The 57,671-nt window shown below is 33.8% G+C and carries 53 protein-coding genes (1 of these 53 running past the window's edge); 16 read left to right on the forward strand and 37 right to left on the reverse strand.

Annotated elements, in window-relative coordinates; all coding sequences use genetic code 11:
* Positions 1-99: 99 nt before the first annotated feature.
* Positions 100-411, forward strand: a complete 312-nt coding sequence (locus AB671_RS11015) for an HU family DNA-binding protein (RefSeq protein ID WP_066675824.1) — start codon at positions 100-102, stop codon at positions 409-411.
* 87 nt (positions 412-498) lie between these two features.
* On the opposite strand, the gene pdxH is transcribed toward AB671_RS11015, so the two are convergent.
* Complete coding sequence (gene pdxH, locus AB671_RS11020) at positions 499-1,140, reverse strand: pyridoxamine 5'-phosphate oxidase (RefSeq protein WP_066675821.1); 642 nt, start codon at positions 1,138-1,140, stop codon at positions 499-501.
* 24 nt (positions 1,141-1,164) lie between these two features.
* Between pdxH and AB671_RS11025 the strand changes: the two genes are divergently transcribed.
* Positions 1,165-1,713, forward strand: a complete 549-nt coding sequence (locus AB671_RS11025; protein ID WP_066675818.1) for a YqgE/AlgH family protein — start codon at positions 1,165-1,167, stop codon at positions 1,711-1,713.
* 231 nt (positions 1,714-1,944) lie between these two features.
* Here the strand turns inward: AB671_RS11025 and AB671_RS11030 are convergent, their stop codons facing one another.
* The 9 genes from AB671_RS11030 to AB671_RS11070 all read right to left on the reverse strand — a co-directional run bounded on the left by AB671_RS11030 (position 1,945) and on the right by AB671_RS11070 (position 12,865).
* A complete protein-coding gene (locus tag AB671_RS11030; protein ID WP_082987287.1) occupies positions 1,945-2,754 on the reverse strand; it encodes an aminotransferase class IV in 810 nt (269 codons plus the stop codon).
* An 80-nt stretch (positions 2,755-2,834) separates the two neighbouring features.
* Positions 2,835-3,221: an START-like domain-containing protein gene (locus tag AB671_RS11035; RefSeq protein WP_066675814.1), complete on the reverse strand. Its 387-nt coding sequence runs from the start codon at positions 3,219-3,221 to the stop codon at positions 2,835-2,837.
* A gap of 190 nt (positions 3,222-3,411) precedes the next feature.
* The gene (locus tag AB671_RS11040; protein ID WP_066675826.1) at positions 3,412-4,587 is read right to left on the reverse strand and encodes an aspartate aminotransferase family protein; all 1,176 of its coding nucleotides are present in this window, start codon (positions 4,585-4,587) and stop codon (positions 3,412-3,414) included.
* Positions 4,588-4,869: 282 nt separating this feature from the next.
* Positions 4,870-6,612: an OstA-like protein gene (locus AB671_RS11045; protein ID WP_066675809.1), complete on the reverse strand. Its 1,743-nt coding sequence runs from the start codon at positions 6,610-6,612 to the stop codon at positions 4,870-4,872.
* Between the two features lie 3 nt (positions 6,613-6,615).
* Positions 6,616-7,089, reverse strand: a complete 474-nt coding sequence (locus AB671_RS11050) for a Fur family transcriptional regulator (RefSeq protein ID WP_047399628.1) — start codon at positions 7,087-7,089, stop codon at positions 6,616-6,618.
* Positions 7,090-7,165: 76 nt separating this feature from the next.
* Entirely contained in the window at positions 7,166-9,157 is a 1,992-nt protein-coding gene (locus AB671_RS11055; RefSeq protein ID WP_066675808.1) for a KUP/HAK/KT family potassium transporter, read from the reverse strand.
* 124 nt (positions 9,158-9,281) lie between these two features.
* Positions 9,282-10,262: a pyruvate dehydrogenase complex E1 component subunit beta gene (locus tag AB671_RS11060; RefSeq protein WP_066675807.1), complete on the reverse strand. Its 981-nt coding sequence runs from the start codon at positions 10,260-10,262 to the stop codon at positions 9,282-9,284.
* Between the two features lie 110 nt (positions 10,263-10,372).
* Entirely contained in the window at positions 10,373-10,792 is a 420-nt protein-coding gene (locus tag AB671_RS11065; protein ID WP_066675806.1) for a DUF2147 domain-containing protein, read from the reverse strand.
* Positions 10,793-10,936: 144 nt separating this feature from the next.
* The gene (locus AB671_RS11070) at positions 10,937-12,865 is read right to left on the reverse strand and encodes an LTA synthase family protein (RefSeq protein ID WP_066675804.1); all 1,929 of its coding nucleotides are present in this window, start codon (positions 12,863-12,865) and stop codon (positions 10,937-10,939) included.
* A 213-nt stretch (positions 12,866-13,078) separates the two neighbouring features.
* Here AB671_RS11070 and AB671_RS11075 point away from each other — a divergent pair, with 213 nt between their 5' ends.
* The 5 genes from AB671_RS11075 to AB671_RS11095 all read left to right on the forward strand — a co-directional run bounded on the left by AB671_RS11075 (position 13,079) and on the right by AB671_RS11095 (position 16,696).
* Complete coding sequence (locus AB671_RS11075; RefSeq protein ID WP_066675803.1) at positions 13,079-13,792, forward strand: CDP-alcohol phosphatidyltransferase family protein; 714 nt, start codon at positions 13,079-13,081, stop codon at positions 13,790-13,792.
* An 80-nt stretch (positions 13,793-13,872) separates the two neighbouring features.
* A complete protein-coding gene (locus AB671_RS11080; protein WP_066675802.1) occupies positions 13,873-14,637 on the forward strand; it encodes a 3'-5' exonuclease in 765 nt (254 codons plus the stop codon).
* A gap of 158 nt (positions 14,638-14,795) precedes the next feature.
* A complete protein-coding gene (locus AB671_RS11085) occupies positions 14,796-15,194 on the forward strand; it encodes a DUF2007 domain-containing protein (protein ID WP_066675801.1) in 399 nt (132 codons plus the stop codon).
* A 390-nt stretch (positions 15,195-15,584) separates the two neighbouring features.
* Entirely contained in the window at positions 15,585-16,190 is a 606-nt protein-coding gene (locus AB671_RS11090; protein WP_066675799.1) for a fumarylacetoacetate hydrolase family protein, read from the forward strand.
* 68 nt (positions 16,191-16,258) lie between these two features.
* Positions 16,259-16,696, forward strand: a complete 438-nt coding sequence (locus tag AB671_RS11095) for a universal stress protein (protein WP_066675798.1) — start codon at positions 16,259-16,261, stop codon at positions 16,694-16,696.
* A 72-nt stretch (positions 16,697-16,768) separates the two neighbouring features.
* Here the strand turns inward: AB671_RS11095 and AB671_RS11100 are convergent, their stop codons facing one another.
* The gene (locus AB671_RS11100) at positions 16,769-17,002 is read right to left on the reverse strand and encodes a DUF6341 family protein (RefSeq protein ID WP_066675795.1); all 234 of its coding nucleotides are present in this window, start codon (positions 17,000-17,002) and stop codon (positions 16,769-16,771) included.
* A 42-nt stretch (positions 17,003-17,044) separates the two neighbouring features.
* On the opposite strand from AB671_RS11100, the gene AB671_RS11105 reads away from it, so the two are divergent.
* Complete coding sequence (locus AB671_RS11105; protein ID WP_066675793.1) at positions 17,045-17,950, forward strand: DUF6427 family protein; 906 nt, start codon at positions 17,045-17,047, stop codon at positions 17,948-17,950.
* Between the two features lie 11 nt (positions 17,951-17,961).
* A complete protein-coding gene (locus AB671_RS11110) occupies positions 17,962-18,546 on the forward strand; it encodes a DUF3109 family protein (RefSeq protein WP_066675790.1) in 585 nt (194 codons plus the stop codon).
* Positions 18,547-18,897: 351 nt separating this feature from the next.
* Here AB671_RS11110 and AB671_RS11115 read toward each other — a convergent pair whose 3' ends face one another.
* The 13 genes from AB671_RS11115 to AB671_RS11175 form a co-directional block, all read right to left on the reverse strand.
* On the reverse strand, positions 18,898-21,750 hold the full coding sequence (locus tag AB671_RS11115) for a M16 family metallopeptidase (protein WP_066675505.1): 2,853 nt from the start codon (positions 21,748-21,750) through the stop codon (positions 18,898-18,900).
* Positions 21,751-21,896: 146 nt separating this feature from the next.
* Complete coding sequence (locus AB671_RS11120; RefSeq protein WP_066675503.1) at positions 21,897-22,586, reverse strand: hypothetical protein; 690 nt, start codon at positions 22,584-22,586, stop codon at positions 21,897-21,899.
* Between the two features lie 296 nt (positions 22,587-22,882).
* Positions 22,883-23,626 (reverse strand): DUF6261 family protein, encoded by a 744-nt coding sequence (locus AB671_RS11125; RefSeq protein ID WP_066675502.1) that lies wholly within the window; start codon positions 23,624-23,626, stop codon positions 22,883-22,885.
* A 355-nt stretch (positions 23,627-23,981) separates the two neighbouring features.
* The gene (locus AB671_RS11130; protein ID WP_066675497.1) at positions 23,982-25,316 is read right to left on the reverse strand and encodes a trigger factor; all 1,335 of its coding nucleotides are present in this window, start codon (positions 25,314-25,316) and stop codon (positions 23,982-23,984) included.
* 139 nt (positions 25,317-25,455) lie between these two features.
* A complete protein-coding gene (locus AB671_RS11135) occupies positions 25,456-26,016 on the reverse strand; it encodes a hypothetical protein (RefSeq protein ID WP_066675495.1) in 561 nt (186 codons plus the stop codon).
* A 27-nt stretch (positions 26,017-26,043) separates the two neighbouring features.
* Positions 26,044-28,428, reverse strand: a complete 2,385-nt coding sequence (locus AB671_RS11140; RefSeq protein ID WP_066675494.1) for a TonB-dependent receptor — start codon at positions 28,426-28,428, stop codon at positions 26,044-26,046.
* A gap of 550 nt (positions 28,429-28,978) precedes the next feature.
* Positions 28,979-29,332 carry a hypothetical protein gene (locus AB671_RS11145; protein WP_066675493.1) on the reverse strand — a complete coding sequence of 118 codons (354 nt, stop codon included), beginning with the start codon at positions 29,330-29,332 and terminating at the stop codon, positions 28,979-28,981.
* Positions 29,333-29,799: 467 nt separating this feature from the next.
* Complete coding sequence (gene abc-f / locus AB671_RS11150) at positions 29,800-31,731, reverse strand: ribosomal protection-like ABC-F family protein (RefSeq protein ID WP_066675492.1); 1,932 nt, start codon at positions 31,729-31,731, stop codon at positions 29,800-29,802.
* 298 nt (positions 31,732-32,029) lie between these two features.
* Positions 32,030-32,701, reverse strand: a complete 672-nt coding sequence (locus AB671_RS11155) for a response regulator (protein ID WP_066675491.1) — start codon at positions 32,699-32,701, stop codon at positions 32,030-32,032.
* Positions 32,701-33,486: a sensor histidine kinase gene (locus tag AB671_RS11160; RefSeq protein ID WP_228391036.1), complete on the reverse strand. Its 786-nt coding sequence runs from the start codon at positions 33,484-33,486 to the stop codon at positions 32,701-32,703. Before AB671_RS11160 ends, AB671_RS11155 begins: the two co-directional genes overlap by 1 nt.
* A complete protein-coding gene (locus AB671_RS11165; protein ID WP_066675489.1) occupies positions 33,441-34,070 on the reverse strand; it encodes a hypothetical protein in 630 nt (209 codons plus the stop codon). Before AB671_RS11165 ends, AB671_RS11160 begins: the two co-directional genes overlap by 46 nt.
* Before the next feature lie 12 nt (positions 34,071-34,082).
* Positions 34,083-34,823, reverse strand: coding sequence for a hypothetical protein (locus AB671_RS11170; protein WP_066675487.1), 741 nt, complete (start codon positions 34,821-34,823; stop codon positions 34,083-34,085).
* A gap of 81 nt (positions 34,824-34,904) precedes the next feature.
* On the reverse strand, positions 34,905-35,522 hold the full coding sequence (locus tag AB671_RS11175) for a DUF5715 family protein (RefSeq protein ID WP_066675485.1): 618 nt from the start codon (positions 35,520-35,522) through the stop codon (positions 34,905-34,907).
* A gap of 237 nt (positions 35,523-35,759) precedes the next feature.
* Here AB671_RS11175 and aqpZ point away from each other — a divergent pair, with 237 nt between their 5' ends.
* The gene (aqpZ, locus tag AB671_RS11180) at positions 35,760-36,476 is read left to right on the forward strand and encodes an aquaporin Z (RefSeq protein WP_066675483.1); all 717 of its coding nucleotides are present in this window, start codon (positions 35,760-35,762) and stop codon (positions 36,474-36,476) included.
* Positions 36,477-36,526: 50 nt separating this feature from the next.
* Here aqpZ and AB671_RS11185 read toward each other — a convergent pair whose 3' ends face one another.
* The 8 genes from AB671_RS11185 to aceB all read right to left on the reverse strand — a co-directional run bounded on the left by AB671_RS11185 (position 36,527) and on the right by aceB (position 43,989).
* Positions 36,527-37,072 (reverse strand): hypothetical protein, encoded by a 546-nt coding sequence (locus tag AB671_RS11185; RefSeq protein WP_066675481.1) that lies wholly within the window; start codon positions 37,070-37,072, stop codon positions 36,527-36,529.
* Between the two features lie 66 nt (positions 37,073-37,138).
* A complete protein-coding gene (locus AB671_RS11190) occupies positions 37,139-38,119 on the reverse strand; it encodes an acyl transferase (protein WP_066675479.1) in 981 nt (326 codons plus the stop codon).
* Positions 38,120-38,315: 196 nt separating this feature from the next.
* Positions 38,316-39,092 (reverse strand): UDP-2,3-diacylglucosamine diphosphatase, encoded by a 777-nt coding sequence (locus AB671_RS11195; RefSeq protein ID WP_066675478.1) that lies wholly within the window; start codon positions 39,090-39,092, stop codon positions 38,316-38,318.
* 31 nt (positions 39,093-39,123) lie between these two features.
* Positions 39,124-39,567 (reverse strand): 6-pyruvoyl trahydropterin synthase family protein, encoded by a 444-nt coding sequence (locus AB671_RS11200; RefSeq protein ID WP_066675476.1) that lies wholly within the window; start codon positions 39,565-39,567, stop codon positions 39,124-39,126.
* Positions 39,568-39,633: 66 nt separating this feature from the next.
* A complete protein-coding gene (locus AB671_RS11205; protein ID WP_066675474.1) occupies positions 39,634-40,302 on the reverse strand; it encodes a Yip1 family protein in 669 nt (222 codons plus the stop codon).
* A gap of 42 nt (positions 40,303-40,344) precedes the next feature.
* Positions 40,345-40,728: an acyl-CoA thioesterase gene (locus AB671_RS11210; protein ID WP_066675472.1), complete on the reverse strand. Its 384-nt coding sequence runs from the start codon at positions 40,726-40,728 to the stop codon at positions 40,345-40,347.
* Between the two features lie 300 nt (positions 40,729-41,028).
* Complete coding sequence (gene aceA, locus AB671_RS11215; protein WP_066675470.1) at positions 41,029-42,309, reverse strand: isocitrate lyase; 1,281 nt, start codon at positions 42,307-42,309, stop codon at positions 41,029-41,031.
* Positions 42,310-42,414: 105 nt separating this feature from the next.
* Positions 42,415-43,989 carry a malate synthase A gene (gene aceB, locus AB671_RS11220; protein ID WP_066675468.1) on the reverse strand — a complete coding sequence of 525 codons (1,575 nt, stop codon included), beginning with the start codon at positions 43,987-43,989 and terminating at the stop codon, positions 42,415-42,417.
* Positions 43,990-44,115: 126 nt separating this feature from the next.
* Here aceB and AB671_RS11225 point away from each other — a divergent pair, with 126 nt between their 5' ends.
* Both AB671_RS11225 and AB671_RS11230 read left to right on the forward strand, forming a co-directional pair.
* Complete coding sequence (locus AB671_RS11225; protein ID WP_066675466.1) at positions 44,116-45,588, forward strand: helix-turn-helix domain-containing protein; 1,473 nt, start codon at positions 44,116-44,118, stop codon at positions 45,586-45,588.
* Between the two features lie 251 nt (positions 45,589-45,839).
* A complete protein-coding gene (locus AB671_RS11230) occupies positions 45,840-46,493 on the forward strand; it encodes a ComF family protein (RefSeq protein WP_066675465.1) in 654 nt (217 codons plus the stop codon).
* A gap of 52 nt (positions 46,494-46,545) precedes the next feature.
* Here AB671_RS11230 and AB671_RS11235 read toward each other — a convergent pair whose 3' ends face one another.
* The 4 genes from AB671_RS11235 to katG all read right to left on the reverse strand — a co-directional run bounded on the left by AB671_RS11235 (position 46,546) and on the right by katG (position 52,831).
* Positions 46,546-48,009, reverse strand: coding sequence for a hypothetical protein (locus tag AB671_RS11235; RefSeq protein WP_066675463.1), 1,464 nt, complete (start codon positions 48,007-48,009; stop codon positions 46,546-46,548).
* Between the two features lie 210 nt (positions 48,010-48,219).
* The gene (gene upp, locus AB671_RS11240) at positions 48,220-48,870 is read right to left on the reverse strand and encodes a uracil phosphoribosyltransferase (protein ID WP_066675461.1); all 651 of its coding nucleotides are present in this window, start codon (positions 48,868-48,870) and stop codon (positions 48,220-48,222) included.
* 117 nt (positions 48,871-48,987) lie between these two features.
* Complete coding sequence (gene der, locus AB671_RS11245) at positions 48,988-50,298, reverse strand: ribosome biogenesis GTPase Der (protein WP_066678088.1); 1,311 nt, start codon at positions 50,296-50,298, stop codon at positions 48,988-48,990.
* Between the two features lie 259 nt (positions 50,299-50,557).
* Entirely contained in the window at positions 50,558-52,831 is a 2,274-nt protein-coding gene (gene katG / locus AB671_RS11250) for a catalase/peroxidase HPI (protein ID WP_066678086.1), read from the reverse strand.
* 340 nt (positions 52,832-53,171) lie between these two features.
* Here katG and AB671_RS11255 point away from each other — a divergent pair, with 340 nt between their 5' ends.
* The 4 genes from AB671_RS11255 to murA all read left to right on the forward strand — a co-directional run bounded on the left by AB671_RS11255 (position 53,172) and on the right by murA (position 56,135).
* Positions 53,172-53,633 carry a heme-binding domain-containing protein gene (locus AB671_RS11255; RefSeq protein WP_066678084.1) on the forward strand — a complete coding sequence of 154 codons (462 nt, stop codon included), beginning with the start codon at positions 53,172-53,174 and terminating at the stop codon, positions 53,631-53,633.
* 8 nt (positions 53,634-53,641) lie between these two features.
* Positions 53,642-54,055 (forward strand): thiol-disulfide oxidoreductase DCC family protein, encoded by a 414-nt coding sequence (locus AB671_RS11260; RefSeq protein WP_066678083.1) that lies wholly within the window; start codon positions 53,642-53,644, stop codon positions 54,053-54,055.
* A 119-nt stretch (positions 54,056-54,174) separates the two neighbouring features.
* Positions 54,175-54,828 (forward strand): DUF4290 domain-containing protein, encoded by a 654-nt coding sequence (locus tag AB671_RS11265; protein ID WP_066678082.1) that lies wholly within the window; start codon positions 54,175-54,177, stop codon positions 54,826-54,828.
* Positions 54,828-56,135, forward strand: a complete 1,308-nt coding sequence (gene murA, locus AB671_RS11270; RefSeq protein WP_066678080.1) for a UDP-N-acetylglucosamine 1-carboxyvinyltransferase — start codon at positions 54,828-54,830, stop codon at positions 56,133-56,135. The genes AB671_RS11265 and murA overlap by 1 nt, the downstream gene beginning before the upstream one ends.
* Before the next feature lie 268 nt (positions 56,136-56,403).
* Here murA and AB671_RS11275 read toward each other — a convergent pair.
* Positions 56,404-57,671 carry part of the coding region annotated (locus AB671_RS11275; protein WP_082987288.1) for a DUF2207 domain-containing protein on the reverse strand (this coding region is incomplete at its 5' end). 810 nt of the annotated region lie beyond the right edge of the window, so 1,268 of the 2,078 annotated nt are shown.

Raw genomic sequence — 57,671 nt, forward strand, 5'->3', positions numbered from 1 at the left:
ATTGTAAAAAAAATCAATAAGTTTTTACAAAAAATTTGCACAATTTGAAAATTGTTTTAAATTTGCTTCTATAACTAACTAACTTTTAATATTAAAATTATGAACAAGTCTGAATTAATCGACGCAATCGCAAAAGACGCAGGAATTACTAAGGTAGCAGCTAAAGCAGCTTTAGAATCTTTCATCTCTAATGTAACTACTACGCTAAAGACAAAAGAAGGAAAAGTATCTTTAGTAGGTTTCGGTACTTTCTCAGTATCTGAAAGAGCTGCAAGACAAGGTATCAACCCTGCTACTAAAAAGCCAATCAACATTGAAGCTAAAACTGTTGCTAAATTTAAAGCTGGTGCAGATCTATCTTCGGCTGTAGCAATGGCAAACGCTCCTGCAGCTGGTAAAAAGAAAAAATAATCTTGTGATTATAAAAAAGAAAACCTCATCATCTGATGGGGTTTTTTGTTATAAATAATACAGCAACCGGCTGTATGAATTAAAAAATTATGGTGCCAGTCGGGAAATCTTCCAATCGAAATCTTCCAATGTATAGATAATTCTGTCATGCAATCGGTTTGGTCTACCCTGCCAAAATTCTATTTCGTAAGGTTTCGCTATATAACCGCCCCAATTTTCTGGTCTGGGAACTTCTTTATTTTCATATTCCTGTTCTAAGACTTTTAATTTTTCTTCTAAAAACATTCTATTGGGAATTTCCTGGCTTTGAGGAGAAACTGCCGCACCAAGCTGACTGCCTTTCGGTCTTGAATGAAAATAACCATCACTTAAGTTTTCTGCAATTTTTTCAAGATTTGCTTTGATGATAATCTGTCTTTCTAAACCTGGCCAAAAAAAATGAAGACAGGCTTTATGTGTCTTTTCAATCGCTTTTCCTTTTCGGCTGTCGTAGTTGGTATAAAAAATAAAACCTTCGTAAGTATATTCTTTCAATAAAACCATTCTTGTACGCGGGCAACCATCTTCTTCTAATGTAGAAACCGCCATTGCATTAGCTTCAGACACGGAAGGATTTTCAGAAGCATCTAAAAACCAATCTCTGAATTGTTCGATAGGATTCTCTTTAATCTCAGTTTCAATAAGTTGAGATTTTTCGTAGATTTTTCTTTTATCGTGGAGGTTTTCCATAAATAATTTTTATTAAATTTGAGTATGAATTACTCATACAAAGGTAAAATATTAATTTCCACACCCGATATTTCCGGCGATATTTTTTCAAGATCGGTCGTGTTGATTATAGACCATTCCGAAAGTGGAGCATTTGGTTTGATACTGAATAAGAAAAACAGTAAAATGAGTAATCGTTTCAAAAACTTCTTCGATTTTGAGATTGAAGTTTACGATGGTGGTCCTGTAGAAAACGATAAAGTCTTTTTTATCATTAAAGGAAAAAAAGTAACTGAGAATTTTACCGAAATTAATAATGAATATTATCTTACTGAAGATATTGAAACAATCATCAATGCTGTTTTGCAGAATGAAATCAGCATTCAGGATGTAAAAATATTTTCAGGATATTCAGGATGGTCACCATCACAGCTGGAAAATGAAGTTCTGCAGAAAGTCTGGACCGTTGTAGATGTTTATAATCTAGATTACACACTTCCTAATGACCATACTTTGTGGAAATCTATTATGCAGAATCTTGGCGGTGAATATCTTTTGTGGGCAAATGCTCCGGAAGACATTTCGTTAAACTAATCATTACTTCACATTGAAGCGATTTAAATTTTAACAATTTTTTAAGCTTTTATTGTATAATTTTTAAGATACTTTTCACGTTATTTGTTAACGTAAAAACAAGTACTATGAAAGCGGTAAAACATGATTGTTTACTTTTAGAAGCTTTACAAAAATAAAATACAATTTCTGATCTCAATCAGAATAAAACCCGGTAAAGGACTTTAATGTTGTTTACCGGGTTTGTCAATTTTAGAAACTATTTCTCCAGCTTTCTACCAATTCGGTGAAACGAGTGCTTTCAAAAGTTTTATTTCTAATTTTCTTTACTGAAAAGACTCCTTTTTCATCTGAAATCAATAGAATCTCTTCTGCTTTCTGAGATTCAAAAGCAATAATTTCATGCTCCTGAGTATCTGCAAGATTATTTTTATGTAAGAAGGTTACAAAATTCTCCAATAAAGGCGAAATATAAGCTCCCTCAGACTGTTTTGGTATTTTAATTACATCTCCTTCCAAGAATAAAAGATTCCCTGTGGTAGAACGTGCAATTCTTTTGTTAGGATTTAATAAGATTACATCATCCAAGTCATTTTCTTGCGCGTAAATTCCACCATAAATATTTTCAGGGCAATGAACTCTGATATTACTTAAAAGATTGTTATTGACATTAATTTCCTTAATTAAATCTAATTCTAAAGGTCTTTGATGAATAGAAAGCACATCATCCATTTCATCTACTTCAAAATAATAAGAAACAGAAGATTTAGACAAAGTAATTCCGTCTGAATTTCTGAATACCAAGAAATTGATAATCCCGTTCTGAATACCGCTTTCTTCAATTACTTTTGTATTAAAAAGATTCTGAAAAAACTCCAGCGTGTAAGAAAGAGGAATATTCATTCTCATTTTTCTCATGGAAGCCATTAAAAAGAAATAGCACTCTTCATCCATGATCAATTTTGAATTTCTAATAAAAAAAGAAACCTTCACAGCATCTCCAGAAAGAAACGCACGGTTTTTCAATTCAAGTTCTTCAGAAGTAAAATAGGTATTTTTCAAAATTTAATTCTTTTATAAAAAAATAATGAACGATAAATCGTTCATCAGTTTTGTTCATTTAAAACAGTACTACTTATGAATTAAGCAGCACCTAATTTTATTCTTAGGTTTTCGATAAGGTTTTCCCAGTACATTGCGTTTTCCTCTTCATCACCTTCTTCACAAAAATCTGTAATATTTAAAGCCAGATCTTCTGTAATATCATCAATTGTAATGGTCATTTCGAAGAAGTTTTTTGTTCCTTCATCTTCTTCCCATCTGTAACGTACGAAACCTTCAGGCTTATATCTGATTAAAGTCGCCTTTTCAGCAGGACCTCCACCCCAACTGAAAAAGAAATCATCACCTTTCTCTACTACCTCATCCGCAAACCATTCAGACAATCCCTCAGCAGTTGCTAAATATTCGTACAAAATCTCTGAAAGACAGTGCATTGGGAATTCGTAATGGACTTTATGTTTCGCCATATAACTTGTTTTTAACGTCACGCAATATATAAATTAATTTTTTCATTACGCAAAATTATATCTATATTTTTATGATTTTTATCAGAATTATTTCCATTGCTTCAAAATGAAAATAATTCTGATATTCAAGATGAAATTATCTCAAAAAACTTATTCGAAAACGATGGTTTCACAACTCGTTTATTTTCAATTATTCTTCATTTAAAACGTCAAGAATAATCTTGCATCCTTCTGTAATTTCTTCTTTCGAAATGGTAAGAGGTGGTGAAATTCTCAGGTATTCGTTTCGGTATAACTGCCAGAAAACGATCAAACCTTTTTCCATACATTTTTTAGCAACATTAAGTGTAAATTCAGGAGTTCCAAGATTTACCGCAAGCATCAAACCTTTCCCGTTGATATTTTTAATTTTTGGATGAACCAAAAGTTCTCTGTACAGTTTTTCTTTTTCATCAACTTCATTCATCAGACCACTTTCTAAAACTTCTTTTAAAGTTGCATAAGAAGCTGCAGCAATCAAAGGATTTCCGCCAAACGTCGTAATATGACCTAATTTTGGAGAATGAGACAAGGTTTCCATGATCTTTTTAGAACTCATAAAAGCTCCTACAGGAACTCCACCTCCCATTCCTTTTCCCATTACCAAGATATCCGGAACGATACCGAAATGCTCAAAAGAAAACAGTTTCCCTGTTCTTCCAAAGCCAGGCTGAATTTCGTCTAAAATAAGAAGCGCACCTACGTCTTCACATCTCTTTTTTAGTTTAACTAAATAATCATTATTCGGAACTAAAAATCCGGCCGCCCCTTGAATGGTTTCTAGAATTACGCAGGCAGTTTTTTCTGTGATTTTATCGAAATCATTTTCATTATTAAACTCAATAAAAGAAACCATCGGCAACAAAGGACGGAATTCTCTTTTGTGACCTTCATGACCTGAAACACTTAAAGCACCATGTGTATTGCCGTGATAAGAGTTTTTGAAAGAAACGATTTCTTCTCTTCCGGTATATCTTTTTGCCAGTTTTAAACTTCCGTCAATTGCTTCTGCACCGCTGTTGACCAAATAAGTAATTTCTAAAGGATCCGGAGTTGCTTCAGCTAATAATTTGCATAATTCAACAGGTTTTTCCTGAGCATATTCGCCATACACCATCACATGAAGGTATTTATCTGCCTGTTCTTTGATTGCAGTGACAATTTTCGCATGCGAATGCCCCAAAGTATTAGCAGAAACTCCCGCTACGAAATCGAGATATTTTCTTCCGTCTTTTCCAAAAATATAGCTTCCTTCTGCTTTTTCCACTTCAAAACCCGCTGCAAATTGCGTCGTTTGAGCCTGATATTTAAAAAAATCGTTTTGCATTTCCATTGTATGAAAAATTTTAGGCAAAGCTAAAAAACATTCATCAGATGTAGAAATTTCACAGGTGATTATTATCTGTATTTGTTCAAATTTCAACTTACACGTCTAAGTTCTTTAAATGAGACGTGTAACTTCTTAGATTGAGACGTGTAATTTAATCAAGTCAGGCGTCTAATTAAGATTAAGCCTTGTCAAGGTTTAAAACCTTGACAAGGCTCTCCAAAAACAGGTTCGTCTTTACACAAACAAAAAAGACCAGCTTTACAACTGGTCTTTTGATATTTATTTTCTTACCCTTTTAGGTTTTTTAGCTTCTTCTTTTGCTTTCTCTTTTTCTGCCTCTTCCTGTACTTTGTTGTAAAGTCCATCATTAGATTCATACTTTATTTCTTCATAATTTGGCGAGTCGACGAGAATATCCTGCCATTTCCGTATTCGGTCTTTGGTATTCCAATTGAAATCTTCAAATTTTTTCTGCGCTGGGGAGATCTGGCTCATTGGGTAAGTTTTTGCAACCGCACCAATACTGCAAGAAATAATCTGTAGCTGACGTTGATCAAACAATGCGCCGATAATCCCGCATAGTGATACATTCACCCCAATCCTATCATTAACTTTAGTTTTCTTATTAAATTCATCAGCATAGGTGATTGCTTCAGCATTTCCGATTACTTTAATTTCTTTAATATCCGGACCTTCATAATACACCGTCATCAATTTTCCTTTTACCTGATGAAATTCGTCTAAAAGATTTAACGAATCTACTTTTGCAATCGCAAAACCGTTTCCAATTACTTTTAAAGAGTCGATATTTTCAGTTTTAGCATTAAAATACGCTTCTACTTTATCACCAGTCACTTGTTTTTCACCGCTCCACAAAATAGGATCAGTGTACATGTGCATAATTCCGTCTGTTTCGTTGAAAGCAATAGAATCTGCTCTTCCTTGTGCATTCGATTTATAAATTCTTGCCTTTTTGAAAGCCCTCAGATAACTTTTCTTTTTAGTAATATCTGCGGTATCAGGTTTTTGATAAGAAAGAATTTTTTCTGCGGCAAAATAAAGTGAATCTTTTTCAAAGATCTTTACCGCATAAGGTTCTTTGGTCATCATTGACGAATCTTTCTTTTCGTAAATTTCACCATAACCTCCTTTCATGTATCTTTTCTCTAAAGGATCATCAAGCGTGACATTTCCTGTTGCTTTTCCGAAACCATTAAGCTGATTGTAATACATCTCGTCACCAGTAAGAATTTTGTCATTGTAATAAATCCTGGAGTTTTTCGTAAGAAAAGACTCTTTGGTATTCATATTATGAGTTCCTTTTTCAGTAACAATTCTGTTCTTAGGGTTCTTATTATTGGTAATTACCGTATAACCGTTGATGGTAACGATGTTTGTATTTTGATTCTGAACTACATTATCACCTTCCAAAGTATAATCTTTATCTACAATTTTCACCCTTCCCGTAAGATCGATTGTACGTGTCGTAAGAAAATAAGTAGCAGATTTTGCGTAAGTAGTACTTTTACCATCGTTGATAGTACCTCCCGTATTAAAATAGGCCTGATTTGAAACCCTGTCGTAATACATTGTTTCAGTTTTAATGATCGTTCCTTTAACATCGGTTAAAACAACATTTTTTCTGGCAACACCTTTTTGGGTATTCCCGTCGTATTCCATTTCCGAAGAGGTAATTACAGAACCATCGGAGTTAATAAGTTTTGCATTGCCAATAGCTTTTACAAAATTTTCCTCATCATACATTACCACTTCATCCGCCGAAAGGATAGAGCCCTGGTGCTCTATGATAACATTACCGGTAAGATAACGATTACCATCATACTTAGTATCTTTACTGATTTCATCAGCATTTTTAATATGCACTTTTTCTCCCGGTTTACTTTTCTGTGGTTGATTTTTCACAGGATTTTGCAAATAAGGGTCGCGCTGCGCAGGTTTCGGTGTAACCTGAGCTAAAGTAAACGAGGAAATAAATAGGAATAGAAAAAGAACCAGTCTCATTGATCAATCATTCTTAGTGCCATAAAAATACAGCGAATGAGAATCAATTTTTACGCCAAAAGCTCCTTCTATTGCTTCTTTGATCCCTTGAATTCTGGGATCACAGAACTCGATGATTTCTTCAATCTCTTTGTCTGAATCTTTTTTGTAAATCACCAAATGATCGTGTTGCTTATCAAAATAAGATTTCTCATAAGAAGATGAAGTTAACGTTTTCTCACCAAACTGATGCTTACGAATCAAGCCTGCATCAAGAAAGATCTCGATGGTATTGTAAATGGTAGCTTTAGAAACATGATACTTCTTTTGCATCATCAGAAGATACAGATCATCTACATTGAAGTGATGATCCATATTATAGATCTCTTCTAAGATTGTGTATCGTTCAGGCGTATTACGAAATCCTTTTTCAAGTAAATAATTTCGTAAAACGTCTTTTATTAAAGCTATATTTTTTTCTTTTTGTAAAGTATCCATTAAAAAATTTATTCCTACAAATTTATCGATTTTTATTTAAATCAATATCATTCATTTAAGCTCTATAATGCAAATATTAAAAATTAGATCTTCTAAATTCTGCCTGTTGAATCTTACTGCTCGAAATCGTTTCTTCCGTTAATGGAGCCGATTCTACGACAACATTGTGTGAGGTAACACCCCAAGATTTAAAATCATCACTACCGATATATTTAACAAAATTATAAATATTTAACGTAATTTTCTGTTTTACCGTCAAAAGAATATCGTTGATATAGGTGTTATCTATGATGACATACTTCAAATCTGGTGGAATATTATGAGCTCTCAACGAAGGATGACTGCTTCGTGAAGGAATCGTTCCGTCTGCCATTAAATCTTTCAACACCATATTGAAATAATCGTTAATTCTACGGTCTACTTTAAACCCTAAAAGGAAATTTACTTTATAAATTGTTCCCGGCAAAATTTCATCTATACTGTATTTGAAAGTATATGGATCTTCCTGATTGACAATACTCAGAATAAAATAATGATCCGCTCTTTTCGGTTGTTTTTTGATGATAGAATAAATAATTTTCGATTCTATTTCATCATTTCGTTTGGCACGGCTCAGATAGGCAAGATTGGTACAATATTTTGGTATGGTCTCATCTAGCTTCATGTCTTTGATGATAGACACATATTTATCAATCTTCACATAGCTTGTAAAATTGGCTTTTAATAATCTTCCATTATACCAAGCATACATGCAAATTGCAATAAATCCACCAAGAACCATTGTTAACCAACCTCCATCGAAGAATTTAATCACATTCGCATAGAAGAATCCTGATTCAAGGAAAAGATAAATCGCTACGAAACCAAAAAGGAATACTTTATTAAGTCTTGTTCGGCTCAACCAATATGTCAATAATATCGTTGTCATCAACATCGTTATGGTAATTGTTAAACCATAGGCTGCTTCCATGTGTTCTGATTTCTGGAAGAAAATAACAACAATGAAACAGAAAAACATTAGCCCCCAATTGATCCTTGGGATATACATTTGTCCTTTTACTCCCGAAGGATATTCGATGTGCTGGTTTGGCCAGAATGAAATCGACATTGCCTCAGAAAACATCGTAAACGAACCTGTAATTACCGCCTGACTCGCAATAATTGCCGCTAAAGTTGCTAAAATTACTCCCGGTAAAACTGCCCATTCCGGCATAATTCCAAAGAAAGGATTGACTCCCGTGAAAACTTTTTCATAGTTGTCTAATAACCAAGCTCCTTGTCCTAAATAATTAAGGATCAACATTAATTTAACAAAAATCCAGCTTACACGGATGTTTTTTGCGCCACAATGTCCTAAATCTGAATATAAAGCTTCAGCTCCGGTTGTACATAAAAACACTGCCCCCATAATCACAATTGCACTTGGTGAATGCGTGATTAGGTTATAAGCATACATTGGGTTGAATGCTTTTAAAATTTCGATGTGATCAAAAATATGCATTGAACCGAAACCTCCCAAAACCAAAAACCACGTCACCATGATAGGTCCGAAGAATTTACCGATAGAAGCCGTTCCGAATTGTTGTACAACAAAAACGATGAAGAGAATAAATAAGGTAATAAAAACAACCGGCGTTTCGGGATTGTATATTTTGAGCCCTTCAATTGCAGACATCACTGTAAGAGAAGGAGTAATTACACTATCTGCAACCAAAGTGGATGCTCCGATGATGGCGACGACGTAGAGCCATTTCTTTTTTAGTTTTTTAACTAAAGAGTATAATGCTAAAATTCCACCTTCACCACGGTTATCAGCTTTAAGAGCGATAATCACATATTTAAGTGTTGTCTGAAGTGTTAAAGTCCAGATAATACAAGAAAGCGCGCCTTCAATATAAGTGTCGAAAGGCATTGTAGAGCCATCTTTCCTTGCATTGACAATTGCCTTCATTACGTAAAGCGGTGATGTACCAATGTCTCCGAAAACAATCCCTAGAGAAACGATAACTCCCACAAATGAAAGCTTTTTAAGGTCTATATGATGACCTCCTTCTGTAACTTCTGCCATGTCAGCTTATTATTTTTAAAAGCGCAAATTTATATTAAATTTATCAGCCACCGTCACATTAGTCATGCATTGTATAAATGAAAAAACTTCCTTTCGGAAGTTTTTTTCTATAATCGCATGATAATTATTTCACGTACATCGCTTTTTTAATTTCCTCTTTTACTTTTTCAAGTTTAGGGAACCATTCTGCAAATAAAGCAGCTGAATAAGGAGCAGGTGCATCAGGAGTAGTAATTCTCTTGATTGGTGCATCCAAGTAATCAAATGCTTTTTGCTGTACCATATAAGTAATCTCTGAAGATACAGAACCAAATGGCCAAGCTTCTTCTAAAATTACCAATCTGTTTGTTTTCTTTACTGAAGTTAAAACAGTATCGAAATCTAAAGGACGAACTGTTCTTAAATCGATAACTTCTACAGAAATACCTTCTTTAGCCATATCTTCAGCTGCCTGAAGAGCCAATTTCATGATTTTTCCGAAAGAAACCAAAGTTACATCAGTACCTTCTCTTTTGATATCAGCTTTTCCTATTGGTAAGTAATATTCTTCTTCAGGAATTTCCATTTTGTCACCGTACATCTGTTCAGATTCCATGAAAATTACCGGATCGTTATCCTGAATTGCAGTTTTTAATAATCCTTTCGCATCATAAGGGTTTGAAGGAACTACTACTTTAAGACCCGGAACGTTTGCGAACCAGTTTTCAAAAGCCTGAGAGTGTGTTGCTCCCAACTGACCTGCAGAAGCTGTAGGACCACGGAAAACAATCGGACAGTTCCACTGACCACCACTCATCTGACGGATTTTTGCTGCGTTGTTGATGATCTGATCGATCCCAACAAGAGCAAAATTGAATGTCATATATTCTACAATTGGTCTGTTACCATTCATTGCAGCGCCTACAGCAATTCCTGTAAAACCAAGTTCTGCGATAGGTGTATCGATTACGCGCTTAGCACCAAACTCATCCAGCATTCCTTTAGAAGCTTTGTATGCACCATTGTATTCTGCAACTTCTTCTCCCATTAGAAAAATGGATTCGTCTTTACGCATTTCCTCACTCATTGCCTGCGCAATCACTTCACGAAAAGTATGTTCTGCCATATTTATTTGAAAAATTTAGAGTACAAAAATAGTGTTTTTTTATTATTTACATAACAAAAAAGACAACTCATTGCTGAGTTGCCTTAATATTTAATATTATTTTAAACTGATTAGTTTACTTTCTGCCAAACCTGTGTTCTACCTAAAATAGAAACACCCATATATCCTCTTACATTTAGCTTATCTCCGCTTTTGGTGATGGTACATTTATATGTTTTACCTGTTTTAGGATCTGTAATGGTACCTCCTGTAAATTCATCACCATCTTTTGCTAATCCTCTGATGATCTCCAATCCTAAAATTGGTTTCCCTTTTCTGTCATCTTTACAAGACGTACAGTTAGGATCTGCTGGTTTAATCAATAACTGAGATACTTTTCCGTAATATTTACCATCAGATTTTTTGTAGATTTCAACGATAGATTTCGCCTGTTTAGTTTCATCATCTATGGTTTTCCATTTTCCTTCGATTTGGGCAAATGACATCACACTGAATAGTGAAAGTACAAATGTTGCTAATAATTTTTTCATATTATAGAGTTTAATTTAAATTATAGATTCTTAAATTCTTAATTAGTTAAAAATAGACATAAATTTTAAACGCACAAACATTTTTATTATCCTTTGCATATATAACAGTCGAAAAAACTATTCCAAAAATTAAACAATTAAAAATTAGTTCAGCTTTCTATTGATGACACGACTCATATAATCCTGATACCACGCTTTTGCCACTTGTTTTCCTTTTTCGGTTTCCGGAGATTTTATTTTATCATTCAGGTTGTTTTCAAAACCTAAATCATTTTTATCATAAATTCCGACGATATTTTTACCATCGAATCTGTAAATATAGTTTCCGTAAATAAACTGCTCCGAAGTTCCGTCTGAGTTGACAATCAAAGGCTGATATTTTTTTTCGCTCACCAGACTTCTGCCCCAACTTCTTATTTTTTTATTATATCCAATCAAATCTGCCAACGTAGGATAAATATCAATTTGTTGTGCCAATTCATCATTCACTCCTTTTAATTGATATTCAGGATTTGGAGAATAGAAAATCAACGGCACTGCAAAACGGTTCATTGCTTTTTCGTATTCCGAATAATAAACCTGATTGGTGTGGTCTCCTGTAAACACAAAAATGGTATTTTTAAACCAAGGTTGCTTTTTAACTGTTTCAAAATATTCTTTAATTGCATAATCGGTGTATTGTATTGGCTCATGCATTTCAATTTTGCCTTTTTTGAATTTTCCATTATATTTTGCAGGAATTTTAAAAGGGTGATGTGATGATGCTGTAAAAACGGTTGCCATAAAAGGTTGCGATTTTCCTACATTCTTAGCAAAATACTGTAAAAACGGTTCGTCCCAAATTGCCCACATTCCATCAAAATCTTCATTGTGATTGTATTCGTCTTTTCCGAAATAATGTTTAAAACCAAGAATATTTCCAAAACCTAAAAATCCCATCGAACCATTCGGAGCACCGTGATAAAATGATGTATCGTAACCCATATCATTACAAACAGAAACAATCGACTGAATTTTCTGATTAGAATAAGGCGAACTCGTAAAAGCATCCATCAAACTCGGAATTCCCGCCAAAATACTGCTCATTCCATGAATTGATTGCCTTCCGTTGGCAAAAGTATTAGGAAAAATAAGACTTTCATTTGCCAAACTATCGATAAACGGTGTGTAAGAAACATAATCTTTGATGTTTTTATCTTTATTAAAAGCTCCCGAATATTCTCTACCGAAAGATTCCACAATAAAAATCACAATGTTTGGTTTATCCTGAACCTGTCTGTCGTAAGTTTTATAGGGATTGATATTTTCATCAATAAATTTCTGATTGACAAACTGAACTTCTTTAAAATTATTGGTTCCCATTGTTCTGAAAAACGAAAAAGTAGAATTCAGAACTAGGTTCCCCTGAAGCGGAGTTTTAACAAATTTATTTGCATCTACCAAATTAATAGGTCTTGTGCTATGTTTGAAATCACCTCTAATCCCGCCAACAATTAATACCGCAGAAATACACAAAGTCACCACAGACCAAATAAAATAAGGAATGAGCTTTACAGGTTTTTTATAATTGATTTTAAATCTTTTATACAGAAAAACCCATGCAGCCATTAAAAACACAAACCAAATAATCACAAAAGGGTGCTCTGTGACAGAAGCAGTGAATACTTTTAAAATATTCGTCTCGTGTTTTGCCACCTGAAAAGCTGCAGAAGTAAGCCTTGCCTGAGAAAATTTATAATAAATAAAATCGCCAAAATTCATCGCATACGCAATTCCGTTGGTTATAAAATATAGCCAAATCAGTATCTTTTGATAGCCGCTTTTCGTATTGATAACAATCGGAATTAAACTCAACAAAATAAACAAAGCATTCACATACAATATCGCAGTTGTATCAAAAGCAATCCCGTGATAAGCCAGACTGAGATAGTCTGCAACACTGTCTACTTTTATTAAATCTTTATTGAAAAACCAAAACAAAAGTCTTGCAATCTGATAAAAAACAAAAGCCAAGAAAAGTCTGTAACACAAAACAAGGATTTCTTCTTTTCTGAATTCTTTGAAAAATTTCATTTTAAATAGTATTGTTTTTAAAAGTCGATTATTTATCGGTTGCAAAATTACGTTAAATTCATATGTCGATATTTATTTTTTTTAAGGGCATATGTAATCGCCAATATTATATTAACTTATCTTTCATTGTTAGTTATAGCGATTTCATAGGATTCTAATTTTTAGTTGATATTAATTAAGGTTAAAATTTTAAAAAAATGTAATTTTGCTGCTATGAATTTCATTAAGAACAATCTGGCAAACGCCATTACGCTGGGCAACCTTTTTTCGGGTTGCGTTGGTGCTGTACATTTGATTTTAGGTGATTACCAAACGACTGCAATCTGCATTATTCTATCATTGGTTTTAGATTTTTTCGATGGTTTTGTGGCGAGAGCTTTAAAAGCCAATTCCAATTTGGGAACCCAGCTAGATTCTTTAGCAGACATGGTAAGTTTCGGATTTATTCCGGGATTGGCGATGTTTAAAATGTTGGAACCTTTCGGAAATGAACTTTTCGGAATGCCACTTCCTTTTGAAATTAAATATTTCGGATTTTTAATAACGCTTTTTTCTTGTTTGAGACTGGCTATTTTCAATCTTGACGAAGAGCAGAAATATTATTTTAAAGGTTTAAATACACCTTCAAATACGATTTTAATTTTCGGATTATTTTATGCTTTCAAAGAAACCCAAAGCTTTAGTTTCCTTCTTGAAAATGCATTGTTTTTATTGATCTTTACTGTAATTTCTTCTTGGATCCTTATTAGTCCGATTAAAATGATTGCCATGAAATTCAAATCGATGAAGTTGCAGGATAATTATCCAAAATTAGCTTTACTGATTGGCTCAATTCTTATTTTAGCACTATTTAAAATTGTCGGAATTCCAATGGTTATTCTTTACTATATTTTTATTTCAATCCTATTTCAAAAACAGCTGAAGTAAAAAGCTGGATGATGGAAACTGGAAGTTTTATCCAGATTCCATTCAAATTAATACATTCTCAAATTTTCAAATTATAAAAAATGAACTTAAAACTGCATAAACCTCTTTGCGTATTTGATCTTGAAACAACAGGAACCAACGTTGGAAAAGACAGAATTGTTGAAATCTGTATTTTAAAAGTAAACCCTGATTCTTCAAGAGAAAGCAAAACATGGAGAGTAAATCCTGAAATGCCAATTCCTGTTTCATCAAGTGAGATTCACGGAATTTATGATGAAGACATCAAAGACGCGCCAACTTTCAAAGAAATTGCTCCGAAAATCGTTGAAATGATCACTGGAACAGATTTGGGAGGTTTTAACTCGAACCGTTTCGATGTTCCTTTGTTAGCTGAAGAATTACTTCGTGCAGAATTTGATTTTGATTTAAGTAAATTTAAATTAGTCGATGCACAAACAATTTTTCATAAAAAAGAACCTAGAAATTTGGGTGCTGCTTATCAGTTTTACTGTGGTAAAACTTTAGAAAATGCTCATTCTGCGGAAGCTGATGTTTTGGCAACGTTTGAAGTTTTGGATGCGCAAGTTGGAAAATATGATGATATCTCTAACGAAATTGCTGAATTGAGTGAGTTTTCTACTCAGAATAAATTTGCAGATTTAGCAGGAATGATTCATTACAACGCAAAAAATCAGGAGATTTTTGCTTTTGGAAAATATAAAGGTCAAGTTGTAAAAGAAGTTTTCCAAAAAGATCTGGGTTATTTCGGATGGCTACAAAATGCTGATTTCCCTTTGTACACAAAAAAGGTATTTACTAAAATTCAGCTTTCAAGTAAATTTTAATTTTTTTAACCGCAAAAGAGGCAAAAGACCTTTTGTAAAGTGAAATATTTCAAAAGAAAACAAAGCAATAAATGCATTTACTCTTTGAAAACTTTGTAATTTTATTTTCAGCACATTCTTTGTTTCTTTTGCGGTAAAGAATGATAAAAATTTAAAAGATGAACAATTTAGTTAAGTTTAAGTTTTACGAAACTGCACTCGAAGCCAATCGCGACAAACAAATTCTTGCAGAAAATGATATCAATAGTTTTATTGCAAATGAGCAATTAATACAATCCGATTGGTTATTATCTCAAGCTGTTGGTAGAATTCAGCTGCAGGTTTTTGAAGATGATTTTGAAAACGCCGAAAAAGTCTTAGCTGATTATAAAGAAAATGAAAAGTTTGCTCTTGAAGTAGAACATACGATTGAACATCCCGAGTTTGATTTTATCTGTCCGAAATGTGGTTCAAACCATATCTATAAAGATGATAGCTCGACAAGTTTCTTTGGAATTTCTTTGCTCTCAAGCGATAAATACGTGTGTTACTATTGTGAGAATGTGTTTACGCATTAATATGTTGGAAGCGGGATGTTGGGTGATGGAAGTTTAAATGATTGAGGATAAATTTAAGATTGATTTATTTCGATAAGCTTAACACAGGCTGATTACACTTCTCGTAATGACATATTTTAAATGACATGTAGAATTTCCCTCCTTTGGAGGGGTGACGAAAATTTCAAAGAAATTTTTGACGTGGTGGTTTTTAACACACAATTTTCTTAGCCCCGATTGCAACGGCATCCTTTTTTGCTGCAGACGGAACGAAGTGGAGACGGATGCAAAAAAGATAGAGTGAAAAGCGGGAAAAAGCTTCTAAAAAAACATTAACAATAAATAATTAGCAATGAATGATTCTGAGATTGCTTCTTCACTTCATTCATCGCAATGACAAATAAATAAATTATGAAAATAATCTGCATAGGAAGAAATTACAGCGAACACGCAAAAGAATTGGGAAATGCTATTCCCGATCAGCCTGTGATTTTTATGAAACCCGACACCGCGGTTTTGAAAGGAAACGATTTTTATATCCCTGAATTCTCCAATGATGTACATTACGAATTGGAAGTGGTGGTGAAAATCTCAAAAGGTGGAAAATACATCCAAAAAGAAACCGCCAACAAACATTATGAGGAAATTGGTTTAGGGATTGATTTTACCGCAAGAGATTTGCAAAGCGACCTAAAATCTAAAGGTCTTCCGTGGGAACTGGCAAAAGGTTTTGATGGTTCTGCAGTTGTGAGCAGTTTCTTTAAAAAAGAAAATTACAATCTTGAATCTTTGAATTTTTCACTTCTCAAAAACAAAGAGAAAGTACAAAACGGAAATTCAAAAGATATGATTTTCAGCATTGATGATATTATCGCTTTTGTTTCTCAATATTTTACATTGAGAGTGGGTGATTTAATCTTTACAGGAACTCCGGAAGGGGTAGGAAAAGTATCTGAAAATGATGTTTTGGAAGCCTATCTGGAAGACGAAAAAATCTTAGATATAAGAATTATGTAACATTATCATTTGAGATTGGTCTGTTTTTTTCATATCTTTAATAAGACTTAAATTACAAATCGAAACTTATGATTAATATTATTTTACCTGTAGATTTTGGGGAGAAAACAGATCAACTTGTTGATGGCGCAGTAAAGTTTGCCAAAGAAGTAAACGGAAAAATTTGCCTTATTCATGTTGCACCTACCGATATTGGTTTTGCAATCGGAGATATGGGATATCAATATTTTCCGGAAGTGGAAGAAAATGAAATCAGAGAAGAGCTGGTTCTTTTAAATAAAATCAACCAAAGAATTATTGCTCAGGATGTAGATTGCGAACATATCCTGAAACAAGGTATCGCAAAAGATATTATTTTGGAATATGCCGATCTAAAAAAAGCCAGTTACATCGTAATGGGTTCTCACGGAAGAAGCGGTATCTATGATGTATTTGTAGGAAGTTTAACCAAAGGGTTAACGAAAAGCTCGAAAATTCCGGTATTGGTACTTCCAATTCATGAATAAAATATATTACCTATCAACGTAAAAAAGACCGATCAAAAAATTTGACCGGTCTTTTTCTATATAACCAATTAATTAACCTTCTTTTTTGTAGATCGCAGGATCGTAGTAAGGATTCTTACCTTCTGTAGGAGAATGATAATCTTTGTCTTTGTCTCCACCAAGAGTTACCACCAAAACGTAGCACCAATATGTGAATAGTACGCAACATACTGCGAACAAAATCCAGTTTAATACGTTTCCAAAAATATCGTAGAAACCAAATGCCCATTTGAATGCATCACTTAAGAATAGAAAGAAAGACGTCATTATTTTCCTTTTTTAAATTAACTTTGCACAAATTTATAAAAAATGTTTAGATTACTTTCAAAAGAAAGCAATATTTTTTCAATTCCTGTTTACATTGGTTTTCTGCTTGTAATAGTAATACTATTTAACATCCTGAATTTCAACACATACGAAGGGATTATTGCGGGAATTACTTTTGTAGGAATTGCATTGGGATATTTCTGTTTCAACGCAATAGATCTTAATTACCATACTCATTTACCATTATTCCTCTACACATTTTTTATTTTCGGACTTTATGATGGCAATATCGACCTTGGAATTGCAGTCGCCATTCTTACCAATTCTTTCCTTTTACTTCTTTTAACGAGTAGTGATGAAGATGTCAGAAAGAAATCTTATGTTTTGGTAGGCTCAATTGTCGCTTTAAATTTTATATTCTTACCTACTACTTGGCCGATGATGATCTTTGTATTGATTCACCTCATCGTCACTTCTGAAAGAGTCGGATTAAATATTTTCCGGTTTCTACTAGGAATTACGATAATCGGCCTGAGCTATTTCTCGGTGATGTTTTTTGTTCAATTTAATTCTTGGAATACCGATTATATTCCTTTTGGAAAGTTGAAAATGATGACTGATTATAAAGATTTACTTTCATTACTTCCCATTGCTTTAATGCTGATCTATGCCATCTATGACCATTTTACCCATTATAATAAGAAAAGCCCTGTAAGTAGATATAAATATACTTTTTTGCTGGTTTTTTCATTAGCTCAGCTTATAAGCATCATCCTTTATATGGATACAAGCTATGAGTATCTGCTGCTTTTGGCTTTCCCTTCAACAATCATCTTAAGCAGAATGTTTAAGTTTTTACCTAAATACTGGATGCAGGAAACCTGTGTTTGGTTAACCATTGTAAGTTTAATTGCTTTTAAGGCAGGAACTCACTTTAATTTATTTTAAAAAAAAAGATTATGATTCAAATAGACGATAAATTAATTTCTGAAGATATTTTTTCTGAAGAATTTGTTTGTAACCTTACCAAATGTAAAGGTGCATGTTGTGTAGAAGGTGATGTAGGAGCTCCTCTAGATAAAGACGAGCTTGTGATTTTAGATAATATTTATGATAAAATAAAGCCTTATCTTACAGAAGCAGGAATTAAAGCATTAGACGAACAAGGAACTTGGACAACCGATCCTTCAGACGGGATGTATGTAACTCCAATGATTGAAGATGCAGAATGTGCCTATGTAACTTTTGATGAGAGAGGTGTTACCAAATGCGGCATCGAAAAAGCTTACGAAGATGGCGCTGTTGATTGGCAAAAACCGATATCTTGTCACCTCTACCCGATTAGAGTTACCGACTATTCTACATTTTCAGCTTTAAACTATCATGAATGGAATGTTTGCAGCGACGCCTGTACCTTAGGAAAAGAACTTCAGGTTCCGGTGTATAAATTCCTTAAAACTCCACTTACCAGAAAATATGGTGAAGATTTTTATGCTACATTGAGCGATGTTGCTGAAGAGTGGAAGAAAGAATATGGGAAATAATTTTGGTTGATAGTTGATAGTTGATAGTTGATAGTTGATAGTTGATAGTTGATAGTTGAAAAATAAATGATCTCGTTATCATTAAGTAATAAAAAATAGTTATTCCTATTTTTTCAAGGCAAAAAAATCTGATTGTAAGCCTCTTACCTCTATTCTATTATCATTCTTCTAATTATTGTATTTTCTAACGATTGAAAGTCCCAAAGGGACGATTTAACAAAGAATAGGATAAAATCCTATTAATGAAATAATGAAATGCAATTATCACAAAACATTACAACATTACCCTTAAAAACAAACCACCGCAGAAAAATTTCTGCGGTGGTTTTCATTATATGTAATCGACTAAGATTATTTTACAGCCGTTGCTTTTACTGTTGCAGCACCGTCTTTTTTAGGAGCATTTTCCCACCCATCTTCAGGCATTAAAGTAGCTACAATTTTATTTTTTGTAAGGTATTTCTTAGCAACATCCTGCAAATCTTTTACAGTTAAAGCTTTTACTTTTTCCTGATAATTTAAAATCTCGTACTTATCGCTTCCGTCTAACTGGTTTTTAGCAATAGCATTCATCCAATAGTTATTGTCTTTGATGTCTGTTTTATAATCATTCATCTCGCCTTCTTTGTACTTATCAAGATCTTTTTGTTCAGGACCTTTATCGATCAGCTTCTGAACTTCTGCGATGGCACTTTTCGTCAATTTATCTGCATTTTCAGGTCCACAAGGGAAGCTTAAGCTGAAGCTATAGCTACTGTAAGGAACTTTCCCCATATATCCTCTTGCTCCACCACCGTAGATCCCGCTTTCGTCTTCTCTCAGTTTCTCAATAACTTTAATGGTTGCCACTTCTCCTAAAGCTGAAAGTGCCAAAGCTTCTTTCTCATTATAAGGAGTTTCACCTGAATAAACGATTTGTACCATACTCTTCGGATCTTTACCTTTTTTGTAAACCTTGGTATAGTCTCCGGTCATTGATCTGTAACCCGTATCTTTAAAGTTCGTCGTTTTTCCTGTAGTTGGTAAACTTGCGATATACTGTAAAACTTCATTTTTAAATTTAGCTTCATCAATATTTCCTACAAAATAGAAATGGAAGTTTCCGGCATTGGCAAATTTCTCTTTGTAAACATCATACGCTTTTTTGTAATCTGTTGCCGCCCAATCTTTTTCTAATGGAAGTATTCCGATGAATCTTGGGTTTTTCTGATTCGTAAACTTAGCATGCTCACTTGCAAAATACGTCTGAGGATTAGATAAGATATTATCCAACATGGCAGACTGCTTTACTTTATAAGCATTAAATGCTTCAGGGCTGTAATTTAAATTTGTAAAATAAGCATAAACCAACTCCATTGCAGTACCAAGATCTTTTTGGTTGGTTCTACCCATTATTCCTTCCAAAGTACCGCTAATGTAAGGGTTTACACTCACCTGTTTTCCGGCAAGATAGTTGGTGAGATCTGCTTTAGAAGCACCACTTACCCCCGCTTCAGTTAAAGCCTGGTAAGCAAACTGAGTTTTGTTGTAATCTGCATCATTCAATAATGAGTTTCCACCTAAACTTCTTGCTGAGAAAACAATCTCATCATCTTTAAAGTCGGTTTTCTTAAAGGTTACTTTTGCACCGTTGCTCAGTGTCCAGGTTGTGGTTCCTAATTTTGCATCAGATTCAGTTTTAGCAATTTTACCTTCAGATTTGAATGGTTTTACTAAGTTTTTAATAGTCGCTTTTTCTTCGTAAGGCTTAAGGTCAGCCATTTTTACATCGTCAAAAGTCTTTAGGACCAAAGCTTCTGTAGGCATCGTTACATTGTCTTTTTTAGGACCTGTGATTACGATTACTCTGCTGTCGTCTTTCACCATTTTTTTAATAACATCATTAGTTTGTGTTAATGTTACCGATGGTAAGAATTTTTTTACATCTTCATATTCCCAGCTAATTCCCGGCATTGGTTCCTGCTCCAAAAAGTTTCTTACATATTCGTCTACCAACATATCGCTTTCAGTTTTGTCGCGGTTGTTGTAAGACCTTTCCATATTAGACATAATCTGAGATTTTGCTCTGTCTAATTCACTTTGAGTAAAACCAAATCTTTTGGCTCTTTCAGTTTCTTCTAAAAGCACTTTCAAAGCATTGATTTGATTTCCTTCTTTTACCATCGCAAATCCCTGGAAAGCTTCTTTTGTTCTTGCATACGTTCCACCATGATAAACAGATCCAAAAGTAAATGGCGGATTATTAGAATTCACCAGTTCTCTCAATCTGTTGTTCAACATTTGTGTTGACAGATTTTCGATTAAGCTTTGGTTGTATTGCTCTACGGTAACATCCGGCGTATAAGAATCTGCATCTTTCATGATAAACTGAACCATAGAATTGGTCGCATCCGGATCAGTTTCTATCGCCACTAAAGTTTCTTTGTGATTCGGAAGATCAAAAGTTTTTCTTTCTCTTGGCTTAGAAGGATTTTTATATTTGCTGAAATTGTCTTTAATTTTCTTTTCTACCTCATCTACATTAATGTCTCCTACTACCACCAATGCCATCAAATCTGGTCTGTACCAGTCTTTGTGAAACTGTCTGATAACATCGGGTTTAAAATTCTGAAGAACTTCTTTGGTACCGATTGGTAATCTGTTGGCGTATTGAGATTTGTATAATAATTTAGGTAAATATTTATCAGACATTCTTTTGTCTGCCCCTAAACCTAATCTTAATTCTTCTAAAACAACCCCTCTTTCTTTGTTAATCTGCTCATCGGTCAATGTCGCATTGAAAGCCCAATCTTCCATTACTTTCAAACCAGAATCCAGATTTCCGGGTTTATCTAAAGGAACGGGAAGCATATATACAGTTTCGTCAAAACTTGTGTAAGCATTAAGGTGTTGGCCGAACTTCACTCCGATTGACTGTAGAAAGTCTACTAATTTGTTGTCTGGGAAATTTTTGGTTCCGTTGAAGTTCATATGCTCCATAAAGTGAGCAAGACCTCTCTGGTTTTCGTCTTCAAGTATAGATCCTGCGTTAATCGCCAATCTGAAATCGACCTTTTTTTCAGGTAAATTATTTTTTTTGATGTAGTACTTCATTCCGTTTGGAAGCGTACCAGTTCTTACAGAAGGGTCCATAGGGATATTCTGTGCGAAAGCCATAGACGACATTAAAACGATTGCCGCTACTGACGATAAAATTCTTTTCATACAATTTGATTTTTAATTTCGGTTAAAATTAAAAATTAATCCCAGCGTGAAGAAATTTAACTCCTGTTTTTTTAGTTAAACTTGCGTTAAAGTTTAAAAACAAAAAAACCGGCAAAAGCCGGTTTAAAATATATTATCAGTAATAATTATTTAAAATCTACATCAGTAACCCCAGAGTTAATAGTAATTTTTGTTGTTTTAATAACTACTTTTTGCCCGCTTCCTTCAGCTTCTATATTCTCGGGAAATTTAATTCCGTCAACAGTAAGGTAAGATTTTACAACCGCATCCCCCATTTCTGTGTTTGACTTATATAAAAGACCTGTAGCCACATCAAAATAGAATTTCCCTTTATCTGAAGTCAATACATTATAATCTTTACCATCTATTTTTTCTACGGTAACTCCGCTGAAATTAGCAGCATCATATCCTAAAGCATCAATCGTTTTTCCTTTTTTCAATTCAGGAATTACGGTTGCAGGAAGGTCACTTTTAGTCCCCATTTGATTCACATATCCTTTTTCGCCATCAAACATCTGAGTAACTTCCTGACCCATTACCGACTGTACCGATTTGAATTTGTTACCCATTTTTTTGGTATTCATCGCAATTTCCATTCCCTGAATAGACATGGTGTTTTCTGTAATCGTTGTTTTTACAGCCTCCAGTTTACTTTTTCCACCCAATGCATTCAGGTAGCTATCGATAATCTGCTGTGGTGAAAGTTTAGATTTTACAGAAGCAGTCGCAGATGTTACCACTGAAGTTGCATTCTGTGCATTCACTGTTGTGGTAAATAATACCGCACAGAAAAACGGAATGATGATCTTTTTCATATTGAAATATTTATTGTTTAAAAAGCTTGTGAGATCCTAATTTGCCACTCTGAAAGGACATTCAATCTCATTATTAAATTTAAAGCGATAAAGATAATCATATTGTGTGATATGAAGAGTGAGACATCAAAAAAACCTCAGTAAGTACAGAGGTTTCATTATATCAAATGTTTATTTTATTTAGCGGAATCTTTACCATTTCCCGGTCTGCTTAGTCTTGATTTCCTGTAACCAGCAGCTCAAAGGAGCCCTTGTCAAGGTTTTGAACCTTGACAAGGCTTATAAAAGATTGATTATTATTTAGTCAAACCTTCCGGATTATCAGATTCCGGCAAATCGGGTTTTCTGTTCACCAGCAATACATTGTACTGATTAGTCAATGCATTGAGCTGATTAATCACTGTAACATACGGTGAAGGTGGTGTTTCTATCAAAAGATGCAGAGCATCTATTCTATCTCTCAGGGCATAATAGGCAACATTCACTTCTTCCCTCTTCAGTTTGATTGTTTCGGGACTCGCATCACCATATTCCTGCGTACGCAAAAGGTATTGAGTGTTGAATTCATCATTGGTGGCTTTCATTTCATTTACCCATGATGAAAGGTCAAATAAGATAATGGCATCTGCAAGCTCGGGCTTATTTTCCCAATCTCGGAGAAGATTGTTGATGGTGGCGGTCTCTGCCTGATAATTAAGCCGTGCGATACCGCTTCCGTATAGAGCCATATTCTCTAAAAGGATCTGTGCATTTTGCTTTTTCACCGGATCAAAATGATAAGAATACCCCAATAGGAAGTAATAGATCCCGTTCACGGCATCGTCTCTTTTTTCGTCGATTGCCAAAAGTGCCTGCGTTTTTTCATTTGCCAAAGCTTTCTTATAAAGCAACTCCAGCTCATCAGTTTTTGAGACAAATGCATTGAGCTTTGCATCAATCGCCAACTGTGCAGGATTATTCAGATTGATAATCCCTGTAAAATCTTTCATGTACTGCAGATATTCTGCGTTGCGAAGTTTAAATAAATCAATTGCGTTCATTGTTTTGTGTTTTATTAAGTTATTGATTCAATGATATTTTGAAAATATTTTTAAGATTTTCCGAAAGCTTCTTACTAGGGTGTTTTGCCTTTTCGGGTGTTCCCGAAAGTCTGTCGCAGGGGTGAAAGAAGGTTTCAAGAGTTCCCGAAAGTTTCTTGCTAGGGTGCAGGAGCCTTTCGGAGGGGCATTTTAGGATTTACTGCCCTGTTTTTGAGGATTGTTTTTTTCATTCATTTTGTGTTGTGTAGGATTGAATTTTATTCTTCAATCTGAAATCAAATGTAAAGAATTTTTCTCTTAAAAACAAAAACCCTCCAATTTCTTGGAGGGTTTCAAATATTTATATCTAAATAAATTATTTCTTCAATTCTTCTAAAAACTCGTCGTGAGAGATTTCAGTTTCCTTTTTAGTTGCTTTTTCTAAGATAACATCTTTCAACTTAGCCATTGCTACTTCAGAAGAGATTTGTCTTACCTGCTCTTGGTCTTTCAACATTTCAGCAGCGTATTTTTGAATTTCTTCGTCACCTAAATGGTGAATTCCGTAGATTGCCAATTGATTTTTCACCAACTGCTCAGCCTGAGCCAAAACGTCAGCATATTCTAATTGGATATTGTTATCAGACATCAATTTACCTTCGATGATCTGGTATTTCAATTGAGTCTTTTCAGCTTCAAGGATAGATTGAGCTTGCTCTTCAGTCTGGATGTTCTGGTTAGAGAATACCAACCACTTCGTCAAGAAAGACTCAGGAAGTTTTACTTCTTCTTTTTCAGAAACCTGCTCCAACACTTTGTTTACGAAGTGTACATCTGCATTCTGCTGGAAATACTCATCCAACTCAGCTTTTACTTTATCTTTAAGCTCTTCTTCAGTTTTTATGTTTCCTTCACCGTATACTTTATCAAATAATTCTTGATTAAGTTCTGCCAAGTTTAAGCTATAGAAATCTTTTACTTTAACTTCTACTTCAGCATGGTGTAAATGCTCAACTTCTTCTGGAGCGAAACCTAATTCTTTAGCTAAATCTTCATCAGCAGCAAGAGTTTCTTTAGACACTTTTACAGACTCATCCATCTTCAAACCTTTAAGCAATTTGAAAGCAGCTTTGTTTTCAGCAGTGATGGTAGCCATTTTTGGTGCGTGGTTGTGCTCTCCTTCTGCATCTTCTTCTACCACCTGAGTGATTTCGAAGTTGATGTAAGAATCTTTAGTGATCTTATCTTGAGGAACTTGCTCAGCAAAACGCTTCTGCATATTTTCTACGCTCTTGTTGATTTCTTTATCTGAAGCCGAAACTTTGTAGTGAGGCGCTTCATATTTAGCCAAATCTATAGTAAATTCTGGTTCGTAACCTACTTCAAAAGCAACTTCCAATTTCTCAGCATTGTGATTGAAATCATTCACTGGCTGTGGAACCGGCTGACCAACTAATCTTAGTTTGTTTTCGTTGATATAGTTATTTAAAGCATCAGAAACTTGTTTGTTGATTTCTTCGAATGCAATCCCTGCTTCATATTGCTTTCTAACCATACTCAAAGGCACTTTTCCTTTTCTGAAACCAGGAACCTGTGCGTTTTTAGCATAATTAATCAATTGCTTTTCTACTTTTTCTTTGTAGTCAGATTTCTCCAATGTTACTGTAAGCAATGCACTTACATCATCATGGTTTTTTGCGGTAACCTTCATTATTGATTAAAATTTTAGGTTGCAAAAATATGAATTTTTTATTAAAACAAGACATTCCTTTTGTTATAATACGTTAAAATAAAAAGACATTACCGAAATAATGTCCTTATAATATTAAAAAATTTGTCTGAACTAACTTTTAGTGTGCGTCTACAGTAATATCTACATCGCTTTCACCTCCCTGAGTTTGCCCCAATTGATTGGTTGCAGAAGGATAATTCTGATTAACAGAAGTAGGAGCATGAATTAATTTGATGTTCATCTTACCTGTCGGTTGTGTAGAGTTAATGGTCCATTCTGTTTTTAGCCCTATTTTGTTACCATCCGTTCTTACAATATCGTTAGCAGCTCTCAATACAACAATATCTGCATTTGCCGGTGCAAAAGTGATAAAATGATGATCTTTTTCTTCAACGATCTCATCTGAAGAATGGTAATGGTCGTCATGCTTGATCTGGAAATCAAGTACGGCAGTATAGGTATCTCCCTGATGTAAGTGAAGATGAGCATCTGCAACTCCACCGATCACATTTACGGTTTGTATATCTGTAGCATCAGCTTTATTGGTCAATGTTAAAACTACTTTTCCGATCTCGTCATGTTCGTGGATATCTTCCGGGATATCATCATCCCCGTTTCTACATGATAAGATAAAAACTGTTGCTAAAAGTAATAGTGTTATATTGAATAATTTTTTCATTTTAAATTTAATTTTAAGTATTAATAATTAGAAGTTGTATTTCAGAGTAACGATAAAGTTTCTTCCGGATTCCGGCATAAAATATCTCAATCTGTTAAGATATTCTTTGTACTCTGTATTAAAAATATTGTTGATCCTGAAATTTACATTCAGATCTTTGAATACGTCTGCACCCACAGACGCATTAAATAAAGTATATGCTGACGGAGGAGTACTTAAGTCAAGCTCTTCATTGTAAGTAGCACCATTTTCAATAAAATCTAGATCTTGATTTCTGATCGGGAAACGTTTTTGTCTAAAGACTCTTTCGTTTTCCACTCGCACATAGAAATTTTTGGGGGTGTTGAGTTTAAACTCAACCGCATTTCGAAGATTAGCAGGCATCATTAGGATCAGAGGCTCATCATGAGTAAGGTCATCTCCTTTTAATGCACTGAAACTTGTATTCCATTTTAAATTATCAAGAATATTAAGCTCAGCATCTGCATCAATTCCGAAAATTCTTGCTTTGATCTGCTGATAGCTCCAAACCGGGAAAACGCCTCTATTTGAAGACTCTATTCCAGTCGGCACCTGATTAATAAAGCTATTTGAAATCATGTAATAAGGATTTACCTCAACATGTAATCCTTTCAAAACATCGAATTTTCCAATCAAGGAAAGATTAGCATTATAAACCGTTTCTTTCTGAATAGACAAATCTCCTTCTTCAATAATAGCAGCAGAATGATGAAGACCATCAGAAAAAAGCTCTGCCGGATTCGGAGTTCTATCTGCTCTTGCAAGGTTAAATTTAAATTCAAGAGTATTATTGGGTTTATAATTTAATCCTAAATTGGCAGAAAAATTATGATAATCTAAAATAGGACGTGTCAAAATTCTGCTGTCTGCATCTTTTACAAAAAACTGAGGATAAAGACTTGCAAATTTCTCGTTCCAGTCTTTTGCATCATAATATTTATAAGCATCATATCTGCTGAAATCATATCTTGCCCCTGCTTCAGCATTTAGTGTTGAACTGAATTTATATTTAAATACAGAAAAAGCACCTGCGTCATATTTATAATAATCAGGAATCAAACGTCTTGCTTTCGTTGCCGGATTCGGATAATTATCCTGAAAACCTGCAGAAAGCCCGCTTTCTAAACTCCAGTTTCCTCTTTCTAAAAGATGAGTAAGATTAGCAGAATGCGTAATGAGCCTCAAATCCATTGAAGGAAGCTCATTCAGCTCTCCTCTTCTGATATCGAATTCTTTACGTTGATTCAGCTGAAAACTATATTGAAAGCTGATTTTTCCGAAATTATCAAAACGTTTATACGCAGACAGCTTTGCGATATGATGCTCAACTTCCTGTTTAGGATTGGTAATATCATAACTAAAATTATCCAGGTAATAAGGCTGTCCATATTTAATGGCATTTCGAAAATCTAAATTATTTCCTAAATGTGCGCCCTTAAAAATTCCAAACTCCTGGTTGATTCCGCTATAAGAAACATCAAATCCCTGCATAAAGCCATGATTTCCAAAAGAGAAATTAAAAGAATTTACCTCTGCTCCGGTATTTTGAAGCGTGTGATGTGGAATATACAAATCTCCCAATTTCTTGTAACTTCCTCCTGTTTTTACAAACCATTGACTTTTCCATGTTTTAGCAACATTTGCAGCAATCTCACCGCCTCTACCATTAGAGATACCAGAAAGTTTTATATTTCCCATGATGGTATCTTTTTTAGGCAAAACAGCAGGTTCTAAAACGACTGCTCCACCAACGGCATCACCTCCATACTTCAATGCAGATGCGCCTTTAATCACATCTACATGTTCAAAGTCATTAACATCAACATTTGGAGCATGCTCTACTCCCCATTCTTGCTCCGCCATTTTCACCCCGTTATTCACAATTGCGATACGGCTTCCATACAGTCCATGAATCACAGGTTTTGAAATATTATTACCTGTTTTCAATGCGGTAACACCTGAAATTTTAGATAATAAATTTCCAAGGTTTTCTGTAGAATTTCTATCAATTTCTGTTTTATCCAGCGTTCGCATAATCACAGAGCCTTTTGTTTTGTGGCTTCCATGAATGGTTACTGTTTCGATATCACCGGTATGATGCTCTAAAGTAATTGCTAAATGCAAATCTTTGTTGACTCCCACATTTTCAGTATAATCATCGCACAAAGAATGTTTAGCAATGAGCTGATAATTTCCTGCAGGAATATTTTTAAATGAAAACTCACCTTTTTTATTGGTATTGGCCGTAAAATTTCCAATTTTCACCACTGCATTTTCAAGCATTGTTTTATCGTGAAAATCCTGAACAGTTCCTTCTACCGTGTAAGTTTTCTGTGCGTTTGTTATTGCAAATCCGCAAAGGATAAGCAGTACACTATATATCAATTTCATTGTAAATAGATTGATTGCGTACGCTTTAAGTTGTTTTCCTCTTTGAAGATTTAACTTAAAACATACTTTCGTTAAAATTTAAATTGGATTTTTTTTGTACAAAACAAATCGTACAAAGCATTCATGTTTTGAATACTTTTTTGCTATCTATTTTTTGAAAAGCTGATGTTTTCCAATGAATAAAATTTATTTAGAAAAACATTTTTAAACCATTAAGGCAATTAAATTTGTTATACTACTTTATTTAAAACAGAGAATTTTAAATCTGACTGTTTTTATTAAGTTAGATAAAGACGTAAACTTAAAAAAAGAAATACAAAGTATTTTCAATTTTGACAAATTGACGACAGTTCTATAAAATTCTTAAAAAAGTTGAAGATTCAAATAAATTTGAAAGAAGCAAAATGCTCAATCTCTTTTTTAACAATTACTTAAAAACGTTACAACATTTTAATTGTTTTTTAGTTTAAATTTTGTGATTTAAAATCAACCTTATATTTAAACTTTTAAAAAATTTAAAGCAAAAAAAATCCGAAAAAGAATCTATTGATTATGAAATTGCGGGCGGACCGCGAAGTTGAAAAGAAAATTTAGTTTGTGACCAGATTTTTTCCTGTACAGCAAAAATCTGCTCTACCTCATGGGTATGTTTGATCAAAGTAAAACTAAATTCTTCTGGAACGAGTGTGTTTGCTGTTGCTAAAAAGTGACAAGCCAAACAGTCGCCTGCTTTTTCTTTCGCATCAGTTTTTGAAATAGAGTTCTCTGTTTTTTTAAGGTTAAAATGCTTAAAATCACTAGACTCATGACTATGGAAGCTTGAAGAAAAGAGCGCAAAGAAGTAAATCCCAAGCATCAGCTTTGAGATAAAACTCTTTAATGGTCTACTTTCCTTAAAAATCATTGGGCAAAATTATAAAAAATAAATGAAATCGTTTTGTTTAAATATTAATTTTTGGTTTAGAATAGAGATTTTTATTAATAATCCATAATTTAACGCAAAGGCAAACAAAGAATATTAAAATTTGACCGTTTTAAATTTATACAAAGGCGTAAACTTAAGAAAGAAATACAAAAAATTATAAAATATGAGAAATTGCCTACAAACATTAAGATTTTTAAAAGATAGCATTCCTACGGAATACAATTCTAGACGACAATTTTATTTTCTACACAGATATTGCTCCGATGGAGCAGGTTTTTACCAAATGTTGCTAATATTATTATTCTACAGAGGTATCGCTCCTCTGGAGCTTATCGTCTTTTTGTCAACTTCCTCTTTCTACAAAGGTTTTGCTCAACCTGAGCAAAATATACCTCACAAAAAAAGATGAACTAAAGTCCATCTTTTCAATATTTTAAATTTAGAAATTAATCTAACTGCGTTCCCAAATGTTCCCATTCTTGTAATGCAAGGTCGAGCTCTTCTTTGGTCTTATTGTATTTTTCTAAAGTTTCTTCAGAAGGATTTTCTTTGGTAAACGTAGCTTCAAAAGTTTCAATCGCTGTTTCCAGTTCAGAGATCTTTTCTTCTACTTTCTTTAATTTATTCTGAATACTTTTTTGTTCTTTGCTGATAATGGTTGATTGTTGTTGGTTATTAGTTGCTGGTTTTTCTTCAACTTTTTTAACTTCAACTTTAGGCTCATCACTGTGAAGTTTTGCTTTTTCAGCAGAAATCTCTCTAATTGATTCTTTCTGTCTGAATACCAAATATTCGTTAATATCACCTAAGAATTCTTTCATTTTTCCATCACGGAATTCATAGATCTTATCACAAAGACCTTGCAAAAATTCTCTATCGTGAGAAATTACAATTAAAGTTCCTTCAAATCTCTGTAAAGCCAACTTGATAATCTCTTTAGATTGGATATCTAAGTGATTGGTAGGCTCATCCATGATTAACGTGTTGAACGGACGTAACAACAATTTACAAAGCGCCAAACGGTTTCTTTCTCCTCCCGAAAGTACTTTTGTTTTTTTATTTACCGCCTCACCCTGGAAAAGGAAAGATCCTAATAGATCTCTTACTCTCGGTCTTGTTTCTTCAGTTGCAGCATCTTCGGCTTCTTCCTGAACGGTTTTATTTGGCGTAAGAACTTCTTCTTGATTTTGTGCGAAATAACCAATGTTTACATTATGACCTAAATTCCAGTTTCCACCGTAATCTTTGATGTCTCCTGCAAGAATTTTCGCTAAAGTGGTTTTTCCTTGTCCGTTTTGCCCTAGAAGAGCAATTCTATCTCCTCTTTGAACGATAAAATCTACATCATCAAAAATCTGCTTTTCACCATAAGCCTTTCCAAGTTTTTCAGCTTCGAAAATAACTTTTCCGGGAACCTGTGACTGTACGAAACGGATATTGAATTTAGAAACGTCTTCGTTATCAACCTCGATACGTTCTATTTTATCTAATTTTTTGATCAAAGACTGCGCAAAAGAAGCTTTTGTAGCACTCGCACGGAATTTGTTGATGTTATCTTCCATCTGCTTGATCTCCGCATCCTGATTCTTTTTAGCCTGAATAAGTTTTTCACGGCGGTCTTCACGCATTACCAAATATTTAGAATAATTGGCTTTATAATCATCTACTTTTCTGTTGTTTACATCAAAAGTACGGTTACAAACGGCAGTCATAAACTGTTTATCGTGACTTACGAGCAGAATTCCTCCCGGATAATCTTTCAAAAAGTTTTCAAGCCAGATAATCGATTCCATATCCAAGTGATTGGTAGGCTCATCGAGAAGCATTAGATCATTTTTCTGAAGCAGCAATTTTGCTAATTCAATTCTCATTCTCCAACCTCCTGAGAATTCGTCGGTAATTTTTTGGAAATCATCTGCTTTAAAACCTAAACCAAACAAAACCTTTTCAATATCACCTTCCAAATTATAGGCGTCGTGATGCATCAAAAGATCATTCAGATCGGTCATTCTGTTGATCAAATCTGTGTAAGAATCACTTTCATAATCTGTTCTTACCGTCAATTGATGGTTGATTTCCTCCAATTCATCTTTCCAAGCATTAATCTGCTCAAAAGCCTGCATTGTTTCGTTCCAAACGGTTCTACCTTTCACAAAATCAAGATCTTGCTTTAAGAATCCGATGGTAATATTTCCTTCAGGAACTACGTTCCCTTCGTAGAAAGTGATTTCGCCAGATAGCATTTTCAGAAGCGTAGATTTCCCCGCTCCGTTTTTACCAACCAACCCAATTTTATCATCCTTTTTAATGGTGAAATTTACGTTTTGAAATAAATAATTACCTGAATGATGTAATCCTAAACCTTGAACAGAAAGCATTTGAAATGAATATTAAAAGTGAATAATGAATATGAATCTTTTTCGGGTGCAAAAATACGGAAAAGAAATGAATGACAAGTAAATAAAAAAAGAGCGGTCTCAAACGACAGCTCCCTGCTAAATTTTTAAAAACATTTGCCTAGAATTTATTTAAGAAATTCAGCTGGTTTTATTATTCATTAGCAAGGCTTAAAAAGCGTCCCTTAATGAACATAACAAAATAACGTCACAAAAAAAGAAGATTAATCCGTAAAAATAACCAAATAAAAAAATCCGTATTTATACGGAATTTACGCTCTTAAGCTGGAGAATAAATATTGTTAACAATGGCATAAATGACAATTCCTACTGTATTTTTAGCTCCTATTTTTTCGATAGCTCTTTGTCGGTGGCTCTCTACTGTACGTGGGCTGATAAAAAGTTTTTCAGCAATCTCGTTATTGGTGCATTCCTGGCAGATCAGCTTTACAACATCTTTTTCTCTCTCAGACAGATCATCATCCATACTAAAGAGTGATTTCTTTTTTGAACTACTGTTCATATAAGAAAGAAGCATCTCATGATCTTCATTGGTAAAGAAAATACCATTTTCGGACACTTTAAATATGGCTTCTATAAATAGTTTTTTATCGGAATTTTTTGGAAGGAATGCAGCGACCCCCAGCTTGACCATATACCCCAAGACCGATGTTTTGTAATGGGATGAAAGAATTATAATTTTTAGATCTGGATATTTATCTTTCAGTATCTCTACCAATTCGAAACCGTTCATAGGTTGCATTTGAACATCTACTAAAGCAATGTCTGGAAAATCTTCTTCAGTACATTTCTCAAGATTTTCAAGAAAAACGTTTCCTGCATTAGCCATCATTGTTACCGAAAAGTTCTTTTCTTTTGACAGCAGCATTTTTACTCCTTCAAGAATTAACTGTTCGTCATCAACCAAGGCAATTTTTATTTGGTCACTCATTATTTTTTCTGAATTTTAAATATTAATCGGCTTCCTTTATTTATGATGCTTTTCCATTTGAACTGGGCATCCATCGATTGCATTCTGGATTCTATATTTTTGATACCCATTCCTTTTTTAACTTTTTCATAATCAAAACCTTGCCCATTATCAAAGATAACAATTCCCATAAAATCTTTAAAATCTTTAATGAGAATTTCAATTTTATCTGCGCTTGAGTGTTTAATCACATTTGTTGTAAATTCCTGTATTATTCGGTAGATCTGAACTTCTACAAACACATCTTTTTTATCATATTCTGAAGAAACATAGAGCGAAATATTAATTCTCGCCGATAAATTGGTAATTAATTCTTCGATATATAAGATCAAGCCCAATCTTTCCAGGTTTACAGGATAAAGAGAATGCGAAATGTTTCTCGTGCTATCAATTAACTCCGAAATTTGGCTTGAAATAACTTCTGAAGTAGAGTTATCCTCAATATCAAGATTATTCAGCCATAAAGAAAGAATATTTAATCTGTTACCAATATCATCATGAACGGAAACCGCAATTCTTTTACGTTCTTCTTCCTGAACTTTGGTATTTTCTAAAACCAATTGTTTCTGATGCTGAATTTCTGCCAAACTCTGCGCTTCTTTTTCTTTTATAATACGGTCTACAAAAGTTTTGTACGCCACCAATATAAAAAATACGATAATTGCAAGCGTTACAATTATCAGAATAAGCAGATTGATATTTAAGGTAACTTCTTTAATTTTAAAAAGGTATATAAGATTGAACAATAAAGAAAAGTTGACAAAACATTATTGACTCCCATTATTAAGTAAACACTTTCTGTAGACAGATTAACGAATTGTGATAACACTACAAAAATAAGCACAGAAACTGAATAATAAAAGAAAATACTAGCATCTACCAAAATAAATCGATCGATGTTTTTTCCGCTTTTAATTTGCTGAATAAGAAATACTGCAACAAGGCATATGATCATCAGATTAGAAATTATTTTTGCCAGATCATAATTAAAACTGATCTTTAAGCCATAGATGACAAATAAAAATCCCATCGACAAAAGCGCCGAAAAAATTAAAAAAAGTTTATTTATACTTAATTTTCTTATAAAGACCCCTGTTAAAAGTAAAAACTCACCTGCAATAAAGAAATGGTATAAAAAAGAGGTATCCTCTAACTCTAATAAGTAAGGCAATATAAAACTGCAAAATTCAATTAAAAAAAGAAAAACAATATAATAGGTATATTGCTTTTCTGTTTTATTAAGAATGATATATTTCCAAAATATTAGGAAAATTAGGGCTGAAAGCAGCCCATAATTTATAAATAAAAATGTTTTGTAAAATTCTACCATTTTTAGTAATTATTACTCTTCCCCAAAATCTGGTATTTTACAGATCGGTGGACACGGCTTTGCATAGTCATATGTATTTGAAATAGTCTGCGCACTTCCGTTCCCTAAATAGTTATGAAAAGAAATAAAGATTAATGCAGGTAATTGTTTTTGATAAATTTCTGAAAATTTCAATCCAAAAGAACAAACAAAACTAAGCCCTTCATCTGCGTGACAAATTTTATCCGAAGGTACATAAAACTTATTAAAAATATTTCTACCCTTATCTTCTTTGTACTGCGCATAAAACCAGTCTTCCCCGTTACTCTGCCATGACTCGATAGAATCTACCGCTTTATCCTGCTCCATTACAGGTTGGCTTGTAATTGGAAAAAACATATCAGCATCATTATCAATTTTACGCATATCTTTTGACAGCAATGCATTTTTAACAATTGTGTATGTTTGAATTTCAGTTAATTTTAAATCACGATCTAAAGCTTCAAAAGAAGAATAAGGAACTTCACCAACCTCAACTTTAGTCCCTTTTTCGTCTAATGGGCATAAAATTATTGACAATTCATCTTTAATAATTCCTATTTCTACACAAAACTCTTTATTAGAATTATTTTTCTTAAGCCATTGCACTTGCTCAGGTGATAAATTGAATACGTAATTGGGAGGAAAAAGCTCTGCAACTCGTTTAATGTCTTGCTTTGCCATAATCCAGCCTTCTACGGCCATGGAATATTCCTCTCTGTTTAAATTGTTCATAAAAATGGTTTTTAATTCGGTGCATAAAATTATCGATTATCCCTAAACTACACAAACATCCCATGAATAAATAATAATTATTTAATAATTTCTCACGGTCACATGAAAACAGCTCTGCTGCCTTTCTTTAATATAATAAATTTGCCCTGCATCGGCATAATATTTCAACACCTTTTCTAAAGCAGCCTCCATTTTTGGATTACTTTTCAAGACCCCATTGAATCTCACATAAGAAATATCGAATGAATTGCCATAATTATGCGAACTAACTCCTAAACTCGCATTAGAATTCACCCTTCTCAATCTGCATTGGTCTTCAAGTGTCCTGGTAATCGATGAAACGGTAAAAGTATGACCTTTGGTTTCTTTACTAAACCTCGCTCCCATTTTTTCTAAAGTTGATTTCCCTTTAGAAACCATCCAGGCTCTGCTGTAATCTAATTTTTGAACCTTATAGCCTTTTCCTGATTTTTTGATGGAATGAAATTTTCCGCTGTTGATATATTTCTGAACGGTACTTGTCGTTTTCAGAAGTTTTACATTAAAACTTTTAGAAGCATCTAAATGCGACTTATAAAGCGGAGTTGGCTCAACCTTTAAAACCTCTGCAAGGTCATAACAAGGCAGTATTTTTTTAGATTGCTGTCCGTAAAAAATATGATGAAAAAACAAAGGGATTATAAAAAGATACTTCCTCATTAAATACCATTTAAAATGTAAAACGAATAAATATTAACTTTCTTACTTTCAAAGATATCAATTTAAAGCAAAGACATAATATTTTACAATTAAAAATATAAACTTAAAAAAAGTTAATTAACATAAATATTATCAAAAATAAAACCACAAATACATTAAATTAAATAATTAAAATAAAAAATCATTGAATTATTAATTTTTGTAAATTAGCTTTCTAATTAAAAAATACAATAAGAGATGATTTCAAAAACCTCAAAATTCGTAGCCGAAATGTTCGGCACTATGGTCTTAGTTTTAATGGGTTGCGGAAGCGCTGTAATTGCAGGCGCAGACGGAACTACAGGAGTAGGACTTCTAGGAATTTCTTTCGCATTTGGCCTTAGTGTTGTTGCCATGGCTTATGCAATTGGCCACATTTCGGGTTGCCATATTAACCCTGCCATTTCTATTGCGATGGTTGCAGCGGGAAGAATGAAAATGGATGAAGCCGTTCGCTACGTTATTGCCCAGATTATCGGAGCCATTATCGGAGCCGGAATTCTTTATTTAATTTTCACCAATCACCCCGGTGCAGAAATGAAACCTTGGGCTTTAGGATCTAACGGTTGGGGAACCGGATATCTTGATCAGTACAACACAGTTGCAGCTTTTGTTGCTGAATTTGTTTTCACTTTTATCTTTTTGATGGTGATCCTAGGATCAACTTCAACGAAAAACATTAACGGAGGATTTGCAGGTTTAGCCATTGGTTTCTCTTTGGTTTTAATTCATATTGTTGGAATTAAAATAACCGGAGTTTCTGTAAACCCTGCAAGAAGTATTGGTCCCGCAATTTTTGCAGGCGGCGAAGCACTTTCTCAATTATGGCTATTTATTTTAGCTCCAGTTTTAGGTGGGGTTTTTGCAGCGTTCACTTACAATTTATTAATTGAAAAACCTGAATCAGCAAAATAGTAAAAATACATTTTCATATAAATAAATCCTGTCTTTTTAGGCAGGATTTTCTATTTTGTCTTCTTAATTTCAAAAGGATTTTTTAAGATGAGTTCTTCGTGTTTTCCTTTCACCTCCATTTTTTTGGATAATAAATTGAGTGCCATTTTTCTTATGAAAACATCTTTATCTGTAAGCTTCCAATAAGAATCTTCATGAACGTTCTTAGGCTTTCGGATGAAATAAAATTCAGTTTCCCAGGAGTCTACATTGTGATAAAACTCAATGATTCCACAATGTTCAGGAATTACAGAATGTTCAATCATTCCCATAGGCAATAAAAAACTGAAAGAATTGCAGATATAATCTCCACTGCAAATTTTATCATGTTTTAGAAATTTTTCTCCAGTGGATGTATTAATGTAAGATTTTTTAAAATCACTTTTAAAATCACTTTTAGAGAATTTAATTTCTATTTCGTGACTAAAACCTTCAGAATTAATTATCAAAATATCAGCTTCCCAATCTGCCTGAAAATGATTGATCAGCACAATTTCTTTCTCAAAATCACAATGAGAATGAATGTATGCATGAACAAGCTCTTCTATCTTTAACATTAATTATTTTTAAGAAACAATTATTAAACTCTAAAACTCTCCTACTCTAAAACCCTCAAACACAAATTAACTCACCAGCAAACTGCATCCACGAATATCAGAATGGTCAATTCTTCCCAAAACCTGAAATTTATCCCCCACAATCTTTCCTAAATCCTGAGTAGCAATAAATGAGCAAGAATGAATATTTGCCAAATCAATGATATTAATAGCCCCAGTTTTCTCTTCTTTTTCATAGCTAAATGGATCTTCTACATTTCTTATTAAGATTCGCATCCAGCTTGGGCATTGATATTCGTTTTGCCCTAAAGAATAAGCCTGCGAAAGAAGCTCGGTCATAGAATATTCGGAGTAAATTTTATCAGTTTTAAAACCTTCCTGCAAAATCTTCAGCAATTCATCTTTGGTCATTTCTTCTTTTCTGCCCTTCATTCCACCTGTTTCAATCACAATCAAATTGTTAGAAAATTGGAGAATTTGAGAGTTTAAATTACAGAAATCAAGGAAATCTAAAAGCGCAAAAGAAACTCCGAAAAGAATGACTTTTTTATCTTTTAACTCATTTAAAAGTTTAAATAAATCTTCATGATTGTAAAGAAAATATCCATTTTCAGGCTTATCGGATCTTTTCATTAAATGATCCACCATGTAAATTAAAGAGGAGTTTTGTTTTTCAAGATAGCTTGGCAGCAATCCCAAGAAAATAAAATCTTCCGGCTTTCCGATGAATTGCTCGAAACTTTTATAGATGCTTTCCTGATAAATATTTTCATCGGCAATAAAATGCTTAGACAAATTCATCCGCGTTGTTCCCGAACTCTGAAAATATAATTCTGTAGAAACATTTTTGTCTAAAATCTGATGATTTTTAAACATTTCAATCGGCAAAAACGGAATTTTATCTAAACTTTCAATTTCTTCAGAATTGATCTTCAGATAATCAACAAACTTCCTATACACTTCTATGTTGTCATATTGATAACGAAATGTCTTAAGTGACGCAGCCAAAAAGTCATCTTCTGTCTTTATGTCGAATATATTTTCCAATGATATAAATATTTTAAAACCTGTTATTAGCTCAAAACGAAGCATTTATTACAACAAGTATAACTTTTAATTATTTTTTAATCTTAAAATTAAAAATTTGGTCAAGTTTTTGTAACTTCATCCTCGGAATATGGATTAGTAATAAAGATTGTAAGATCTTTTTACAAGGATTACCTCATTTATGGGGTAATTTTTTTTATTCCAAATTCTCAAAAGTTTTCAACTGAAAATCGTGCTCGAAAACTCCATAGGTGAAATAAGAGATCCAGTCTCCCAGATTGATATATTTTGAATTTTCACCTAAATCTAAAACCATTGGCAAATGTCGGTGCCCATAAATAAAGTAATCTATGTTCTCTGTTTCAAGCTTCTTTTTAGAATAGATAATCAAAAACTCCTTGTCTTCTCCCAAAAATGCCTTGTCTTCTTCTCCTGAGATCATTTTATTTTTCTGAGACATATACAACGCAATTTTCATCGCAATATCAGGATGTAACCATTTGAAAAACCATTGAGCAATAGGATTTGTAAAGACTTTTTTCATTCTTTTATATCCTTTATCACCGGGTCCTAAACCGTCTCCATGCGCTAAAAGAAACTGCTTTCCAGCAATTTCAAAATATTGCTTTTTGTAAAAAACGGTACAGCCAATCTCTTCTTCGAGATAATCTTTCATCCACAAATCGTGGTTTCCTACAAAAAAATAAACCTGAACTCCATGATCTTTCAATTCTGCAATTTTTCCGAGAACACGTACATATCCTTTTGGGATTACGTGATTCCATTCATGCCAAAAATCAAACAAATCACCCATCAAAAATAAAACCTGAGCATCTTCTTTAATCTCATTCATCCATCGGATAAATTTTTCTTCACGCACCTTGCTTTCTTTCGGATTTGGAGCGCCGAAATGCTGATCTGAAGCAAAGTACACTTTTTTTCCCTGCTCTAAATTGATGGTTGTTTTAATCACCTTTTATATTTTAAATTCAGTAAAAAAAATATTAATTATCTTCTGCAAACCATTCTCCATAAGAGTTTTCGGTTTCGTGAAGTTTAAGATAAGCTAAAGAAATCCCTTCCGGAAGTTTTGATTTTACTTTTGCAGCAATGGCGTACAACATATTTTCGCAAGTCGGCTGAAAAGTACAGTAAATCACTTTATGACCCTGATTTTCTAAACCTTCACCCAATTCTCTATGCGGCGAAACTCCATTAATTAAAACTGCATGATCCCAAACATCAACAATTTCAGACTTTACAATATCTTTAATATCGCCAAAATCTACCACCATTCCGTTTTTAGGATTCTCAAGATCATTGACAGGTTTTCCTTTTACCGTAACGAAAAGCTTATAAGAATGCCCATGCATATTTTTACATTTTCCGTCATAATTGTACAAAACATGAGCAGTTTCGAATGTGAAAATTTTTGTAATACGTATCATAATGCAAAGATAGGGAAATTCGATATGTAAAAGAATCACCTTACCCTGACTTTAATTTTGATCTAATTAAAATATCGTCGCTATAAATACAATCAGCACAATTGGCACAACAATGAATGCAATTGGTAAAAGAAGATTGGCAATGGCTTTTCCTATCGAAATTTTTTGCACCTCCGAAAGCCCGATCACCATGAGAACAAGTGATGCAAATGACAAAAGCATTTCCATTGTAAATGAAATCCAAAAAACAATACTTCCTTCAATACTAGACTCAAGATAATCAGTGTTACTCCTAAAATAATCATTTCCAAACACTGCAATTTGTAAAAACAAAAATACCAATCCTAGAATAGAAGGGATCATTGCATAAGCCATCATTCTGTAAATAGATGAAGTATTTCCTACGCCGTTTAGCCATTTTCCTGTCCAGCTTAATAGTGCCGAATAAATGTAATAAGAGATCCAGCCCAACATACCCCCTCCAACAATACAACTAAAAACAATTGCAAATAGAGAAGAATTATCACCCATATCTTTTGCAGAGGCACGATCAAAAGCCCTTACAATACCCGCAAAGATAAGCAGAAGGTACAAGTATTTCTCGTATTGTGTGTCATTGATGAATTTGAAAACCCGCTTTGGTTCAGTCCAAATTTTAGTAAAAATATCCTGATCAGAAAGCGCATCGTATTTTTCAAATTCCTCAAATTGATCTTCTGTGTATTTTGTTTCCATATAGTTTTATAGGAGCACGAAAATAAACATATTTATTAAAAATCAAATTAAGCTTAACCAATTCTCATCTAATCTTTTAATTTTCTGCGTTTCTTTATCAATAAAAACCCAAAGCGTAAGAGAATCTACCACCAAAATATCATTGCAATAAAATTCTACTTTTCTTGGTTGCCGAATTCCTTCCGGTGATTTAGGATATGTTTTTACTGTAATTACACCTCCTAAGTAAACCTGCTTTTTATACTGAATATGATGATCGAGAAGCATCCAGATATCATCTGGAAAACCCAATTTATTTTTTACAGAATCCCAATGTTCACCAGCTATTTCTTCTACCCATTTTACATATTGCACATTATTGACGTGATTATTTCCATCAATATATTGTTCTGTAACTTCTATTTGCTTTTCAAAAATCAAACTCATCTTCTTCAAATATTTACTCAAAAATAAGGCATAAAAACAGAACCTTCCCAAAATTGAGAAGGTTCTTAACGATTAAATTTAGTTAAAATGATCTTTTTAATATTTTTTTCTGTTGGAAAACGCAAAGGCACAAGAAGATTTACAAATCACATGTTTTAAGACGCAAAGATCTTATCTTCGATAAAATTGACAATTTTTAATATTAAAAATCTTTGATTTTTTTGCGCGTTAAAGCATTATAAATTGAATTAAGCTTTGCGTCTCTACGTTTTTCCAACAAATTATTTTTAATTAACTCTTTTAATGAAACTGTGCTGTTTCTGTAGAATCTTTCATGGCAACTGTCGCCGAAGAACCTCCGGTAACAATATTCTGAACCTCATCAAAATATCCTGTTCCAACGAAAGACTGATGTTTCACCGCTCTGAAACCTTTTTGCTGCAAAGCAAATTCTCTTTCCTGCAATTCAGAATAACCCGCCATTCCTTTTTCTTTATAAGCTAAAGCCAATTCAAACATCGCCGTATTCAATGCATGGAAACCAGCCAATGTAATAAACTGGAATTTGTAACCCAATTTCGCCAATTCTTCTCTGAAATTCAACATTTCATCTACTGAAAGTCTCGCTGCCCAATTGAAAGATGGCGAACAATTATAAGCCAACATTTTTCCGGGATATTTTACATGAATCCCTTCTGCAAATTTTCTTGCCTGCTCCAAATCAGGATTTGAAGTTTCCATCCAGATCAAATCTGCGTAAGGAGCATAAGACAAACCTCTGTCGATTCCCTGCTCTACTCCATTTTTCACTACATAAAAACCTTCGGAAGTTCTTTCACCGGTTACAAATTTTTTATCTCTATCATCAATATCTGAAGTTAATAAATCCGCAGCATCAGCATCTGTTCTTGCAATAATTAAACTTGGAACACCCAAAACATCAGCCGCCAAACGAGCTGAAATCAGTTTATTGATCGCTTCCTGCGTCGGAACCAAAACTTTCCCTCCTAAATGACCACATTTTTTTGCAGAAGATAACTGATCTTCAAAATGAACTGCAGCAGCTCCGGCTTCAATCATTTGTTTCATCAATTCATAAGCATTCAGATTTCCTCCAAAACCCGCTTCTGCATCAGCAATAATGGGAACTAAATATTCTTTTTCTCCACCTCCGTTTATGGATTGAATCTGATCTGCCCTCAACAAAGCATTATTAATTTTTTTCACAACAGAAGGCACTGAGTTCGCAGGATACAACGATTGATCAGGATACATTTCACCAGATAAATTGGCGTCTGCAGCAACCTGCCATCCTGAAAGATAAATCGCTTCCAATCCAGCGTCAACTTCCTGTACCGCTTGATTTCCCGTTAATGCTCCTAATCCTGCAACAAAATCCTGAGAATTCAGTTTATCCCAAAATTTCTTTGACATTTCTGTTGCAATTGTATAATCTAATTTATAAGAACCTCGAAGTTTTAATACCTCTTCTGCTGTATAAGGTCTTTTCACACCATTCCAACGTGGGTTTTCTAACCAGTCTTTTTCTATTTCCTGAATTTGATCTTGTCTTGTTTTCATACTATTTTTTGTTTAGTTAATTGTTGTTTGATGTTAGTTGATGGTTGTTGGTTTTTAGTTGACAGCTTATAACTCCCATACACTAAAACCCTCAAACTCTCCCACTCAAATGAACGGATATGCTTTTAAGGTTAAAAATTCTTCGAAGTTTTCACAGAAAATCAATTCGTTGAAAAGTTCTTTTGCCAGATTAAATTTTCCATTTTTGAAACGTTCTTCACCCACATATTTTTCAATACGCTCCATCTCTTCAAATTCCCATTGAAGGATCATTTCTCTCGTCAATGTTCTGTCATCATTCAATACCGCTTCATTTTTCAGCCATTGCCAAATTTGGGTTCTTGAAATTTCGGCTGTTGCCGCATCTTCCATCAGATTATAAATTGCAGCAGCTCCAACTCCCGTTAACCAGGATTCAATATAAAGAATTCCGACATTGATGTTTTTACGAACTCCTTTTTCGGTAATTTCACCTTTTGGAATTTCCAGCAAATCTTTTTCAGTAATTTGATACTCAAACTTTTTATCGATTTGATTTTTTTCTGGCATAAATTGATCAAAAATATCTTTTGCTACAGGAACTAAAGCCGGATGCGCCACCCAAGTTCCGTCGTGACCGTTTTTCACTTCTCGTTCTTTATCATTTCTTACTTTTCCGAAAGCCTGGCTATTCGCTTCATAATCATTTTTAATAGGAATTTGTGCTGCCATTCCACCAATTGCGTGAACATTTCTTTTATGACAGATTTCAATTACTCTTTTGGAATAAGCACTCATAAAAGGTGAAGTCATCGTTACCTGATCTCGGTCGGGAACAATAAATTCGGGAAGATTTCTGAATTTTTTAATGAATGAAAAAATATAATCCCAACGTCCACAATTCAAACCAGAACTATGTTCTTTTAATTCAAATAAAATTTCGTCGATTTGAAAGGAAGCTGTAATTGTTTCAACCAAAACTGTTGCTTTAATAGAACCATGCGGAATACCAATATAATTTTGAGCAAAAATAAAAACATCATTCCACCAACAGGCTTCTTTGTAATATTCTAATTTTGGGAGATAAAAATAAGTTCCACTTCCGTTTTCCTGCAACCTTTTTATATTTCTGAAAAAGTAAATTCCAAAATCGATTAGCGAAGCAGAAGTTTGTTCACCATTAATTTCAACATGTTTTTCATTTAAATGCAAACCTCTTGGACGAATCAGCAAAACAGCCGTTTTCTCATTCAACTGATAAGATTTCCCCTGTTCATTTTTAAAATCAATTCTTCGATTAATTGCATCAGAAAGATTGATCTGTCCTTCCATACAATTTTTCCAGGTTGGCGAATTGCTGTCTTCAAAATCTGCCATAAATGTTGAAGCCCCAGAATTCATAGCATTGATAATCATTTTTCGATCAACTGGTCCGGTAATTTCCACTCTTCTGTCGAGCAAATCTTCAGGAAGGGGTGCGCAAATCCAATTTCCATTCCTGATTTCTTCAGTTTCAGATAAAAATTTCGGAAGAATTCCTTTATCAAATTCCTGCTGAGTTTTTTTTCTTTCTTCTAAAAGTTCTAATCTTTTAGCATTAAAATTTTGATGAAGTTCCACCAAAAAATCGATTAGATCATTGGAGAATAATTCCTCAAACTGCGGTTGAGTATTTATATTTAATTGTGTTTTAGTTTCCATAACGTCTTGATTTTGTGATTCGACATTACAAACCTAAATAAAAATTTTCACATAAAGCGAACGTTCGCTAAATTTATTTTAAAAATTATTATGCGAAAAATCGCTTCTAAATATTATATTTGAATCATGAATTCTGACAGCGCCTTTATCAAAACGGTTTTCGGACTAAAACTAAAACAGCAGAGACAAAAGAAAAATTGGTCTTTGCAAGATCTTGCCGTAAAGACAGGATTATCAAAATCTTACCTTAATGAAATTGAAAACGGTAAAAAATATCCGAAACATGATAAGATTATTCAGCTTTCAGAATCTCTGAACTGTACTTTTGATGATTTGGTTTCGACAAAACTTGATAAAAGCTTAGCTCCATTTAATGAGATTTTACAATCTGATTTTTTTAAAGAAATTCCTTTGGATCTTTTCGGAATCAATAAAAATAACCTCATCAGTATTATCAGCGACGCACCAAAAAAAGTGACCGCTTTTATTAATGCTTTGATAGAAATTTCACAGAACTATAATTTAGGAAAAGAGCGGTTTTATTTTGCCGTTTTGCGTTCATTTCAGGAATTAAATGATAATTATTTCCCAGAAATTGAAGATAAAGTTTTGCAGTTTGCACAGGAAAATCAATTGAAGATCAACAAAAATTTACAGACCGATATTTTAGAAAAAATACTGACTGAAAGATTCAATTACAGGATTCAATCAGAAGATTTTGAGCAGTATGGAACTTTGGATCATCTACGTTCGTTATTTATTCCTGAGAAAAAACTATTGCTTTTAAATAAAAAATTAGAGCAGGATCAGAAGACTTTTATTTTTGCTAAAGAAATAGGTTTCAATGTTTTGGAATTGAAAAATCGTCCGAATACCTATTCATGGCTGGATTTTGGAAGTTTTGAAGAAATTCTCAATAATTTTTATGCGTCTTATTTCGCAGGAGCTTTATTGATTTCAAAACAAAAAACAATTGAAGAAACTTCTGAATTTTTCTTGCAAAACGATTGGAAACCCACAAATTTTGAAGATTTAATTAAAAAATTTACTCATTCACCTGAAACATTTTATTATCGTTTAACCAATATTCTTTCTTCAGAATTAGGAATTAAGGATTTGTTTTATTTATGTCTGGTTAAAAAGAAAAATTCAGATAAAATTCAGATCTTAAAGGAATTACATCTGAATCACCAACAAGCTCCACACGCCAACGCCACGAATGAACATTACTGCAGAAGATGGATTGCGATTAAAAATCTGCATGAATTAACGGAAAATGAAACTTTGACGGATGCACAAATTTCACATTATAAAGATCAAGGCGTAAGTTATCTCGTGATTTCAACTTCACAAAAAAATCCGTTTTCTGATGGAAGCAACAGAAGTTATTGTTTGGGAATTTTATTGAATTCACAGACCATTAAAAAAATTAATTTTATTAAATCTGAAACTTTAAAAACTATCAATGTTGGCGTGACTTGTGAATCGTGCAGCATTGCAGATTGCGAAGTAAGACAATCGCCTCCAACCCGATTGGAAAAGGAATATTTTAATTCGAGTATGAAGAATGCGATTGAGAAGATTCGGAAGGATTTTTAGGTTGGGAGTTGGAAGCTGGAGGGTGGAAGTTTAATGTATTTAGAATATTCTTTTAACGCGGAGATCGCAAGGATTTTTGGATAATATTTTGTTTATTTTTGTTCGCAAGGGCGTTCCACTCAGCTAATGAAAGCAGTAAAAAAAATTATACTGCAATGTTTTAAAACTTCAGACTTCATGCCTCCATCTTCTAATAAAAAACTTTTCTTCTTTCATCCATTTTCACTATCTTAGTTACAATAAACACACAAATGATTTTAGATATTTTCTTTCCCAATCGTTGCATTCACTGCAACCGGATTATTGACGGCAATTTACTCGTTTGCAATGTCTGTTTTGAGCAAATTCACTTTACGCATTTCAATTTTTTTGAGGATAATTATATTCTGGAGAAATGTAAACTTCTTTTTCCTATAGAAAACGCTTTTGCATTAATGCAGTTTGAAAAGGAAAATTTAAGCCGGAAAATCATTCACGAATTAAAATATAAAAGTCGAGAAAAAGCCGGAAAGATTTTAGCTGAATGGACGACAGATCGTTTAGATTTTAAAAATCAAAAACCTGACATGTTGGTTTCTGTCCCATTGCATCCGAAGAAACTAAAGGAAAGAGGTTATAATCAACTGCATTTGTTTACAGAAACATTATCGAGGTTTTATGAGATTCCTTTCAGCCATGATTTAATTAAAAGAAACAATTACTCGAAAGCACAGGCTTTGAAAGATAAGAAGCATCGTCTAGAAAGTCAGAATACTTTTTCAATCGCTAAAAATATTTCAGGAAAACATATCCTTTTGGTTGATGATGTTTTTACTACCGGAAATACAATCGCTTCAATTGCCTGGGAAATTTTGAAAACAGGAGACAACAAAGTGAGTGTTTTGGTAATGGCAATGGATGAATAGTTTTTCATTAAAAAAGCCCCAATCTTTACAATTGAGGCTTTAAAAATTTTTATTAATCTATTTTTTTTCTTCTAAATTCTTCGAAACTATCTTCATATTCTTCAGATCCTCTACTCGACTTCATCATTCCACTATTTTTAGACTTATAATATTTATTCAGAAAGGCAAGATATGCATTCATCGATTTAAAATTCATCGCCATATTATAATCAAATGAGAACTGACCAGGATCAAAACTTTCCCCTTTTAAATTTCTGTTATAACGTAGAAATTCGGGAGTGTTGTAGTTAAAGAAAGTGGCTCCCTGATTTGATGACGGCAAAAGAAATGAAGAGATTTGTTGCTGCGAAGGTGAATGACAGCTCATACAAGAGGTCATTGGCAATCTGGCAAGTGTATCTGTTTTTGTTACACCTTTGTTAGTAACATCAACCACACCTTGTAGCGCTACAGCTCCGTCATTCGGACCGCTTAATCTGCCTCCCCATCCTAGAGTTTCTTTACTATAGTAAGGAGCATTATCATTAATCCATGTTTGCGTTAATTTTTGGTTTTGCACTTCTACTGTTGCAAAATCGCTATCAACCTCAGGATCCATTCCCCACATTGCACCAAGCGGAACAAATTTATCTAAGATATTATTGGATTTAATATTTTTGTCATACACAAAAGTTGTAAAAACCCAACCTGTTTCTGGAGCAGCTTTAGAATCTTTAACTACTACATCTATCTGAAACAAGCTTACCTTTTTATAATCATATCTGTTTCTGTAGCTATCCTTAGATTTAGCATCCAATTGGTTATAAATGGTAAAAAGAGGAGCGTCTTTCATATCTGGCCATTGATCACCATTCAACTCTGAAAAAGCAAACTTCACGATTACCGAACCTTCTTTGAATTGGCCTTTATCTTTATTCAGATCAACGCTGATAAAACTATTAATAGGTTTTGAGCTTTTAAAATAAGCCGAATCTATTTCTAAAGGAACATTTCCGTTCTTATCAAAAACTTCACCGATCGTAAATGCCGCCAATCGATCGTACAATACCAATACAAAACCTTCCTGGTTTTTGTTTACGCCTTTAAAAGTTCCTGCAGAATTAGGATTTCCGGGATAGCTTCCCATGATAGGATCTCTTTTACTTCCCATCCATGGTTCGTGAAACCAGCCGACATCTTTTGCACTGAATTTATCTTTCTCATTAATCATTTTGGTAATTAATGGTGATGCATACTCTTTCAGTCCAGAAACATACTTTTCTGCATTTTGTACAGTGATTTTTTCATTAAAATCATTAATGAGTTTAAATCCTACATCTGGTTGTGTTCGAGGATAATCTGCATTTAATTTAAAAAATTCTGTTCTGTCTTTCGGTATTGAATCGGAATGATTCTTAAAAGCTTCTTTTCTCACCAGTTCATCCGGCGGTAAATCTGATTTGGAATTCTTTTTCTCTTCGCTACAAGACCATAGCACAAGCGAGCCTAAAGTAAGGCTTAGAATGAATGTTTTCATTGATTTTGTTTTTCGGTTATTAGTTTTTTTTAATTATCATTAAATTTTAACACTCAATAATAATTAATTAAATATATTAAAAATTCAATATAAAACCAAAAACAATATAAAATTAACACTAAACCAAACATATATTTAAGAAAAATTATCATTTGAAAAAACCTTAGACAAAATCTAAGGTTTCAATAAATATCGTTCTTCGCAAAAAATTTATCTCTGAAGTTTTTCTCCGTAGCTTAAATCTCCGGCATCACCTAAACCTGGTGTAATATATCCTTTTGTCGTCAAGTTTTCATCAATTGCTCCTACCCAAATTTTCGCATCGGGATAAGCTTTTTCGATGGTTTCTACCCCTTGCCTTGAAGCAATTGCTGCTACAATATGAAGTTGAGTAGGTGTTCCGTTTGTTAATAAATCTTTGATTGCTTCAATTAAAGAAGCTCCGGTTGCCAACATAGGATCTGCAACAATCAAGGGTCTTCCGTCAATATTGGGGCACGTAAGATAATCCTGTTTTATTGAGAAATAATCATTGGCGTCGTGCTTTCTATACGCTGCCACAAAACCGCAATCTGCTCTATCTAAATAATTTAAAATTCCCTCAAACAAAGGAACTCCCGCTCTTAAGATTGTGGTAATTACCGGCTGAACAGCAATTTCTTTAACTTTAATTGTATCTAAAGGAGTCTGAATTTCAATTTCTTCCTGCTCCAAACTTTTACTGATTTCGAACGCTGCAATTTCTCCGATTCTTTCCATATTTCTACGGAATCTCATTCGGTCATGCTGAATTTCTACGTTTCTAAGTTCATTAATCCAAGTATTAACCAAAGAAAACTGTTCTGATAAAACTGTAACCATAATCTTAATTTGAAAATTTAGAAATTTGAAAATTTGAAAATAATTTTAAAAAGCTTAATTAAAAAAACAATGATCTTAATTTTCAAATTAAATCATTATCAAATTTTCAAATTGATATTATTTTTGTCTGAAATACACTTCGATAGGAACTCCGGTAAACCCGAATTGCTTTCTCAATTGGTTTTCAGTAAATCTCTTGTATGGCTCTTTTACGTATTGAGGTAAGTTACAGAAAAATACAAACTGTGGTGACGGCGTTGGAAGCTGCACACAATATTTGATTTTAATATATTTTCCTTTATTTGCCGGTGGTGGCGTCTGCTCGAAAATCGGAAGCATAATTTCGTTTAGCTTAGACGTTTTAATTTTCTTCTTACGATCTTCGTAAACAACCATTGCCATTTCTACGGCTTTCAAAATTCTCTGTTTCGTTAATGCTGAAACAAACAAAATTGGAATATCACTAAACTGTCCGATTTTATCTCTGATAGATTTTTCGAAATCTCTGATTGTATTGGTTTGTTTATCTTCAACCAAATCCCATTTATTGACAACGATTACGATACCCTTTCTGTTTTTCTGAGCAAGACCAAAGATATTCATATCCTGAGATTCCCATCCTAAAGTAGCATCAACCATGATGATAACCACATCAGAATATTCAATAGAACGAATTGATCTCATTACAGAATAGAATTCTAGATCTTCATTCACTTTAGATTTACGACGCATTCCGGCAGTATCTACCAACACAAATTCATGTCCGAATTTATTATAAAGTGTCTGAATACTATCTCTTGTAGTTCCTGCAACATCAGTTACAATATTTCTATCTGCATCAAGCAATGCATTGGTCATCGTAGATTTCCCTACGTTTGGACGACCTGCAATTGTAATTTTTGGCAATCCTTCGAAAGGGTCTGTATAATCTTTAGTTGGGAAATCTCTTACAATATCATCTAAAATCTCTCCTGTTCCAGATCCGGTTGCAGAAGAAATAGTATAATATTTCTCAATTCCTAACTGATAAAATTCAGTTGCATCGATTTCTTCTTTAGCAGAATCTACTTTATTGATTACAATATAAGTAGGTTTGTTTGATCTTCTCAGCATTTCGTGGATCTCATGATCCGTATCAGTAAGACCTTCTTCTACATTCAGCATAAAAATGATTGATGTAGCTTCGTCAATAGCCAACTGCACTTGCTTAGAAATTTCTTCCTGGAAAACATCATCGTTGTTTACATCATAACCACCGGTATCAATTACAGTGAATTCTACACCATTCCAGTCAGATTTCCCGTAATGACGGTCTCTGGTTACCCCTGCAGTAGAGTCTACAATAGCCTCTCTTCTTTCTAATAAACGATTAAATAACGTGGATTTTCCTACGTTGGGACGACCAACAATAGCAACAATATTTGACATAAAAAATGTTTAATAATCCTTCGACAATGCGATAGGACAAGATTATCAATGAGTTACTCCAACTTTTGGAGCTCAATTTTTTGCAAAGGTAAGCTTTTATTATTTAAGCAATAGAAATCTCTTTGATTATGAATATGATATTTTGAAATAGTAGTTTTTTATCATTCTAATTTTTAATGAGCTTATACTCAATCGCCATAATAATTAAAGCAAAAAAAAGACAGCCAAACGACTGTCTTCATAAAATATGACTTATAAATTATTTTAAATCAAATCGATCTAAGTTCATTACTTTAGTCCAAGCTGCAACAAAATCTTTTACAAATTTCTCCTGAGCATCAGAACTTGCATACACTTCAGCCAATGCTCTCAATTCAGAATTTGAACCGAAGACTAAATCTGCACGACTTGCTGTCCATTTGGGTTGTCCGCTTGATCGATCAGTTCCCATATACAATTCATCATCTTCTGAAATACTCTTCCATTGTGTTCTCATATCCAAAAGATTTACGAAGAAATCATTAGTCAAAATTCCGGGATGTTGAGTAAATATTCCATTTTTGGAACCATCAAAATTAGTATCTAAAGCACGCATTCCACCAATCAACACCGTTAATTCCGGTGCAGTAAGGGTTAATAATTGCGCTTTATCAATTAACAAAGATTCTGTAGAAACAGAGAATTTTTTCTTTGAATAATTTCTAAAACCATCTGCTGCAGGCTCCAAATATCCCATTGATTCTACATCTGTTTGCTCTTGTGAAGCATCCATACGACCCGGAGCAAAAGGAACAGAAATATTTTGTCCGGCATCTCTTGCTGCTTTTTCAACCGCTGCACTTCCCGCCAAAACAATTAAATCTGCTAATGAAACTCTTTTATTTCCAGATTGAGAATTATTAAAATCATTCTGAATATTTTCCAAAACAGATAAGACTTTTTGCAACTGAGCAGGATTGTTTACTGTCCAATCTTTTTGTGGAGCCAAACGAATTCTTGCACCATTTGCACCACCTCTTTTATCACTTCCTCTAAAAGTAGATGCAGAAGCCCAAGCTACAGAAACCAACTCAGAAACACTTAATCCAGAATTTAAAATTTTCGATTTTAAAGATTCGACATCAGAATTATCTACCAATTCATGGTTCACTTCAGGAATCGGATCTTGCCAGATCAATTCTTCTGCCGGAACATCAGGACCTAAATAGCGAGCTTTTGGTCCCATATCTCTGTGAGTCAGTTTAAACCAGGCACGAGAAAAGGCATCTGCAAAAGCATCAGGATTTTCAAAAAAGTTTCTTGATATTTTTTCATAGACAGGATCAAATCTTAACGAAAGATCTGTGGTAAGCATGGTTGCTCTGTGTTTTTTATCAGGGTCAAATGCATCAGGAATAATGTTGGCTCCATCTTTCGCTATCCATTGGTGAGCTCCAGCTGGACTTTTAGTTAATTCCCATTCGTTTTCAAATAGATTTTTAAAGAAAAGATTACTCCATTCAGTTGGTTTTTCAGTCCAAGTTACTTCTAATCCACTTGAGATTGCATCGGGTCCTTTTCCTGATTTATAAGAACTATTCCATCCAAATCCTTGTGCTTCAATTCCGGCTGCTTCAGGCTCTTTACCTACATGATCTGCAGGACCGGCACCGTGAGTTTTGCCGAATGTATGTCCACCTGCGATTAACGCAACCGTTTCTTCATCATTCATTGCCATTCTTCCGAATGTATCACGAATATCTTTTGCCGCTAAAATTGGGTCAGGATTTCCGTCAGGTCCTTCAGGATTTACATAAATAAGCCCCATCTGTACTGCTGCCAAAGGTTTTTCAAGATTTCTGGAATGTTTCACCTCAGAATCATCTTCTGCCGGAAGAACACCATGACCTTCAACACCCGGAGAACCGTGCGCATAACGAAGATCTCCGCCCAACCAAGTTTTTTCGGTCCCCCAATATACATCCTGATCTGGTTCCCAAACATCTTCACGACCTCCTGCAAACCCAAAAGTTTTGAATCCCATAGACTCGAGGGCAATATTTCCTGTAAGAATTAAAAGATCTGCCCAAGATATTTTTTTACCATATTTTTGTTTGATCGGCCATAGCAATCTTCTTGCTTTATCTAAACTTACATTATCCGGCCAACTGTTTAACGGGGCAAAACGCTGTTGTCCTGCTCCTGCTCCACCTCTTCCGTCACCTACACGATACGTTCCTGCGCTGTGCCAAGCCATACGGATAAATAAAGGACCGTAATGCCCAAAATCTGCAGGCCACCAATCTTGTGAATCGGTCATTAATGCATGAAGGTCTTTTTTTACACTTTCAAGATCGAGACTCTGAAAAGCTTCAGCATAATCAAAATCTTTTTCCATAGGATTTGACAAAGACGAATGCTGTCTTAGAATATCAACTCTTAATTGATCCGGCCACCAATCTTTATTCTTGGTTCCGCCTCCAGCAACATTTTCTTTTTTCATCGTTCCGTTATGAAACGGGCACTTACTGATATCGTTTAAATCATTTTCCATTATAGTTTTAATTTTTATGTTGGTTTATAACTCTATTTTAATTTGTTTAACTCTGCAAACTTACAATGCTTAATCAATAAACGCAATCTATCAATAATATTTTTACAATAGTTAAAAACTATAACAAATTCTTAACTGTTAATTCTTAGTTGCCTAGTTTACAAAAAAAACAATAATTCAATTAAGTTAATAAAATTTGGTATTACTTTAGATAAAAACCAATAATAAGTACTCATATTTAGAATAATTCAACTTAAAGTAATCATTTTAATATTTCTTCTATTTTTTCTTTCTTAAAAATTTAATATCTTTATTAGTTTAGAAATCCAAATCCCAGGGTATGAAAAAAGTAATTATCGTTCTTCTTGTCGCATTTATTATCATTCAGTTTTTTCCGATTGATAAAACCAACAAACCGCTGAACCCGGGAATGGATTTTTTAAAAATTAAAACCAATACTTCTCCGGAAATAGCAAAGCTGATTACCAACTCGTGTTACGACTGTCATTCTGACGAAACGAAATATCCTTGGTACACAAGTATTGCTCCGGCTTCTTGGTGGATAAAAAATCACATTGATGAAGGAAGAAAACATCTTAATTTTTCTACATTTGCTACTTACGAACCGAAAAGACAGATCCATAAAATGGAAGAGTGTGTAGAAATGCTTGAAAAGCATGAAATGCCTTTAGAGTCTTATTTTCTGGGACATCAAGATGCAAAACTCACCGACGCTCAAAGAAAAGAACTGATTACTTATTTTAAGAGAGAAATTCGGGAAACAAAATTTAAAACAGAATAATAGAAATCATGCCTGAAATCTGGGAACAAAAACATATTGTATTTTTTGACGGCGAATGCGGCGTATGTAATTTTTGGGTACAATGGATTCTTGAAAGAGATAAAAAAGATCAGTTTATGTTTGCTTCCCTGCAATCAGATTTCGGACAAAAATTTTTATCGGAGAGAGGTTTAGAAACAAAACAATTTAACACCTTGTACCTTTGGAAACCTCGTCAATATTATCTCATTAAATCTAAAGCTGTTTTAAAAATCGCCAATCTTTTAGGCGGAATTTATAATTTATCAGTTATCGGGAAATTAATGCCCACATTTATAAGTGATAAAATTTACAACAAAATTTCTGAAAACAGAATGAAGCTTTCAGCTCAAAAGTGCTTCCTACCGGATCAACATCAGAAAAAGAAATTTATCGAAGTGTGATTTGGTTCAGATTTTGGTATCTGATAAATATAGGAATACTTTAAATATTTCCATTAAATTTTTATAAACATTTAAGTTTTTCGGAACATTATTTTTATTAATCCATATATTTGCAGACTATGGAATACAATACCCAAAAAACTCATCTCAATATGCCAGAATATGGCAGAATTATACAACAGTTGGTTGAGCGTTGCAAAGAAGTTTCAGACAAAGACGAAAGAAACGAAATGGCAATGGCAATCATTGATTTTATGGGTCAGAGAAACCCACAGCTCCGCGACGAAGAAAATTACAAACATAAACTTTGGGATCATCTTTACATTCTTGCCAATCATGACTTGGATGTAGATTCCCCATACCCTTTTCCTACAAAAGAAGAACTTGAAGAAAAACCAAAAAGAATGGAATACCCGAAACTTCAGGGTGATTTTAAATTCTATGGAAAAAGTATTCTTCAGTTAATTGAAAAAGCAATCGAACTAGAAGCAGGCGACGAAAAAGAAGCCCTGATCGAGGTGATCGCCAACAATATGAAAAAGTCTTACAATGTTTATAATAAAGAACATGTAACCGATGATGTAATTTTCCGTCATTTAAAAGAACTTTCAGCAAACAGATTAGACCTTACTAATATTGAAAGCTTAGATAAAAGTAAAATTTACTACGCCAACAATGCCAACAGGAATAACAACAATAAAAACAATAATAACAGAAATCAACCCGCAAAAAGAAGATTTAACAATAATAACAATAATCACAACAGAAGATAATGAGTGGAACATTTCAAATAAGGGGAGGAAAAAGACTGCATGGAGAAATTACTCCACAAGGAGCTAAAAATGAAGCGCTTCAAATTTTATGTGCAGTTTTGCTAACGGATGAAGAGGTAAGAATTAAAAATATTCCAGACATCCACGATGTCAACAGGTTGATCGAGATCTTGGGAGATTTTGGTGTAAAAGTGACCAAAAACGCTCATGGTGATTATACTTTTAAGGCAGATAATGTCAATTTTGATTATATTAAATCTAACGAATTTAAAAAAGACGGTGCTAAGCTAAGAGGTTCAATTATGTTGATGGGTCCTATGTTGGCTCGTTATGGCGAAGCTTATATGCCGACTCCAGGAGGTGATAAAATAGGAAGAAGAAGATTAGACACTCACTTCCAAGGTTTAGTAGAACTTGGTGCAGAATTTCATTATGATGAGGAAGAATATTTCTACTCATTAAAAGCGAAAGAGCTTAACGGAAAATTTATCCTTTTGGAAGAAGCTTCTGTTACAGGAACTGCCAACATCGTAATGGCTGCAGCTTTAGCAAAAGGAAAAACCAGAATCTACAACGCAGCCTGCGAACCTTACTTACAGCAACTTTGTAAAATGCTGAACAGGATGGGTGCGAATATCTCAGGAATCGGTTCAAATTTATTGACGATTGAAGGAGTAACTCACCTGAACGGAACTGAACACACGATGCTTCCAGATATGGTAGAAATCGGTTCTTGGATTGGTCTTGCTGCGATGACAAAATCTGAAATCACCATCAAAAATGTAAACTGGAACCAATTAGGAGTTATTCCAAATACATTCAGAAAGTTGGGAATTCAGCTGGAACAAAGCGGTGACGACATCTACATTCCTTCTCAGGAACATTATAAAATTCAAAAATTTATCGACGGATCTATTCTTACGGTTTCAGATGCGCCTTGGCCAGGATTTACGCCAGATCTACTTTCTATTATTTTAGTTGTAGCAACTCAGGCAAAAGGAAGTCTTTTGGTACATCAGAAAATGTTTGAATCGAGATTATTTTTCGTTGATAAATTAATCGACATGGGTGCACAAATTATTTTATGCGATCCGCACAGAGCTACCGTTATCGGATTAAATCAGGAATCTCCGCTTCGTGGAACAACAATGGTTTCTCCGGATATCAGAGCAGGAAATGCACTTTTGATTGCTGCACTTTCAGCAGAAGGAAAATCAATTATCCACAATATCGAACAAATCGACCGTGGTTATGAAAATATCGATGGAAGATTGAAGGCTATTGGTGCGGATATTGAGAGAATTTAGTCTAGTTATTAGTTATTAGTTATTAGTTATTAGTTATTAGTTATTAGTTATTAGTTATTAGCAAAATTAATTTTTACTATTCAATTTAAAATATAAAAAGCGTTCAGAATTAATTTTCTGAACGCTTTTTTATTAGGAATGTAAATACTTAATCTTTAAGCCTTGTCAAGGTTTTGAACCTTGACAAGGCTCTTTATCTAAAATTAAGAGGAAAGAAAACTAATTTATTAAATCAAAATCATTTTCTAATGCTTTTAATGAAGATTGGCTACCAACCGCCGCCGCCGCCGCCGCCGCCACCTCCGCCGGAAGATCCTCCACCAGAAGAACCGCTGGAACTTGATCCACCAGAATAGGATGATGAACTTCCTGATGAACCTGATGAAGAAGATGAAGAACCGCTACTTACCGGAACTACTGTGGTTTCGTTAAGCGTACTTGTAAAAGCTCCTGCAAAGCTGTATCCAAAATTATACTGAACATTTTCATAAGGCTGAGCAGAATCAATGGTTTCCTGCAGTTTATCTCTAAACCTTTTACCCCAGATTCCTTCAACTCCAAAAACAATAGCATACGGAAGAAATTTCTCATATACATCCGAAGTCATTTCCGGAGGATTATGAAATTGAAGCTGATTTTCTTCAGCGGCACTCAGATACATTTTGAAACCGTCAATCTCAGACTCCATTTTCACTTTTTCTTCGCTCGGTCTATTTATTAAATAACGGAATATTAAAATCGAAATAATTCCTAATATTAAAAATTTAAAACAGTTCGATTCAAAGGCTGTAACATCATCAGAATGTGCAAACGCCATGAAAAATATAGGAAGCGTTAATGTGAAAGAAAACATTAACACAACAAAAAAGATGACCTTATTTCCTTCCTGCCAAGTCAATACCAATACTGCAGCAAACAGGCTTGCAAAAACAGTCATCACAGAACCTATGAGTAATGTTTGAAAACTCCAGGTTATTAAAGAACTTACAATTAATGCCAGAAAAAAAGTTATAAGAATAATCTTCAAGCCTTTGTAAACAATCTTTTTGTTGGAAACTTTTTCTACAAAAATTTTATTTTCTTTAATGATAAAATTCTCAAAATCGTCAACCGCTTTTTTAATCTTAGAATTATAATTACCATTTACCGAAACTTCCTTTTCTTTTCCAAATAGCTTTTTTAAAAGTCGTTTTTGGTCGCTCTGCAAACTGTTGTTTTCTGATCCCAGCTTTTTTAAAATAAACATTTTTGAGAGAAAAGTTTTTTTAATGTCTTTCACCTCATCAATATCTACAAAACCCTTCACAGCGAGGTCAACAAGATTTGCCGTCACCAAATTGGCATCAAATTCACCTTTATCGATGTATCCTAAAGATGCGGGCGAAAGATTATTAGGTGCATTAAACTGTGGAATCACTACCGGTCTCTCCGGATCTCTCCCGTATTTCTTCCAGTTTTTATAGTAGAAAAACAGCAGATAAAAACCAACAATAATTAATGAAAGGCTTGGCCAATTTCTATTAATCCATTTTGAAA

This window comes from Chryseobacterium sp. BGARF1 (genome assembly GCF_001677955.1).
Classification (GTDB): Bacteria; Bacteroidota; Bacteroidia; order Flavobacteriales; family Weeksellaceae; genus Chryseobacterium.

Bases quoted from the DNA above. Each gene is read 5' to 3' on its own strand.
- AB671_RS11135 (WP_066675495.1), bottom strand. From the start codon at position 26,016: ATGAAAAAATTATTCAATATAACACTATTACTTTTAGCAACAGTTTTT.
- upp (WP_066675461.1), bottom strand. From the start codon at position 48,870: ATGGTTACAGTTTTATCAGAACAGTTTTCTTTGGTTAATACTTGGATT.
- AB671_RS11075 (WP_066675803.1), top strand. From the start codon at position 13,079: ATGAATTTCATTAAGAACAATCTGGCAAACGCCATTACGCTGGGCAAC.
- aqpZ (WP_066675483.1), top strand. From the start codon at position 35,760: ATGATTTCAAAAACCTCAAAATTCGTAGCCGAAATGTTCGGCACTATG.
- AB671_RS11050 (WP_047399628.1), bottom strand. From the start codon at position 7,089: ATGGATACTTTACAAAAAGAAAAAAATATAGCTTTAATAAAAGACGTT.
- AB671_RS11120 (WP_066675503.1), bottom strand. From the start codon at position 22,586: ATGAAAAAGATCATCATTCCGTTTTTCTGTGCGGTATTATTTACCACA.
- AB671_RS11255 (WP_066678084.1), top strand. From the start codon at position 53,172: ATGAAAAAAGTAATTATCGTTCTTCTTGTCGCATTTATTATCATTCAG.
- AB671_RS11085 (WP_066675801.1), top strand. From the start codon at position 14,796: ATGAACAATTTAGTTAAGTTTAAGTTTTACGAAACTGCACTCGAAGCC.
- abc-f (WP_066675492.1), bottom strand. From the start codon at position 31,731: ATGCTTTCTGTTCAAGGTTTAGGATTACATCATTCAGGTAATTATTTA.
- AB671_RS11165 (WP_066675489.1), bottom strand. From the start codon at position 34,070: ATGGTAGAATTTTACAAAACATTTTTATTTATAAATTATGGGCTGCTT.
- AB671_RS11110 (WP_066675790.1), top strand. From the start codon at position 17,962: ATGATTCAAATAGACGATAAATTAATTTCTGAAGATATTTTTTCTGAA.
- AB671_RS11100 (WP_066675795.1), bottom strand. From the start codon at position 17,002: ATGACGTCTTTCTTTCTATTCTTAAGTGATGCATTCAAATGGGCATTT.
- AB671_RS11045 (WP_066675809.1), bottom strand. From the start codon at position 6,612: ATGAGACTGGTTCTTTTTCTATTCCTATTTATTTCCTCGTTTACTTTA.
- AB671_RS11115 (WP_066675505.1), bottom strand. From the start codon at position 21,750: ATGAAAAGAATTTTATCGTCAGTAGCGGCAATCGTTTTAATGTCGTCT.
- pdxH (WP_066675821.1), bottom strand. From the start codon at position 1,140: ATGGAAAACCTCCACGATAAAAGAAAAATCTACGAAAAATCTCAACTT.
- AB671_RS11060 (WP_066675807.1), bottom strand. From the start codon at position 10,262: ATGGCAGAACATACTTTTCGTGAAGTGATTGCGCAGGCAATGAGTGAG.
- AB671_RS11080 (WP_066675802.1), top strand. From the start codon at position 13,873: ATGAACTTAAAACTGCATAAACCTCTTTGCGTATTTGATCTTGAAACA.
- AB671_RS11125 (WP_066675502.1), bottom strand. From the start codon at position 23,626: ATGAACGCAATTGATTTATTTAAACTTCGCAACGCAGAATATCTGCAG.
- AB671_RS11090 (WP_066675799.1), top strand. From the start codon at position 15,585: ATGAAAATAATCTGCATAGGAAGAAATTACAGCGAACACGCAAAAGAA.
- AB671_RS11185 (WP_066675481.1), bottom strand. From the start codon at position 37,072: ATGTTAAAGATAGAAGAGCTTGTTCATGCATACATTCATTCTCATTGT.
- AB671_RS11130 (WP_066675497.1), bottom strand. From the start codon at position 25,316: ATGAAGGTTACCGCAAAAAACCATGATGATGTAAGTGCATTGCTTACA.
- der (WP_066678088.1), bottom strand. From the start codon at position 50,298: ATGTCAAATATTGTTGCTATTGTTGGTCGTCCCAACGTAGGAAAATCC.
- AB671_RS11025 (WP_066675818.1), top strand. From the start codon at position 1,165: ATGAATTACTCATACAAAGGTAAAATATTAATTTCCACACCCGATATT.
- AB671_RS11140 (WP_066675494.1), bottom strand. From the start codon at position 28,428: ATGAAATTGATATATAGTGTACTGCTTATCCTTTGCGGATTTGCAATA.
- AB671_RS11035 (WP_066675814.1), bottom strand. From the start codon at position 3,221: ATGGCGAAACATAAAGTCCATTACGAATTCCCAATGCACTGTCTTTCA.
- AB671_RS11155 (WP_066675491.1), bottom strand. From the start codon at position 32,701: ATGAGTGACCAAATAAAAATTGCCTTGGTTGATGACGAACAGTTAATT.
- AB671_RS11175 (WP_066675485.1), bottom strand. From the start codon at position 35,522: ATGAGGAAGTATCTTTTTATAATCCCTTTGTTTTTTCATCATATTTTT.
- AB671_RS11200 (WP_066675476.1), bottom strand. From the start codon at position 39,567: ATGATACGTATTACAAAAATTTTCACATTCGAAACTGCTCATGTTTTG.
- AB671_RS11230 (WP_066675465.1), top strand. From the start codon at position 45,840: ATGATTTTAGATATTTTCTTTCCCAATCGTTGCATTCACTGCAACCGG.
- AB671_RS11145 (WP_066675493.1), bottom strand. From the start codon at position 29,332: ATGATTTTTAAGGAAAGTAGACCATTAAAGAGTTTTATCTCAAAGCTG.
- AB671_RS11095 (WP_066675798.1), top strand. From the start codon at position 16,259: ATGATTAATATTATTTTACCTGTAGATTTTGGGGAGAAAACAGATCAA.
- aceA (WP_066675470.1), bottom strand. From the start codon at position 42,309: ATGAAAACAAGACAAGATCAAATTCAGGAAATAGAAAAAGACTGGTTA.
- AB671_RS11055 (WP_066675808.1), bottom strand. From the start codon at position 9,157: ATGGCAGAAGTTACAGAAGGAGGTCATCATATAGACCTTAAAAAGCTT.
- AB671_RS11210 (WP_066675472.1), bottom strand. From the start codon at position 40,728: ATGAGTTTGATTTTTGAAAAGCAAATAGAAGTTACAGAACAATATATT.
- AB671_RS11015 (WP_066675824.1), top strand. From the start codon at position 100: ATGAACAAGTCTGAATTAATCGACGCAATCGCAAAAGACGCAGGAATT.
- AB671_RS11225 (WP_066675466.1), top strand. From the start codon at position 44,116: ATGAATTCTGACAGCGCCTTTATCAAAACGGTTTTCGGACTAAAACTA.
- AB671_RS11235 (WP_066675463.1), bottom strand. From the start codon at position 48,009: ATGAAAACATTCATTCTAAGCCTTACTTTAGGCTCGCTTGTGCTATGG.
- murA (WP_066678080.1), top strand. From the start codon at position 54,828: ATGAGTGGAACATTTCAAATAAGGGGAGGAAAAAGACTGCATGGAGAA.
- AB671_RS11205 (WP_066675474.1), bottom strand. From the start codon at position 40,302: ATGGAAACAAAATACACAGAAGATCAATTTGAGGAATTTGAAAAATAC.
- aceB (WP_066675468.1), bottom strand. From the start codon at position 43,989: ATGGAAACTAAAACACAATTAAATATAAATACTCAACCGCAGTTTGAG.
- AB671_RS11105 (WP_066675793.1), top strand. From the start codon at position 17,045: ATGTTTAGATTACTTTCAAAAGAAAGCAATATTTTTTCAATTCCTGTT.
- AB671_RS11065 (WP_066675806.1), bottom strand. From the start codon at position 10,792: ATGAAAAAATTATTAGCAACATTTGTACTTTCACTATTCAGTGTGATG.
- AB671_RS11070 (WP_066675804.1), bottom strand. From the start codon at position 12,865: ATGAAATTTTTCAAAGAATTCAGAAAAGAAGAAATCCTTGTTTTGTGT.
- AB671_RS11040 (WP_066675826.1), bottom strand. From the start codon at position 4,587: ATGCAAAACGATTTTTTTAAATATCAGGCTCAAACGACGCAATTTGCA.
- AB671_RS11170 (WP_066675487.1), bottom strand. From the start codon at position 34,823: ATGAACAATTTAAACAGAGAGGAATATTCCATGGCCGTAGAAGGCTGG.
- katG (WP_066678086.1), bottom strand. From the start codon at position 52,831: ATGGAAAATGATTTAAACGATATCAGTAAGTGCCCGTTTCATAACGGA.
- AB671_RS11260 (WP_066678083.1), top strand. From the start codon at position 53,642: ATGCCTGAAATCTGGGAACAAAAACATATTGTATTTTTTGACGGCGAA.
- AB671_RS11265 (WP_066678082.1), top strand. From the start codon at position 54,175: ATGGAATACAATACCCAAAAAACTCATCTCAATATGCCAGAATATGGC.